This is a genomic window from Clostridium ganghwense (assembly GCF_026735165.1).
Lineage (GTDB): Bacteria > Bacillota > Clostridia > Clostridiales > Clostridiaceae > Clostridium_H > Clostridium_H ganghwense.
Map to the genome: position 1 here is coordinate 57,672 of NZ_JAPQES010000002.1, position 57,671 is coordinate 115,342.

Annotated in this window: 51 protein-coding genes (2 of these 51 cut by a window edge); 3 read left to right on the forward strand and 48 right to left on the reverse strand. The window is 29.6% G+C overall.

What is annotated here, in order from left to right; translation table 11 throughout:
* From OXH55_RS06895 to rsmH, 9 genes are all read right to left on the reverse strand, one after another.
* A protein-coding gene (locus OXH55_RS06895; RefSeq protein ID WP_268049096.1) for a DUF881 domain-containing protein crosses the window boundary here: on the reverse strand, positions 1 to 705 show its 5' portion. The gene continues 9 nt to the left of window position 1, outside the view; only the first 705 of its 714 coding nucleotides appear in the window; its start codon is at positions 703 to 705; its stop codon lies beyond the left edge, outside the window.
* An 11-nt stretch (positions 706 to 716) separates the two neighbouring features.
* Positions 717 to 1,511, reverse strand: a complete 795-nt coding sequence (locus OXH55_RS06900) for a cell division protein FtsQ/DivIB (RefSeq protein ID WP_268049097.1) — start codon at positions 1,509 to 1,511, stop codon at positions 717 to 719.
* A gap of 143 nt (positions 1,512 to 1,654) precedes the next feature.
* A complete protein-coding gene (gene spoVE / locus OXH55_RS06905; protein ID WP_268049098.1) occupies positions 1,655 to 2,767 on the reverse strand; it encodes a stage V sporulation protein E in 1,113 nt (370 codons plus the stop codon).
* 24 nt (positions 2,768 to 2,791) lie between these two features.
* Positions 2,792 to 3,763 (reverse strand): phospho-N-acetylmuramoyl-pentapeptide-transferase, encoded by a 972-nt coding sequence (gene mraY, locus OXH55_RS06910; RefSeq protein ID WP_268049099.1) that lies wholly within the window; start codon positions 3,761 to 3,763, stop codon positions 2,792 to 2,794.
* Between the two features lie 13 nt (positions 3,764 to 3,776).
* Positions 3,777 to 5,150, reverse strand: a complete 1,374-nt coding sequence (locus OXH55_RS06915) for a UDP-N-acetylmuramoyl-tripeptide--D-alanyl-D-alanine ligase (RefSeq protein WP_268049100.1) — start codon at positions 5,148 to 5,150, stop codon at positions 3,777 to 3,779.
* Positions 5,151 to 6,596 (reverse strand): UDP-N-acetylmuramoyl-L-alanyl-D-glutamate--2,6-diaminopimelate ligase, encoded by a 1,446-nt coding sequence (locus OXH55_RS06920; RefSeq protein ID WP_268049101.1) that lies wholly within the window; start codon positions 6,594 to 6,596, stop codon positions 5,151 to 5,153.
* Between the two features lie 132 nt (positions 6,597 to 6,728).
* On the reverse strand, positions 6,729 to 8,900 hold the full coding sequence (locus OXH55_RS06925) for a stage V sporulation protein D (RefSeq protein ID WP_268049102.1): 2,172 nt from the start codon (positions 8,898 to 8,900) through the stop codon (positions 6,729 to 6,731).
* Positions 8,901 to 8,915: 15 nt separating this feature from the next.
* Positions 8,916 to 9,413: a hypothetical protein gene (locus OXH55_RS06930; RefSeq protein ID WP_268049103.1), complete on the reverse strand. Its 498-nt coding sequence runs from the start codon at positions 9,411 to 9,413 to the stop codon at positions 8,916 to 8,918.
* A gap of 27 nt (positions 9,414 to 9,440) precedes the next feature.
* On the reverse strand, positions 9,441 to 10,370 hold the full coding sequence (gene rsmH / locus OXH55_RS06935; RefSeq protein WP_268049104.1) for a 16S rRNA (cytosine(1402)-N(4))-methyltransferase RsmH: 930 nt from the start codon (positions 10,368 to 10,370) through the stop codon (positions 9,441 to 9,443).
* Positions 10,371 to 10,827: 457 nt separating this feature from the next.
* On the opposite strand from rsmH, the gene ychF reads away from it, so the two are divergent.
* Positions 10,828 to 11,925, forward strand: coding sequence for a redox-regulated ATPase YchF (ychF, locus tag OXH55_RS06940; RefSeq protein WP_268049105.1), 1,098 nt, complete (start codon positions 10,828 to 10,830; stop codon positions 11,923 to 11,925).
* Between the two features lie 101 nt (positions 11,926 to 12,026).
* On the opposite strand, the gene OXH55_RS06945 is transcribed toward ychF, so the two are convergent.
* Complete coding sequence (locus OXH55_RS06945; RefSeq protein WP_268049106.1) at positions 12,027 to 14,315, reverse strand: AAA family ATPase; 2,289 nt, start codon at positions 14,313 to 14,315, stop codon at positions 12,027 to 12,029.
* Between the two features lie 297 nt (positions 14,316 to 14,612).
* Between OXH55_RS06945 and OXH55_RS06950 the strand changes: the two genes are divergently transcribed.
* Positions 14,613 to 15,026 (forward strand): hypothetical protein, encoded by a 414-nt coding sequence (locus OXH55_RS06950; protein WP_268049107.1) that lies wholly within the window; start codon positions 14,613 to 14,615, stop codon positions 15,024 to 15,026.
* A 36-nt stretch (positions 15,027 to 15,062) separates the two neighbouring features.
* Here OXH55_RS06950 and OXH55_RS06955 read toward each other — a convergent pair whose 3' ends face one another.
* Positions 15,063 to 17,606: a calcium-translocating P-type ATPase, PMCA-type gene (locus OXH55_RS06955; protein ID WP_268049108.1), complete on the reverse strand. Its 2,544-nt coding sequence runs from the start codon at positions 17,604 to 17,606 to the stop codon at positions 15,063 to 15,065.
* A 188-nt stretch (positions 17,607 to 17,794) separates the two neighbouring features.
* On the opposite strand from OXH55_RS06955, the gene OXH55_RS06960 reads away from it, so the two are divergent.
* A complete protein-coding gene (locus tag OXH55_RS06960) occupies positions 17,795 to 19,429 on the forward strand; it encodes a putative manganese-dependent inorganic diphosphatase (protein WP_268049109.1) in 1,635 nt (544 codons plus the stop codon).
* A 61-nt stretch (positions 19,430 to 19,490) separates the two neighbouring features.
* Here the strand turns inward: OXH55_RS06960 and OXH55_RS06965 are convergent, their stop codons facing one another.
* The 37 genes from OXH55_RS06965 to OXH55_RS07145 all read right to left on the reverse strand — a co-directional run.
* Positions 19,491 to 20,171 carry a hypothetical protein gene (locus OXH55_RS06965; RefSeq protein WP_268049110.1) on the reverse strand — a complete coding sequence of 227 codons (681 nt, stop codon included), beginning with the start codon at positions 20,169 to 20,171 and terminating at the stop codon, positions 19,491 to 19,493.
* Positions 20,172 to 20,416: 245 nt separating this feature from the next.
* The gene (locus OXH55_RS06970; RefSeq protein WP_268049111.1) at positions 20,417 to 21,232 is read right to left on the reverse strand and encodes a flagellar hook-basal body complex protein; all 816 of its coding nucleotides are present in this window, start codon (positions 21,230 to 21,232) and stop codon (positions 20,417 to 20,419) included.
* Between the two features lie 42 nt (positions 21,233 to 21,274).
* Entirely contained in the window at positions 21,275 to 22,051 is a 777-nt protein-coding gene (locus OXH55_RS06975; protein ID WP_268049112.1) for a flagellar hook-basal body complex protein, read from the reverse strand.
* Positions 22,048 to 22,194 carry a hypothetical protein gene (locus OXH55_RS06980; protein WP_268049113.1) on the reverse strand — a complete coding sequence of 49 codons (147 nt, stop codon included), beginning with the start codon at positions 22,192 to 22,194 and terminating at the stop codon, positions 22,048 to 22,050. Before OXH55_RS06980 ends, OXH55_RS06975 begins: the two co-directional genes overlap by 4 nt.
* 77 nt (positions 22,195 to 22,271) lie before the next feature.
* Positions 22,272 to 22,847, reverse strand: coding sequence for a hypothetical protein (locus tag OXH55_RS06985; RefSeq protein WP_268049114.1), 576 nt, complete (start codon positions 22,845 to 22,847; stop codon positions 22,272 to 22,274).
* 62 nt (positions 22,848 to 22,909) lie between these two features.
* Positions 22,910 to 23,641, reverse strand: coding sequence for a FliA/WhiG family RNA polymerase sigma factor (locus tag OXH55_RS06990; RefSeq protein ID WP_268049115.1), 732 nt, complete (start codon positions 23,639 to 23,641; stop codon positions 22,910 to 22,912).
* A 1-nt stretch (position 23,642) separates the two neighbouring features.
* Complete coding sequence (locus OXH55_RS20105; RefSeq protein WP_268049116.1) at positions 23,643 to 24,299, reverse strand: flagellar brake protein; 657 nt, start codon at positions 24,297 to 24,299, stop codon at positions 23,643 to 23,645.
* Between the two features lie 12 nt (positions 24,300 to 24,311).
* Positions 24,312 to 25,208, reverse strand: a complete 897-nt coding sequence (locus tag OXH55_RS07000; protein WP_268049117.1) for a MinD/ParA family protein — start codon at positions 25,206 to 25,208, stop codon at positions 24,312 to 24,314.
* Positions 25,202 to 26,347, reverse strand: a complete 1,146-nt coding sequence (gene flhF, locus OXH55_RS07005) for a flagellar biosynthesis GTPase FlhF (protein ID WP_268049118.1) — start codon at positions 26,345 to 26,347, stop codon at positions 25,202 to 25,204. Before flhF ends, OXH55_RS07000 begins: the two co-directional genes overlap by 7 nt.
* Positions 26,347 to 28,407 carry a flagellar biosynthesis protein FlhA gene (flhA, locus tag OXH55_RS07010; RefSeq protein WP_268049638.1) on the reverse strand — a complete coding sequence of 687 codons (2,061 nt, stop codon included), beginning with the start codon at positions 28,405 to 28,407 and terminating at the stop codon, positions 26,347 to 26,349. Before flhA ends, flhF begins: the two co-directional genes overlap by 1 nt.
* A gap of 29 nt (positions 28,408 to 28,436) precedes the next feature.
* Complete coding sequence (locus OXH55_RS07015; RefSeq protein WP_268049119.1) at positions 28,437 to 30,278, reverse strand: fused FliR family export protein/FlhB family type III secretion system protein; 1,842 nt, start codon at positions 30,276 to 30,278, stop codon at positions 28,437 to 28,439.
* 12 nt (positions 30,279 to 30,290) lie between these two features.
* The gene (locus tag OXH55_RS07020) at positions 30,291 to 30,560 is read right to left on the reverse strand and encodes a flagellar biosynthetic protein FliQ (RefSeq protein ID WP_268049120.1); all 270 of its coding nucleotides are present in this window, start codon (positions 30,558 to 30,560) and stop codon (positions 30,291 to 30,293) included.
* A gap of 10 nt (positions 30,561 to 30,570) precedes the next feature.
* Positions 30,571 to 31,341, reverse strand: a complete 771-nt coding sequence (gene fliP / locus OXH55_RS07025) for a flagellar type III secretion system pore protein FliP (RefSeq protein ID WP_268049121.1) — start codon at positions 31,339 to 31,341, stop codon at positions 30,571 to 30,573.
* Complete coding sequence (fliO, locus tag OXH55_RS07030) at positions 31,338 to 31,694, reverse strand: flagellar biosynthetic protein FliO (RefSeq protein ID WP_268049122.1); 357 nt, start codon at positions 31,692 to 31,694, stop codon at positions 31,338 to 31,340. Before fliO ends, fliP begins: the two co-directional genes overlap by 4 nt.
* A gap of 12 nt (positions 31,695 to 31,706) precedes the next feature.
* Complete coding sequence (locus OXH55_RS07035) at positions 31,707 to 32,180, reverse strand: flagellar basal body-associated FliL family protein (RefSeq protein ID WP_268049123.1); 474 nt, start codon at positions 32,178 to 32,180, stop codon at positions 31,707 to 31,709.
* Positions 32,181 to 32,190: 10 nt separating this feature from the next.
* Entirely contained in the window at positions 32,191 to 32,925 is a 735-nt protein-coding gene (locus OXH55_RS07040) for an OmpA family protein (protein ID WP_268049124.1), read from the reverse strand.
* Positions 32,918 to 33,724: a motility protein A gene (locus OXH55_RS07045; protein WP_268049125.1), complete on the reverse strand. Its 807-nt coding sequence runs from the start codon at positions 33,722 to 33,724 to the stop codon at positions 32,918 to 32,920. The genes OXH55_RS07040 and OXH55_RS07045 overlap by 8 nt, the downstream gene beginning before the upstream one ends.
* A 12-nt stretch (positions 33,725 to 33,736) precedes the next feature.
* On the reverse strand, positions 33,737 to 33,928 hold the full coding sequence (locus OXH55_RS07050) for a flagellar FlbD family protein (protein WP_268049126.1): 192 nt from the start codon (positions 33,926 to 33,928) through the stop codon (positions 33,737 to 33,739).
* A gap of 98 nt (positions 33,929 to 34,026) precedes the next feature.
* The gene (locus OXH55_RS07055) at positions 34,027 to 35,703 is read right to left on the reverse strand and encodes a flagellar hook protein FlgE (RefSeq protein WP_268049127.1); all 1,677 of its coding nucleotides are present in this window, start codon (positions 35,701 to 35,703) and stop codon (positions 34,027 to 34,029) included.
* A 74-nt stretch (positions 35,704 to 35,777) separates the two neighbouring features.
* On the reverse strand, positions 35,778 to 36,167 hold the full coding sequence (locus OXH55_RS07060; RefSeq protein ID WP_268049128.1) for a TIGR02530 family flagellar biosynthesis protein: 390 nt from the start codon (positions 36,165 to 36,167) through the stop codon (positions 35,778 to 35,780).
* Positions 36,168 to 36,182: 15 nt separating this feature from the next.
* Complete coding sequence (locus tag OXH55_RS07065) at positions 36,183 to 36,929, reverse strand: flagellar hook assembly protein FlgD (RefSeq protein ID WP_272508984.1); 747 nt, start codon at positions 36,927 to 36,929, stop codon at positions 36,183 to 36,185.
* 12 nt (positions 36,930 to 36,941) lie between these two features.
* Positions 36,942 to 38,390, reverse strand: coding sequence for a flagellar hook-length control protein FliK (locus OXH55_RS07070; RefSeq protein WP_268049129.1), 1,449 nt, complete (start codon positions 38,388 to 38,390; stop codon positions 36,942 to 36,944).
* Between the two features lie 14 nt (positions 38,391 to 38,404).
* The gene (gene fliJ / locus OXH55_RS07075) at positions 38,405 to 38,848 is read right to left on the reverse strand and encodes a flagellar export protein FliJ (RefSeq protein WP_268049130.1); all 444 of its coding nucleotides are present in this window, start codon (positions 38,846 to 38,848) and stop codon (positions 38,405 to 38,407) included.
* Positions 38,849 to 38,865: 17 nt separating this feature from the next.
* Complete coding sequence (gene fliI, locus OXH55_RS07080) at positions 38,866 to 40,176, reverse strand: flagellar protein export ATPase FliI (RefSeq protein WP_268049131.1); 1,311 nt, start codon at positions 40,174 to 40,176, stop codon at positions 38,866 to 38,868.
* A 37-nt stretch (positions 40,177 to 40,213) separates the two neighbouring features.
* Positions 40,214 to 40,978, reverse strand: a complete 765-nt coding sequence (locus tag OXH55_RS07085; protein WP_268049132.1) for a FliH/SctL family protein — start codon at positions 40,976 to 40,978, stop codon at positions 40,214 to 40,216.
* A complete protein-coding gene (gene fliG / locus OXH55_RS07090; protein ID WP_268049133.1) occupies positions 40,962 to 41,975 on the reverse strand; it encodes a flagellar motor switch protein FliG in 1,014 nt (337 codons plus the stop codon). The genes OXH55_RS07085 and fliG overlap by 17 nt, the downstream gene beginning before the upstream one ends.
* A gap of 6 nt (positions 41,976 to 41,981) precedes the next feature.
* Entirely contained in the window at positions 41,982 to 43,544 is a 1,563-nt protein-coding gene (gene fliF, locus OXH55_RS07095; RefSeq protein ID WP_268049134.1) for a flagellar basal-body MS-ring/collar protein FliF, read from the reverse strand.
* A gap of 17 nt (positions 43,545 to 43,561) precedes the next feature.
* Positions 43,562 to 43,867: a flagellar hook-basal body complex protein FliE gene (gene fliE, locus OXH55_RS07100; RefSeq protein WP_268049135.1), complete on the reverse strand. Its 306-nt coding sequence runs from the start codon at positions 43,865 to 43,867 to the stop codon at positions 43,562 to 43,564.
* An 11-nt stretch (positions 43,868 to 43,878) separates the two neighbouring features.
* The gene (gene flgC, locus OXH55_RS07105) at positions 43,879 to 44,310 is read right to left on the reverse strand and encodes a flagellar basal body rod protein FlgC (RefSeq protein WP_268049136.1); all 432 of its coding nucleotides are present in this window, start codon (positions 44,308 to 44,310) and stop codon (positions 43,879 to 43,881) included.
* A 1-nt stretch (position 44,311) separates the two neighbouring features.
* On the reverse strand, positions 44,312 to 44,716 hold the full coding sequence (gene flgB, locus OXH55_RS07110; protein ID WP_268049137.1) for a flagellar basal body rod protein FlgB: 405 nt from the start codon (positions 44,714 to 44,716) through the stop codon (positions 44,312 to 44,314).
* A 945-nt stretch (positions 44,717 to 45,661) separates the two neighbouring features.
* A complete protein-coding gene (locus OXH55_RS07115) occupies positions 45,662 to 46,540 on the reverse strand; it encodes a flagellin N-terminal helical domain-containing protein (RefSeq protein ID WP_268049138.1) in 879 nt (292 codons plus the stop codon).
* Between the two features lie 170 nt (positions 46,541 to 46,710).
* Positions 46,711 to 47,031: a hypothetical protein gene (locus tag OXH55_RS07120; RefSeq protein ID WP_268049139.1), complete on the reverse strand. Its 321-nt coding sequence runs from the start codon at positions 47,029 to 47,031 to the stop codon at positions 46,711 to 46,713.
* Positions 47,032 to 47,061: 30 nt separating this feature from the next.
* A complete protein-coding gene (locus tag OXH55_RS07125; protein WP_268049140.1) occupies positions 47,062 to 47,397 on the reverse strand; it encodes a hypothetical protein in 336 nt (111 codons plus the stop codon).
* Between the two features lie 88 nt (positions 47,398 to 47,485).
* On the reverse strand, positions 47,486 to 50,641 hold the full coding sequence (gene fliD / locus OXH55_RS07130) for a flagellar filament capping protein FliD (RefSeq protein WP_268049141.1): 3,156 nt from the start codon (positions 50,639 to 50,641) through the stop codon (positions 47,486 to 47,488).
* A 331-nt stretch (positions 50,642 to 50,972) separates the two neighbouring features.
* Positions 50,973 to 52,766 (reverse strand): flagellinolysin, encoded by a 1,794-nt coding sequence (locus OXH55_RS07135; protein WP_268049142.1) that lies wholly within the window; start codon positions 52,764 to 52,766, stop codon positions 50,973 to 50,975.
* Positions 52,767 to 52,889: 123 nt separating this feature from the next.
* On the reverse strand, positions 52,890 to 56,249 hold the full coding sequence (locus OXH55_RS07140) for a methyltransferase domain-containing protein (protein WP_268049143.1): 3,360 nt from the start codon (positions 56,247 to 56,249) through the stop codon (positions 52,890 to 52,892).
* A 304-nt stretch (positions 56,250 to 56,553) separates the two neighbouring features.
* On the reverse strand, positions 56,554 to 57,671 hold the 3' portion of the coding sequence (locus OXH55_RS07145; protein WP_268049144.1) for a flagellin N-terminal helical domain-containing protein. The gene runs 40 nt beyond the window's last position; only the last 1,118 of its 1,158 coding nucleotides appear in the window; the start codon falls outside the window, past its right edge; it ends in the stop codon at positions 56,554 to 56,556.

Sequence of the window (57,671 nt, forward strand, 5' to 3'; positions counted from 1 at the left end):
TATAGGCTTAGCATATTCGAACTTTAAGCTCTTATCATACTTATTAACTTCTATCTCATCTGTAAAATCATATTTTATATCACAACCTTCAAATCCAACATCAAGCACTCCTGGAAATTCTAGCGCAGCTTTTAGCTTTGCTTTGTTTCCTATGGCTTTTATTGTAATACGCTTATATGGAGATATTCTTTCCTCATTTATTGTAATATAATTACTTGCATTTCTTATACCTGTTCTTGAAGTAATTCTAATATCATTAATTGATATAGCTTCAGCATCTGCAGCCTTTAGTTCATTTATAATTCTAAGCAAATCAGTATCAACTATTGTTGATGTCTCAGCATTAGGATTAAAAATAGTATTTTGGGGTGTTATATACAACGTCACACCTTCTCCTTGAACATCTATACTTCCTGTAAGAATTCTAGTATCTTCTAGTTTTTTAACTATTTCTTTTGTCAATTCATCATTACTAGCTGCAGCACCTTCATAATTTTTTATTTGAGTTTGAAGTTCATTTATTTTTTTCTCCATTCCTTCTTTTTGCTTTTTCAATTGTTCAATTTCAAGCGTAATCTGTGCAACATTAGTATCTTGCTCAGAACTCTTTCGCTGACTAGCAATTGACTTTAACTGATAGGTAATCATAAAACCTAATAAAATACATACTATTCCTACAGAAATCTGTGAACGCATTTTTTTCATAGTAGGTCCTCCTAATTTTCAACTAAAAATACAGGGTTTCCTTTAAAACTCACATCTATATACCCTTTTTTATCAATTAGCTTATTATCTAATAGAATATTTATAGCTTTATTAATTTTTTCTTGTAATTTATCACTTGTCCCAATTTTAACCATCATATTTCCATAATACATTTTTATATCTGTTAAGTCCTTAATATCTACTATAGAAGGTTCAGGAATTCCATCTTTAAAATTTCTTATCAACTCTGTAATATCATTTATAAGCTTAATTTTTCTTTGATTACTATCATCTAATACTTCTCCAAGCTTATATTGTTTTCCTTCATATCCAATTAATTTAAGCAATTTCATTCCATTTACAGAGTTTTTCTCTTCTAAAACAATTCCATTTTTATCAATAACCCAATATTTATTATCCTTATTTACATAAAACACTGCTGTTCTTTCTTCAACATGTATATTTATCTTATTTGGAAGTTTTCTCTTAATCTCTACATTTAATATATACGGATTAGATAGTATACTAGTTCTACTTTTTTTTAAATTTAAGTAAAATATATTTTCCCCCAAATTAATTTGGGACAATTTTTTTATTTCTTCTGAACTTATATTTCTATTATTTGAAATTTGTATATCTTTAATATTAAAATAAGAAAGCTTTAAACATAAAGTAACTGCTAAAGATATTAAAATTATTATAATCGTAATATATCTTTTTATTCTTACTTTTTTTCTTCTTTTTTCAATTAATTCATTCTTGTATTTATTTTTAGATTTATTATTTACTTTTGGCTTGGCAGTCATCCCTTTACCCCTCAAATTTTTAATAATTACATACCTATATAATACCACATATTGTATTAGGATTAAATGTATTTAATATTTTTTTAAATTAAATTAATATATTAAAACACAAATACAGCACTGCTTAGCAATGCTGTATTTGTTTAGTTGCTTGTTTGTCTAGATATATTAAGCAATATTCCCATAGCAATCAAGTTAAAAACTAAAGATGACCCTCCATAACTTATAAAAGGAAGTGGTACCCCTGTTACTGGCATTGAACCTGTTACAACAGCAATATTGATAATAGCTTGTATTGCTATTACAGCCGTTATACCTATAGCAAGCAATGTTCCGTATATATCACTAGCTCTAACGGCAGTTCTTATACCACGCCAAATGAATACCAAAAATAATGAAATAACAAAAATGCATCCCACAAGCCCTAGTTCTTCACCAATTATAGAAAATATAAAATCATTATGAGGTTCTGGTATATAATAACATTTTTGTCTTGACTGACCTAGTCCTGTTCCCAATATTCCTCCTGAACCTAAGGCTAAAAGTGATTGAATAAGCTGATATCCGTCTCCTCTAGGATCTTCCCAAGGATTAAGAAAACTTATAAATCTTTTCATTCTATAAGGTTCCAGTACAATACCACCAACTCCAGCAAGTCCCACCAATAATAATACAAATGCTATATGTTTTTTTCTGCAACCTGATGCAAATAACACTATAATAGTAACAATCATAATTACTGATGCTATACTTAGATTTTTCTCAAGTAATATAAGCCCAGCATAAAATCCTGAAACTACCAAGTATGGAAAAATTCCATACTTAAAATTCTTTATTCTTTCACCTTTATTTTCTATACTCTTAGCCAGATACAAAACAACTACATATTTAGCTATCTCTGATGGTTGAATAGATGCACCGCCCGGAAGGTATATCCACCTTCTTGCACCATGATTATCGTGAAAAGCAAATACAGCTAGGAGCAAACCTACTGTCAAAATCATAAATAAACCAGTCTTATTTTTTAAAACATGATAATCAACCTTCTCTGCAACTATCATACAAGTTATACCTAGAATAGCCCATACGCCTTGTTTCTTTAAAAAATACATATCATCATTTCTATACATCTTACTATGTAATGCCGTATATGAACTTGCACTATATACCATTACTATTCCTACAGCAACTAAAATCATTATAGTTGCAAATAATATAAAATCAACTTGACCCATTTTAGCTTTGGGTTTTTTCATAATATATCCTCCTATTTAAATTACTTATAAGGACAAGATATTCATTAATGACAAAAATCCTATTAAACACAATATAACAGTTACAATAGAAAACACTGTAACAACCTTAGTTTCATGCCATCCACTTAATTCAAAGTGATGATGTAGAGGTGCCATTTTAAATATTCTTTTCCCAAATAATTTATTTGAAGCAACTTGTAGAATTACAGATACTGTTTCAGCCACATATATTCCTCCAACTATAATAATCAGCAAAGGAAGTTTTAATATCATAGCCACTACTCCAACTGCTCCTCCTAAAGCTAAAGAACCAGTATCGCCCATGAATATTTGAGCTGGGTGAGCATTGTATCTTAAAAATCCTAAAAGAGCTCCCCCTACTGTTGCACAAAATATTGCAAGAGTATAATGTCCTGTTGCAAAACTTACTACTGCGAAAAAAGTCATTACAAGTAAAGTTACACTTGTTGAAAGACCATCCAGTCCATCAGTTAAATTCACCGCATTGGTTGTTGCAGAGAAATATAATACTATAAAAGGTATATAAAATATACCTAAATCCCATGTTTGGTGGGTAAAAGGAATTATTATACTACTTCCTATATTCGAACTCTTATACCCATAAAAAGCTATTGCAGTTGAAACTAAAAGCAGCAATAACATTTTTTGTTTAGCACTTAATCCTTCATTTTTCTTATGTACTATTTTAAGAAAATCATCTATGAAACCAATAATTCCAAATCCAACAAAAGCAAGAATTGCTAATATAATCTCAAATCCAGGTTTCTTTAAAATAATAAATATTGTAATAACACTTGATAGTATGAATATTATTCCTCCCATAGTAGGAGTACCTGATTTGACTTTATGACTTTCTGGTCCTTCTTCTCTTATATTCTGACCAAATTTCAATTTATGCAATATAGGAATTAATATTGGTCCTTGAAGTAATGCTATTACAAATGCTACCAATACTGAATAAATCATTAAACTCATTTTTATATCTCCTTTAGTAATTTTTAGCCTTAAGTTCTTTTACAATATCTTCAAACTTCATACTTCTTGATGCTTTGATTAGTATTATATCTTCATGAGTAATATTGCTTACCAAATATTCTCCAGCTTCTTTTGTATTATCAAAGCTTTTGAAACCTTTATTGTTATTAAAGCCCTCTTTATAAGCTGAATCGTATTCTCCAATACTTAAAAGTTCATCAACTCCTACTTCAGCTGCATATTTTCCAATATCTTTATGAGCATTATAAGACTCTTCACCAAGCTCCTTCATAGTTCCAAGTACAGCAATTTTTCTTTTACCTTTTATAGTACTCATAACATCCAAAGCAGCTTCCATAGAATCTGGACTCGCATTATAACAGTCATCTATTATAGTATAACTACCGCACTTTACTATATCTAATCGCATAGATGTTACACTAAGATTTTTTATTCCACTTTTAAGCTTATCATACTCTATCCCTAAAATTCTTCCAGTAGCAATAGCCAATAGAGAATTTAAAATATTATGTCTTCCTGGAACTTCTATATAAAATTCTTCTCTACTTTTTCCATCTAAAACAGAAAATTTTATACTATTTTCATTTACTTCAATATCTTCTGCTTTATATTCTACTTTGCCCTCAAATCCAATTCTAGCAGTTTCATATTTTTCTTCACATACTGTAGCTAAAAGATCATTTTCATTATTCAACACTAATACACATTCTTTTGTGAAAAAGTCTGTTATCTCCATTTTAGCTTTCAGTATATTTTCTCTAGTTTTTAAATTTTCTATATGAGATATGCCAACATTTGTAATTATAGCAATGTCAGGTCTTGCTACTTTTGCCAATCTGTGAATTTCACCTAAATCACTCATCCCCATCTCAAGAACAGCTACATCATAACTATTATCAAGTTCAAATACCATCAAAGGTAATCCTATTTCATTATTAAAATTCCCTTTTGTTTTAAATACTTTAAACTGAGAACTTAAAGCTGCTGCTGTTAAATCTTTTGTTGACGTTTTTCCTGTAGAACCTGTAATTCCTACAACTTTAACATCCAACTTACTTCTATAATATTGCGCTAAATCTAATAAAGCTTTTTTTGTATCTTTAACTAAAATAACTGAGGTATTAGAATTTAATTCTTTTGTATCAAACTTTATTTCATCTACTATGCATAAATTAGCACCTTTTCCACTAGCTTCCTTTATGAAATCATTTCCGTTAAAATTTTCACCTTTTAATGCGACAAATATACTATCTTTACATATTTTTCTTGTATCTGTGCTTAAATAATTATATTTATGTATTTCTTTATTTATGTATATTTTTCCGTCAATAGCATTAACTATTTCCTCAAAGCTTAAACGTTCCATTTAAAACAACTCCTTTACGATTTCCCTTATTACTTCTCTTTCGTCAAAATGTATTACCTTATCTTTCAAAATTTGGTAATCTTCATGTCCCTTTCCTGCTACTACTACTACATCTCCCTTTTTTGCAATCTCCATTGCTTTTTTTATAGCATCTCTACGATTTTCAACAACCATGTAATTTTCCTTTTTTATTCCCTTTATTATATCTTCAATAATTTTCATAGGCTCTTCTGTTCTAGGATTATCAGAAGTAATTATGGCTATATCTGATATTTCCGAACCTAGACTACCCATTATTGGTCTTTTAGTTGTGTCTCTATCTCCTCCACAACCAAAAACACTTATAAGTCTGCCTTTTGTAAACTCTTTAGCTGTTTTAAGTATATTTTCTAATCCATCTGGAGTATGAGCGTAGTCTACTATAACATCAAAATCTAAATTACAATCTTTAGTAGCTATTTCGCATCTTCCTGGAACCACAACATTTTCTAGTCCTTTTTTAACATCCTCTAAAGAAATACCTTCACTCAGACATGCTCCTGCACAACATAATGCATTATAAACGTTATATCGTCCTGGAATATTTAAATTTATATGTATATTACTGTCTTCGTAATGTAAATCAAACTCTACTCCTCTTGAATGATTAACTATATTTTTAGCCACTAAGTCTGCATTTTCATCAACAGCATAAGTAATTTTGCTTCCTTCACTATCTTCAAACACTTTTTTTCCATAAGAATCATCTATGTTTATCACTGAATTCTTAGTATTTTTGAATAATTTTAATTTTGCTTCATAGTAGTTTTCAAAAGTTTTATGAAAATCTAAATGATCTTGGGTTAAATTTGTAAATACTGCCTGTGAAAATCCAAGTCCATAAACTCTATCTAAACTTAAGGAGTGAGAGGAAACTTCCATTATACAATATTTTATCTTTTTATCTACCATTTTTTTAAAAAGCTCATGAAGTTCAAGCGACTCAGGAGTAGTTCTCTCCGCTTTTAATTTTTCTTCACCAATAAAATTTGCAATAGTCCCTACAAGTCCTACACTGTATCCTGCATGTTCTAAAATAGACTTTATCATGAAAGTTGAAGTTGTTTTTCCGTTTGTTCCAGTTATACCTATCAAATTTAATTTATTTGATGGATTTCCATAAAAATTTGAAGCACAAACTGCAAGAGCTTCTCTTCCATTTTTTACTTTTATTATATTACACTCAGGAGCATTATCCAACTTTTTACTGCAAATTATTGCCACTGCACCCTTTTCATAAGCACTTTGTACATATTTATGTCCATCTACATTAAATCCTTCAATGCAAATAAATATATCTCCTTTTTCAATCTTTCTTGAATCATACTCTATTTTGTTAATCTCAACACTTTCTTCTCCCTTAATAATTTCATAATTTAAACCTTTAAGTATTTCTCTAAGTTTCACTTAAATCACCCCTATAATACAAATTAATGTGATTAGCATAAGAGTTTATGCTAATCACATATTATATATTTATTATCTTGCTTTAAATAATGCTTAAAGTTTTTCTTTTTTACTATAAACTCTAAACTATATCTAATCTCCTATTTCTTGCAATTTCAGAACAATTTTCGTAGTATTTCTATTTACTCTTTGTCCTGCACTAATACTTTGTTCAGTAACCACTCCATTACCTATTACTTTAGCTTCAATACCTAATCCTTTTAGTAGTTCTACTGCCTTTTCTTTACTATATCCTTTAAGACTTGGAACCACTACTTCCTTATTATAATTTGACGATGTTCCACTGTAAAGTACTATTTTCCTTCCCTCTTCTACAGAATACCCTGGTTTAGGAGTCATATCAACAATATATTCTCCTTTATCATCAATTTGATAATTAAGCTTAGATTCCTTTAGAATTTTTAATGCTTCACTCTTTTTTGTACCTCTTACTTCAGGTACAACTACGTTTTTCAATAAAACATTTTCATCTCCATCTTTTAAAGCCATATAATTAAATATATCTGTAAATACCTGTTTAGCAACTGGTGTAGCAATTTGACCTGCATAATAATTAGAAGGATCTGGTTCGTCAATTGAAATAAATAATGTTACCTTTGGATCATCTGCTGGAGCCATACCTCCAAAAGACGCAATATACTTTCCTTGCGCATATCTACCATTCATAACCTTTTGAGCAGTACCTGTTTTACCAGCTATATTATAACCCTCAACATAAGCCTTACTTCCTCCACCTTCTGAAACAACCTTCTCAAGATATCCTCTTAAACGATCCATAACTTCTTTATCTGCCACCTGTCTTTTTCCGTAATTCTGAAATTCTTCATCTACTATTTTATGATTTTCCTCATCATAATGAATAATTTCTTTCATAACATGAGGCCTAACCCAAGTTCCTCCATTAGCTATAACATTTAATGCTGTGATATACTGTATACCAGTTAAAGTATTTGTCTGACCAAATGAAATTGTTGCTAAATCAGTTTCACTTATATTTTCAGTCTTTTTTATGATACCAGAAGCTTCACCTGGAAGGTCTATGCCTGTTTTTTGTCCAAAACCAAATTTTTTAATATACTTATTTAATTTCTCAGCACCTAATCTTTTACCTAAATCCATAAATCCAACATTGCATGAATTTTTTAAAATATCAACAAAAGCTTCTGTTCCATGTCCCGTTCTCTTCCAGCAATGTATTATCCTTTTGCCAATAGGTGTACCACCATTACAAGTGATTTGATAAGTATCTTCATCTATTACTTTTTCTTCCATTGCTGCTGTTGCCGTAATAACTTTAAAAATTGAACCAGGTTCAAAAATATCACTAACAGCTCTATTTCTCCAATTTTTCTGTAATTCATTAAAACTTTTACCTTCAACCCATGGAGAATTAGGATTATAATCTGGCTTATTTGCCATAGCTAGTATCTCACCATTTTTAGGGTTCATTGCGACAATTGTAACTGCCTTGGCCTTATTATCTTTCAATGCTTGTTCTGCTGCCTTTTCTGCAAAATGCTGAATCATATCATCAATAGTAAGTACAACATTTTTTCCTGGAACAGGTCTTGTATATTCAGAAATTGTATAGGGAAGCTCTTGACTTTTATTATCTGTTTCAGCTATTTTAACCCCTGGAATTCCCGCTAAATATTTATTATATTTTAATTCAACTCCTGTTAAACCTTCTCCATCAGATCGGGTATGTCCTAAAACATGTGCTAAAAAATTATTATTTGGATAATACCTTCTCGTATCTGGTGAAACAATAACTCCTCTAATTTTTAAATCTCTAACTTTATCTGCTTCTTCTTTTTCAATTCTTCGTTTTAATGTAGCAGAACCAATTGGTAATCCACCCGGCAATTTTTTATGTAATATTTTTAATACGTCTTCTTTTTCCATACTTAAAGGACCAGATAATTTAATAGCTATATCTTCATCCGTAAGTTTTTTCTTTTCCTGAGTTTTTCTAAGAGTATTCATATCTAAATCCACTCTGTAAACATTAGCACTTACAGCAAGTTCATGTCCATTTCTATCCAGTATTTTTCCACGCCTAGCTTCAATTTTAACATCACTAGTCCACTGATTTTCCGCAATACTTTTGTACTGTGGAGACTTAACTATAGTAAGATAAGACAATCTACCTACTAGTCCAAAAAACAAAAGCAAAAGTATGCAGAAAACCGCCAGCATCCTTCGCTTTATTATAACTTTATCTCTGTATTCTTTTTTAGCCACACTTATTTACCTCCGTTAGAACAGAATCTTCTTTATTTTCTCTATAAAACTATTACTTTTCTTTACTCCATTCTCATGAGTTTTTTTAAAATTATTTCTCCCTAAATCAACCTGCACAGCGTTAGCTCTGCTTCTAGGAATCATATTTAACTGTTCTGTAGCTTTTTTTTCAATTTGTTCAATATTATTATACTTCAGCAATCCAATTTTTAAATTTTCGTTATCTGCATTCACAACTGCAATTTGTTTTTTAACCTCTGTTATATTTTTCTCCATGTTATAAATTAAGCAGTATCTGTAAACTAAAGTGACACCAACCCCAAATGCCAATATTATATTTCTTAGTACTTTTGCTTTTTTCTTTATCTGTTTCTGCTTATTAATTTTGATATGTTCTTTTTTAGATTTTTCAAGTTCCTTATGTTTTTGTTCATCAACACCCCTTGAAGGTGCGTAATCAGGGGCTAAAGCATTACTACCACTTACGGCATTTTTTTTATTTGTTACTATCACTTTATTCCCTCCATTCCTAATTTAGAACTAAATTTTTTCTGCTACTCTAAGCTTTGCACTTTTGCTTCTTGAGTTAATTTCTTTTTCCTTTTCTGTTGGTTCAATTGGTTTCCTACTAATTATTTCGATAATCGGCTTTTTGTTACAAATGCAAATTGGAAATTCTTTAGGACATGTGCAAGGTTTTTGAAGTTTTCTAAATTTATTCTTAATTATTCTATCCTCTAAAGAATGGAAAGTAATTATCGAAATTCTTCCATTTTTATTTAAGTTATTTATACTATCTTCCACAGCTTTATCTAATATTGCAAGTTCTCCATTAACTTCTATTCTTATAGCTTGAAACGTCTTTTTAGCTGGATGCCCACTTTTCTGAAATTTTGCAGGTATTGCAGCTCTAATAATATCCACTAATTCCAAAGTGGTTTCTATAGATTTTTTTTCTCTAGCCTTAACTATAAACTGTGCAATTCTCTTTGCAAACTTATCTTCCCCATATTCCTTTATAATTCTAAAAATTTCATTTTCACTATATCCATTAACAATGTCATAAGCTGAAAATTCTCTTTCCCTATTCATCCTCATATCAAGAGGAGCATCTTTCATGTAACTGAATCCTCTCTCTGCAGTATCTAGCTGATGTGAAGAAACCCCTAAATCCATTAAAATCCCATCAACTTTGTCAATTTTAAGTTCCTTTAAAATTTCATCTATATTATAAAAATTATCATGCACATATGTTACATTTTCATAATCCTTTAATTTTTCTTTAGCTGCTTTAAGTGCATTTGTATCTTGATCTATACCTATTAATCTTCCCTTATTTGATACACGTTTAAGTATTTCACTAGAGTGTCCAGCACCTCCAAGGGTACAATCTATATAAATTCCATCTTCTTTTATGTTAAGTGATTCAATAACTTCATCTAATAATACTGATATATGTTTAAATTCCATAACTGTCTCCTTCTAATTTCAATTCTAGTCATTATTCAATATTTACTATTTCCTTTTTTCTTTCTCTGTATTCTAAAACTCACCCATTCATTACACTTCTAATAATATTCTATAATATTATTCTATAAAAAATCCAAAACTCCTTCTATAAAATTATATTTTTTAAATTTAATTTTTAAAAATATTAAAATTTATCTAATTATTTTTTTATCGAAAAATGTTATGTATTGTATTTATTTGTTTTTTGTTTTTTTATTTTTCCTCTTTTCTCATCACAAAATTATATATCGTATAATTATCGACATACTTAATGCTAACTTGTATTCCATTAATATTATTTTTGATAAATTAGAAATTAGCTACCTTTTCCTTTAGCTTACTTTCTTGAAATAGTAACTAATCTAGAGTATAATTTATTAGGAAATTATACTAAACGGAAAGAAAGGAATGTACATAGATGAAACTAGGAATCGTTGGATTACCCAATGTTGGAAAAAGCACCTTATTTAATGCAATAACAAAAGCTGGAGCAGAATCCGCAAATTATCCATTTTGTACAATAGAGCCAAATGTAGGAGTTGTAACTGTTCCTGATGAAAGATTAGAAGTACTTAGACAAATGTATGACTCTAAAAAGAAGATTTATGCAGCTGTTGAATTCTATGATATAGCTGGACTTGTTAAAGGTGCTAGCAAAGGTGAGGGTCTTGGTAATAAATTTTTATCACATATAAGAGAAGTTGCTGCAATTGTTCATACAGTTAGATGCTTTAAAGATGACAATGTTGTTCATGTAGAAGGTTCTGTAGATCCTATTAGAGATATAGAAACAATAAATCTTGAACTAATTTTTGCAGATCTTGAAGTTGTAGAAAGAAGATTAGAAAGAACTAAAAAAACTGCTCGCAGTGGAAATAAAGAAGCAAAAGCTGAATTAGAATTACTTGAAAAGGTAAAAGCTCATCTTGAAAATGATAAACCTGTTAGAACTTTAGAAACTACTGAAGAAGAAGCTGATATAATAAAAACCTTCTTCTTAATAACTTCAAAACCTATATTATATGTAGCTAATATATCTGAAGATGATTTAGTATCAGGCAACACTGAAAATGAATTTGTTAAAAAAGTAAAAGCTTATGCAGAAGAAGAAAATTCCGAAGTTGTAACTATTTGTGCTAAAATCGAAGAAGAATTATCCACTCTTGAAGATGAAGAAAGAGATGAAATGCTTTCTGAATATGGATTAACTGAACCTGGTTTAAATAGATTGGTTCGTTCAGGTTATAAACTTCTTGGTCTTATGAGTTTCTTAACTGCTGGACAACAAGAGATAAGAGCTTGGACTATTAAAATAGGTACAAAAGCTCCTCAAGCTGGTGGTAAAATTCACTCAGACATTGAAAGAGGATTTATAAGAGCCGAAATAATCTCTTATGACAAGCTTGTTGAATGTGGCTCTGAATCAGCGGCAAGAGAAAAAGGAGTCTATAGACTTGAAGGTAAAGATTACATTATGCAAAATGGTGATGTAGTACACTTTAGATTTAATGTGTAGTAGCTAATATCAAAAACTAAATTATTGCAAATATATAAAAGACAGTGATTTTTCGCTGTCTTTTATACTATATAAATTACTCGTTAACTGATTATATACGTTTAAATTGTCTTTTTACCATATTTTCTAATTTCTTTTTTCACAGCGGCAATAACTGTCTTGTAATCTCCCATTAAAGTCCTTACAGCATCTTGTATATTATTCATTGTATATATATGAAATCTTCCCTCTTCTATAGCTTTTTCAACTTCATTGCTTAAAACAATATTATTCCTGTTACTATATGGTATAAGAACACCTTTGTCCTCAATATTATCAATAACTTTACATATCTTAAAAAATCCCTCTATTTTTTCATTAACTCCGCCAATTGGCTGCACTTCTCCAAATTGGTTTATTGATCCTGTAACTGATATATTCTGTTTTATAGGTATTCCACTTAAAGCAGAAATCATACAAACAAGCTCAGCTACCGAAGCACTATCCCCATCAATTTTTCCATATATCTGCTCAAAACTTAAGTGAAAATTAACTGGTAATTTATTGTATTTTCCAAAACGTTCACTAATTATACCCTTTAAAATATTCACTGCTTTACTATGAATATTACCACTTAAATCACTTTGTTTTTGAACATCTATGATTTCTCCTTCGCCTCTATAACATGAACAGGTTATCCTTATTGGTTTTCCAAAACTAAAATATCCTGAATCTATAACTGATAATCCATTAATTTGACCTATTTTTTTATCTTTTACCTTTATTAATATTTTGCCTTCTTTATAAACCTCCCTAATTTCTTTTTCTACTAAGTCTTCCTTATAAGCTATATCAATTATATCTTTTGCTGTAATTGTATCTCTATTTTCTCGTAAAACATTATTATTAGAAAGCATTAAAATTTTACTAAGTTCTTCATCATTAAAAAACATTTTTTTTCTGTGTTCTGCTCTACGCGATAAATATTTTGCAATTTCTCTAATTGTCTTTTTATCTAAAGGTTTTAATTTATTGTCATTACAAATTTTCTGTACACTATCCATTAGCGATAACTTAGTATCATCATTCACTTCTACTACTGGACTATATTGAGCCTTTATCTTGAATATCTTTCCAAAATCCTCATCGTAATTATATAACAAGTCGTATGTTTGATAGTCGCCTATAATAATTACTTTTTCCTTAAATTTAATAGGTTCAGGATCTAACCCTCTTAAAGATAATATATCAATATATCCTTTACTATAGTCAAAATCAACTTTTTCACTTGTGATGGTTTTTTTCAAATTATAATAAGCATTAGTATTAGTAAGTAAACTATTAGCACGAACTATTAAACATCCTTCATTTGCTTTCAAAATTGATCCGCTCTTAATGAAAGATACATCAGTAACATAAGTTCCATTTTCATTTTTATATTCTATACATCCTAGTAAATTTGTAATACTAGGATTTTCTTCAAAAATTACTCTTGGACTACTATGATTACTGTTATCAACTAAAACATTAACATCATATTTCATTATTATCTCATTAATTTTCTCTTCATCATCTTCATATATCATAGAGTAATTATCAACTATATTTATTTCTATTTCATCATTAATTTCTTTTAAAAATTCTATTGCTTCAATATCATTTTTAAATTCTTCTTCACATTCATTTTTAATATCTTTTGTTCCTTCTTTTAAATATTCTTTTAATATTTTTCTAACTTTAACCAGTTCATTTGATTCAATTTCTTTGAGTTCTTCTAATATTTGTTGAGATTTATTCTTTAATTCACTAACGCTTTTTAGTATCTCTTCTTTCTTTTCAGATTCTAATTCATCATATTCTCGTTCTGTCATTACCTCTTCACCTTTTAAAGGTATAAACGTAAAACCCTTACTAGTAGATCTTATTTCAAACCCCTGAGCACGAGCATTATTCATTAACTCTGCAACAAGTTCACTTCTCTTATTTTGAATATTTTCAATTATTTCTTCTTTTTCCTTACATACCGAGCTATTATAAAAATCATATACTGTTTTATTATAAACATCCTGTAATTCCTCAACAGTTTCCTTTAGTATTTTCCCCTTACCATTTGATAAGAATAATGCAAAAGGTTTATCCACATCTTCCTTAACAACATAGCATATATCTTTTGGTTTATCTTTATTTTTTAATACTTCACTAATAAATTCTTTTATATCATTTAATTTATTTTTTGTAAAATTATCTATCAAATAGACATTATATCCTTCTTTATCTATATTCAAAGCAGATTTTATTTTGTCATATACTTCCTCAGTATATTCTGGTAAACTAAATTTCTTTTTATTAGAATTTATATCTTTAATATCAAACTCATATATTATATCCTGGGATGACAATTCCATATTCATATTCCTCCCCCTTTCCTACACTTATTATATTAATATTCTTAAATTATTAATTTAGGAACATTAATTTAACATAAATCTCTTAAATAACATAAAATATTTAAATTCTTATATATTTTCTAAGTTCATTTTGAATAGCTTTAAATATCCCTTTATCTATCTCTACATGTATTTAGAGGTTATGGGCAAAACTATAATTGGCTATTTTAAAAAAAATCATACTATGTTATAATAAATTCTAGTTATAATCTTATTCTTATATTATTTTGACTAGAAATTATATGTAAAGGAGCTATTCATATGGGTTTTAGAGAAAAATTATCCGAACATTATACAAAATCTTATTTTAAAAAATATGGAGATAGACTTACTCAAGCGCAAGGAAAAGTAATTTCAGTAAAAGTTGAAGAAAAAGCTATCCTATGGATTTTTCATAAACTTACTGTAACAATATTAGTAAAACCAGATCGAAGTAAAAATATTGTGAAGTGTACATACAATAAAAATAAATGGTTTAAAAAACCTGAATTTATGATTCTATCTCAAGGGCATTCAGTTATAGTTCAAGGACTTAAAGGTAAAAAAGGTAAAGGCGGTAGTGAAAGTATTCAAGTACTTAACGTCATGAATTTAACTACTAAAAAGCAGTTAGTACCTGTTGAGGGTGATGCTCTTAAGAAAATTCAAAAAGCTCAAAAAATAAAATATCGCTAAACTAGAAACAAAAAACGTTGATGTTATCAACGTTTTTTATTTTCTAAAGAACAAATACAAACTATTAATAAAAGAAATAAAACTAGAAAAGAAAATTATTATAGCCCATTGTGCAAAATTCAAAGCTACTGTATGAAAAATACCCTGTAAAAATGGAATGTAAATTATAGATAGAAGCATCAAAATTGATACTAAAACTGCACCAACCAAATAAATATTAGTAAAAAGTTTTATTTCAAAAATAGAATGCCTCTCTGATCTACATTCAAAAACATGAATAAGCTGTGATATTATAAGTGTTCCTAATGCCAATGTTCTACATGTCTGCAAATCCATACCATAATATTTTCCACCTAAAAATGCAAAGATTGTACAAACACCAATTAAAGATCCTCTAAGCATAATTTTTTCTTTAAGTCCTCTAGCAAATACACTTTCATCTTTTTCTCTTGGTCTTCGCTTCATTATATCCTTATCTGCCGGATCAACACCTAAAGCTATAGCTGGCAATCCATCAGTAGCCAAATTTACAAATAAAATCTGTATAGGAAGTAGTGGAGTTTCTAAATAAAATAAAGAAGATAAAAACATAGTTAACACTTCCCCTAAGTTACAGGATAATAAATATCTTATAAATTTTCTAATATTATCATATATTATTCTACCTTCCTCTACAGCCGAAACAATAGTTGCAAAATTATCATCTAACAATATCATTGATGATGCCTCTTTTGTAACATCAGTACCTGATATTCCCATAGAAATTCCAATATCCGCTTCTTTAACAGCAGGTGCATCATTTACACCATCTCCAGTCATGGCTACTATATTACTTTTCTTCTTAAAAGCTTTAACAATACGTAACTTGTGTTTAGGACTAACTCTTGCAAATACCGAAACTGTTCTTACTTTATTTATTAAATCTCTTTCTGATAATTGATCCAATTCCTCCCCTGTCATTACCTGAGACACATTCTTACAAATGTCAAGTTCTTTAGCTATAGCATAGGCTGTATTTTTATGATCTCCTGTTATCATAATAGGTCTTATCCCTGCCATTTTACATTTAAACACTGCTTCTTTAGCTTCTAATCTTGGTGGATCCTTCATTCCGGCTATACCCAAAAATATTAAATTATCCTCCAACTTATTACCTTTACTTACATCTCTATCTTTATATGCTGCTGCTATACATCTTAAAGCATTGAAAGACATTTCTTCAACCTGCTTCGTTACTTTTGCTTTATACATTCCAGTAAAAGGAACTATATTGTCTCCAACCAAAATATATTTACATCTTTCTATTATTCTTTCAGGTGCTCCTTTAACGTAACATATTTTTTTACTACCTTCCATCACTATAACAGACATCATTTTTCTATTAGAATCAAAAGGTATTTCGTGCACTCTGTTGGCTTTAGCCAAAAATTTCTTAATACTTTTACTATCCTGAAAAAAAGCCTTTATTAATGCAGTTTCAGTAGGATCTCCTAATAAACTTTTTTCAAATATTTTCTGGTTAAAATCGTAACTGCAGTCATTACAATACACAAAAGCTTTTTTTATTCTTTCACAATTCAAACTTTGTTTTTTATTAATATCATAAACTTTTTCATTAAAGTACAACTTTTCTACAGTCATCTTATTTTGAGTTAATGTTCCAGTTTTATCACTGCATATTATAGAAGTACAGCCTAAAGTTTCTACAGCAGGCAATTTTCTTACTAAAGCATTTCTCTTAAGCATTCTAGAAACTCCAAGAGCTAATGCTACCGTAACAATTGCTGTCATTCCTTCTGGAATTGCTGCTACAGCTAAACTAACTCCTGAAAGAAACATTTGGTATTTGTCTTGTCCTCTTGCTATTCCTAATAAAGTAACTGTTATACAAATTACAACACATAGTACTACTAAAACCTTACCGAGATCTGCAAGTTTTTTCTTTAAAGGTGACTTTTCTACTTCAATATTTTGAAGCATGTTTGCTATTTTTCCCATCTCAGTATTCATTCCAGTTTGTGTAACTCTAGCTATCCCTTTTCCTCTAAGTATTATAGTTCCCATATATACATCATTACTTTTTCTATAAGAACTTTTTTCTACCCCTACAGATTCTCCTGTAAGTAATGATTCATCGATAAGTATATCGCTGCCTTCAATAAGAATACAGTCCGCTGGAACTCTATCACCATTTTCTATAACCGCTAAATCACCTGGAACTAAAAATTCTGCATTTACAACCTTAACTTCATTTTCTCTTATTACTTTGGCTGTAGGTGCTGCTAATTGTTTTAGTGCTTCTAAGGATTTTTCAGTCTTGTATTCCTGAATAAATCCAAGAACTGCGTTCATAATAACTATTATCACTATAGTTATTGCATCAGCTTTTTCTCCCATGAATGCTGAAAGTATAGTAGCTGCAAGTAAAACCCAAGTAATAAAATCATTAAATTGCTCAAAAAATATCTTTATAGAAGAAATTTTCTTTTTTTTCTCTAGTACATTCAAACCATATTCTTTAAGTCTCTTATCTACTTCATCAAAAGTTAAACCTCTCATCATATTTTTTTCATTAATCATGTTCCTCCCCCTATTCTAAAAAGCAACCCTTTTATTATCAGACTCTTTATTCCCCTAAATTAATATATGAAAGTTACACCTCATCTTATGAAAAATTTATATTTTTTTATAAAAATAATAAAATTCTTTGTTTTTGTGGTAAAATAATAAAGGAAATTTTTATTAACATATTAGGAGGTACATATTTTATGAAAGACATAATCTATATAACAGGACATAAGAATCCTGATACTGATTCAATTTGTTCTGCTATTGCCTATGCCGAATTTAAGAATAAAACCCAAAATGTACAAGCTGTTCCAGTTAGACTAGGTAATGTAAGTAAGGAAACTGAATTCGCCTTAGATTATTTTGGAGTTAAAAAGCCAAAGCTAATAGACACTCTAAAAGCTAAGGTTGAAGATTTAGATATGGATAAAGTAGCACCTATATCTCCTGAAATATCTTTAAAAACTGCTTGGAATATAATGAAAAAAAATAATATGAAAACTATTCCTGTAGTAAATGATGATGATACATTTTTAGGAGTTGTTAGTCTTTCAAATCTAACATCAGCATACATGGATGTATGGGATAACTATATACTTGGTAAAAGTAATACAAATTTCGAAAATATATTAGACACTTTATCTGGTAAAGCTATATACCATAATGATAAAATTTCACAATTTACAGGTAAAATTATTGTTGCTGCAATGACTCCAGAAGGAATAAAGAATGTTTTTGAAGAAGGCGATATAGCTATTTGTGGTAATAGAACAGATGCTCACGAAATAATAATAGATGGCAAAGCTTCTTTAATGATTGTTACAGGTAACTACGAAATAGATCCTGCAATAATTGAAAAAGCTTCTGAAAAAGGATGTTCTATAATAGCTACACCATATGATTCATTTACAGCTTCAAGAATGATAATTCAAAGTATACCTGTAAAATATGTCATGACTAAAGATGATGTAGTTTCTTTCAGAATCGATGAATTTGTTCATGATATAAGAGAAATTATGACAAAAACTAGATTTAGAAGTTATCCTATTTTAGATTCAAACAATAAAGTTTTAGGCACAATATCTAGATATCATTTAATTTCTAAAACTAACAAACAAGTTATTCTTGTTGACCACAATGAAATATCTCAATCTGTAGATGGACTTGAAGATGCAGAAGTTTTAGAAATAATTGACCATCATAGACTTGCAGATATACAAACTGGTCATCCAATCTATTTTAGAAATGAGCCAGTAGGAAGCACAGCTACAATTGTAGCATCCATGTTCTTTGAAAATGGAATCAGACCATCTAAACAAGTTGCTGGATTATTATGTAGTGCAATTATTTCAGATACATTATTATTTAAATCACCAACATCTACTAATATAGATAAATTAATTTTAAATAGACTTGCTAAAATTGCTGGAATAAACATCGAAGAATACGCTAATGAAATGTTCAAAGCTGGAACTTCACTAGTTGGAAAAACTGTAGATGAAATATTTAATCAAGATTTTAAAACATTCACTCTATCAGACAATAAAATAGGTGTTGCTCAAGTTAGTACTATGGATTTAGAAGGCTTTGAGCCAATGAAAGCAGAAATGCTAGATTATATGAATAATAAATGTAAGGCAGAAGGATATAATCTTCTTCTTTTAATGCTAACAGATATAATTGATAATGGCTCTGAATTGATTGCTGTTGGTGAAAAATTAGAAACTGTAGAAAAGGCATTTAGTATAACCCTTGAAAATAATACTGCTTATGTCCCTAACCTACTTTCTAGAAAAAAACAAGTAATACCTCCATTAACAGCAGCAATGGAATAAGTATTATAAATTTAAAAGCTATAAGCAATATAGATTTGCTTATAGCTTTTTTCTAATACAATCAAGAAAATTTAATATATGTGAATAAATAAAATATTATAAATGTAAATACACAAATTATGTAATTCACACTTAGATAATTCTTGACATCTTCATATTCGATTTTATTTCTATATGTTACATAGCATTTAAAATAATTTGAATTTTCACCATTGTAGTAATAGTAAAAATTGACCCCCTCAACATATGCTGCTAAAATATTAACATTAAGAAGGGGATTAACAAGGGCATTTTTAAAATAATCTCCTTTGAAATCAATCTTCATTTTCCTATATATACATATGTATATTAGATATAAGAAAAATTCCATTATTAATGAAGGTATTATTGTAAAAATTGTCCATATCCAAATAAACAGCTTATTACTATTATTAAATCTTATATTATAAATTAACATATACATTATTCCAAAAAAATTTCCCAAAATTATTATGTAGAATAAAGGTGCAATAAGCCCGCACACACCAGCTCTAGTTACTGTAGAAATAGAATTATAAAAATCCATATTTTCTCTCTGTCTAAGATTTTTCCTTTCCGTATTACTTACATCAATAACTAAAAAAGCTGTTACAGCATTATACACTTCTCCATACTCAATTCTTTTTAATACTATAAATAACAGTATTATAATAGAAACATATATTATTTGAATTATTCCTCTATTCTTAATTATTTTATCCATAGTACTGTCCATCTTTTGAATTAAATATTGTCTGTCAAACTTCCATAGTAAAATACTTAATAAACAGCCTACTACATACCCTATCCCATTTTATATCCCCCCAATTTATACTTTATAACAAAAATCCTTCCCTTCATACTTTAGTACTATTATAATATGTGGGAAGGCTTAATTCTAATTCTATATTTTGTATAATATTTATTTTTCTATTCAAATCTTAATACCTACATACTATTGTAAAACTACTATCTTCCTTTTAAATTATTTGACATTTGCCACATTTCATCAGCAGTTTTAAGAGCACTTGAATTTAGTTGGAAAGCTCTTTGTGTTATAATTAAATCTGCCATTTCTTTCCCAATTTCAACATTTGAATTCTCAATAAATCCTTGAAGTACATCTGCATTTTCACTCATATATACTTCAGATTGCGTTTCATTTCCATTATCATCTATAATCATTTCTGGTGAATATAAATTTTCACCTATACTCTTCATAGAATTTTGTCCTGTTGTATTGAATACAGGAATTCGTAAGTTTCCATAGGTATTTCCTAAAATATTTCCTTGCTCATCAACCTTAAAAGATGCCTTTTGAAATTGTACATTACTTTGTTCTGTATTTATATTTTGTCCATTTTCATCTAATATAACTAATGTATTACCATTTGAATCTACTAATACTCCGTTTGAATCTATTGAAAAAGAGCCACTTCTTGAATATGCTTCATTACCATTTCCATCTATTACTTTAAAATATCCTTCTCCATCTATTGCTAAATCTGTATTATTATTTGTTGGAGTCAAAGTCCCTTGAGAATTATCCTTGTATATTCCAGTAGTTCTAACCCCTGTGCCAGTGAATGGAGCATCCTTCTCACTAACATTACCCTTTGTAGGATATCCATCTCTTTTTAATGTTTCTTGAACTAAACTTTCAAAACTGACATCAATTCTTTTGTATCCCGGAGTACTAATATTTGACATATTGTTTGATATGGTATCTAACTTTTCCATTTGGGCAGACATACCACTTCTTGAATTCCATATACTTCTAATCATACATTCACCGCCTATTTACAAAAATTCTTTTACATATTTATTCTAAGCTCTTCCTACTTCATTTACAGCTTTCCCCAAAGTTTCATCTAGAGTTTGTACAATTTTTTGGTTACTTTCAAATATTCTCATTGTCATCATCATATCAGCCATTTCACTCATAACATCCACATTTGATTTTTCTATACTATTTTGTTGAATTTTTCTATTATTTGTTTCAATAGGATTTTCCCCTGAATATAAATTATCTTCCACTTTCTTTAAGGAGTTATCCTCAAAATCTGCTGTATACATTTTATAGGTAAGATTATTATTTATGCTTATATTACCACTTTCATCACATTTAATCTTCCCACGTCCTATATATACAGGCTCTAAATTATCTGTTTGAATATTTTTAGCTAACACTTTATCTCCTGTATCATTAACTAAATACCCTACATTATTTACATGAAAATGTCCATTTCTTGTATAATAAGTATTTTCATCAATTCCATTATCACGGGATACTGCAAAAAAACCTTTTCCCTCAATTGCAAAATCAGTATCTTTATTAGTAGATTGAATAATTCCTTGGTTATAGTTTGTATAAGTTTCATCTATTTTACATCCCATAGATAAACTTCCTATAACATTTTTTACATTTTTACCATTAACAACTTTATCATGGTTTTGTATCATAACATCATCAAATTTTTTAGCTATTATACTATCTTTTTTGTATCCAATAGTATTTACATTAGCTAAATTATTACTTATAGAATCCTGTTTAGCTTCTTGAGTGATAAGACCAGAAACAGCTGTATATATACCTCTAATCATTTTTTCACATCCTCATTATTAATGTTTTTGTTAACGTTTTTTTCAATAACCTTTTGTTCATCCTTATATTCCATTCCGTATTCTCTTGCTCTCATTTCAATTTGATATTGTGATAAATTCATTTTTATTTTAGCATTTATCATAAAAGTTGTACCAATAATAATTCCTATTCCTATTCCTATAAGGATTTTTCTATCACTAAAAAAATTAATTATACCTTTTATTTTAAATATAATTCTTTTATTAATAGTATTTCCCCCTTACCAATTTTAAGCTTGTCCGAGATTTCTTCTAGACTCAATCCTTCTTCTATAAGCTTCTCTATTTCATTGATTTTAATACTATTATTACTCTCATTATTTTCTACATCTTTCTTTTCTTCTTCACTTTCTTCTATTTCATCAGTTTGTTCAAGGTGTATATTTTTAATTTCTAAATTACTAATTTTCTTATCGTCATTTTCTTCTATTTCTTTATGATTCCCATTTTCTACTTCATAACTTTTTTTATCTTGTGAACTATATTCTTCAATAATACCTATATTCTCATCCTCATTATTGTTTAAATCTTCTTTACTTTTAATCATTTTTTCTAAATCTACAATTTGAGTTTGAAGTTCTAAAAGTGTCTCAGCAAATTCTCTTCTAAGCTTACCTATCTCTACTTCAAACTCTCTCATATTATCAGAAGTTTCGTTAAGCATTCCTTCAAAAGAATTCTTCTCTTTATTAATAGCTCTAATGTTTAAAAAAATCAACAAACTTCCGATAATTAATAATATTATTGTGGTAAACATTTATTCACCTCATCTATTTTATCCTTCACGCTCAATTGTCCATTATTAATTTTCAGCTATAATTACTTAATATCGTATTTAAGCTTGCCCATCATTTTTCTAAGATGAACTATAGCTCTGCTATGCAATTGACAAACTCTTGATTCTGACACACCTAATACATTACCTATTCCCTTTAGTGTTAATCCTTCATAATAATACAAAGTTAACACTGTTTTATCTTTTTCATTTAACAATTCTAGAGCTTTAGCTAAATATTCTATCTGTTCCTTTTCTTCAAAACTTTTTTCAGGATTTGGACTTTTCTCATCTTCTATTGTCCCCATTAAAAGCATGTCATCATCATCTGAAAATATTAAATTTTCTAAAGAAACTACTGAAATATAGTTAATAAAATTTTCTATTTCACTTACATTACTAACTGATATACCAAGTTCTGCAGCAATCTCTTTTATATTAGGTTCCTTTAAGTTTCTTTTCTGAAGAGTTTCAACCGCATTGTTATATCTATTTAGCTTGTCCATAGCTCCTTTTGATATAGGGCTATTTTTTCTAATTTCATCTATCATAGCCCCTCTTATCCTTATGGAAGCATAAGTTGAAAATTTCATTCCTCTACTTTCATCAAATTTATGCAAAGCATCCATAAGCCCCACCATTCCATAACTCAGCAAATCTTCAAACTCTATATATTTACTTTTACCTATAATAACCCTTGAAGCAATATATTTTACAAGTGGTATATATTTTTTTACAACTTGCTCTCTTACATCTAAATTGCTAGCTATGGCCATATTAATCCTCCTTTAATCCTTTTTTCATCTGTTCTCTCATTATTGTAAAAACATATTGTATTATTTTTTCTTGTTCCGCAGGTTGAAGTTCTATAAAATTTATTCCACAAATCTTATTTTTTATGTCATCTTCTTCTGCTCTTACAACATTACCCTTAATCAGTATTCCTCCCTTATCTAAGGGTAAAGCTATTAGCAGCATGTTGTTATTTCCAATTTTCAGTTTTGTTTTTAGCCTTACTCCACCTCCACTTAGATCAACTACTGTACCTTCTGAAAAATTTAATTGAGAAATATTTGCTTTATTCAAAGAAAAGTCTTTATCAATTACTGCACATTTTACATTTAAAAGTACTGATACACGTACAAATTTTCTACGCTGAACTTTCTTATAATTTTCTGGTACAGTTATCCAAATCAAAGGTATATTAGCCTTTTTTCTTACCGCAACTACAGAATTAAATTTATATAGACTATTTCCTTCATAATAAAGTACTTCTATTCTATCACCTTTTCGCAATGGTAAATACTGCGTATCTTTTATAGGAATGCTTATAGCTAAATATCCTTCTTTCATATCTTGTACATCACAACTATATACTTGTTCATCCATTATAATTTCAACTTTATTGTTAATCTTAAACTTGATTCCACTCACGTCTTATCCTCCTCATGAAAAAACACTAAAGATTTTCTTAAACAATCCTTGTATTCCATTTCTATTACTGCCATTATCACTCCCACACAAGCTTAATGCAACTTTTCTAATATCTTGTGCAGCTTCACAATTGGGATAAGTTACAACAAAAGGCTTTTGTTCTCTTACAGCTTGTATCAATCTTCTATCTTCATTAATACTTCCCAAATATTGAAGATTAAGATTTAAAAATTTTTCAGCTGCATTATTAAATTTATCAAAAGTGACTTTTCCTTCTCTATTATCTAAAACTCTATTTATTATTACTTTTGCATTAGATTTAATTTTAAAATGAGTCACAGCTTTCATTAAGCTATACGCATCTGTTAAAGAAGTCGGTTCTGGAGTGGTGATAATTATAAGTTCATCACTACAATGTATAAAGCCTAAAACACTTCTATTTATACCTGCTCCAGTATCCATCAAAATATAATCAAAACCTTCAAGTGAAGCTAGCTTATTTAAAAATTTTTTTCTGTGTACTTCACTTATCTCTTCTATCCTATTTATTCCAGAACCTCCTGGCAAAAGTTTTATTCCAAATGGGCCTTCTATCATAACTTCTTCAATTTTCATTTCATTAAATATTATATCATAAATATTATATTTAGGTAAAAAACCCATTAATACATCATCATTTCCCATTCCTACATCTGCATCAAAAATCAATACTGATTTGCCCATTTTTTGGAGTGTAATTCCAAGATTAACAACAAAGTTACTTTTACCAACGCCTCCTTTTCCAGAGGTCACTGTTATAATCTTACAAGCATTACTGTGAGATGTGCTTCTTATAGGACTATCCTGATTCAAAGTTTCCAAATCTCTTTTTTCAGCCAACTTTCTAAGTCTTTCTGCTTGATCTAGCATATAAAATCCTCTCCTAAAACAAGGTTAATAATTTCTTCATTGCTTAACTTTTTAATATCATCTGGTACACTTTGCCCAGTAGTTACAAAACTAAGAGGTTTATTCGCTGTATCCAAAATATTTAATACAGATCCATAGGTTGTAGTCTCATCTAATTTAGTTATAACTACTTTGTTAAAATTAAGAACTCTATATCCCTCAATAATAGCCTCAATATCTTTATTTTTTGTAGTACAGCTAAGTACTAAATGAATATTTTTAGTATTAACCTTTTGTATAAAAGAATTGAGCTCAGCAATTTGCATCGTATTTTTACTACTTCTTCCTGTAGTATCAATTAAAACAATATCGCAGTCTTTCATACTTTCTAATGCACTTTCCATCTCTTTTGGTGAAATAACCATTTTAAATGGTATATTCATGATATCTGCATAAGTACTTAATTGTTCTACAGCCCCAATTCTGTAGGTATCAACTGTTATAAGTCCTACTTTTTTCTTCTCCATAAGAGCAAGTCTACCCGCAAGTTTCGCAATAGTTGTTGTTTTCCCCACTCCTGTTGGCCCTACTAAAACTACAACATTTTGAGGCTCTTCATGGGAAGTTTGTATCATATCACTTATAACAAGTCTCAATTTTTTTTCTTCATCAATCTCGTCATCCATACTGCTAAGTTTAGATAAAATCTTCTTAATAACTTTATCATCTAAATCACTTTTTTCTAATTTTATTTCAATTTCACTCTTTTTGTTACCCTCTATACCATTGGCGAAAGTATTTATCATTTTTTTCATTTCCTGCATTTCTTTCAGCAATCTATCATTATCTTTTGTTTGTATTACTTCTTTTGTTTTTTCTTCACTTATTTTGTGTTCCTTTGTATTGTTATAAAGTGGTTTCTTCACTTCCATGACTTTCTTTATTGCATCAATACTACTTTTAACATCATCATGAAGTTTATTTTTATTATTATTATCTACAGCAGCTGTAACTTCAATAACCTTATGAGAAAAAAAGCCTTTTATTCCTGCTCTTCTGATTTTCCTTTGGCTAATTATAACAGCATCCTGCCCTAATTCGTATCTAATTCTATTCATAGCCTCATTCATGTTGTTGACTATATACTTTTTTATTATCATTAGTAAGTCACAACTCCTTCAGTTCTAATCTCTACATTATTTGGTATTTCATTTAAAGATAGTATACTAATATTAGGAAATACCATTTCAGTTAACTTTCTAAAGGCTGGTCTTATTTTAGGTGATACAAGAATCACAGGCTGATTTCCATAAAAAGGAACTGTATCTAAAACATATTTTATAGATTCAAAAATTTTACCTGTAATTTCAGGATCTACTGCTGGAAAAGACCCTTGCATAGATTTTTGAATATTATTGCCTATAATTTCTTCAACTTCAGGTGAAAGTACTGCAACCGTAACCATTCCATTTTCATCTACAAGTGGATTACATATAGTTCTTGCTAACGCAAATCTAACATATTCTGTTAAAACCTCTATATCTTTAGTATTTCTTGAATTATCAGCTAAAGATTCCATTATTGTTACCATATCCTTTATAGATACCTTTTCTTTTAACAGATTTTGAAGAACCTTTTGAATCTCACCAATAGACATTAAATCTGGAATAAGTTCTTCTACAACTGTACTATATTTCTCTTTTACTGTATCTATAATCATCTTAGTTTCTTGTCTTCCCAATAATTCATGACAATGAGATTTTATTGTTTCAGTTAGGTGAGTTACCATAACTGTAGTTGGATCTACAACTGTTAATCCTTTAATTTCAGCCTCTTCTCTTTGATCATTGTTAATCCAAAGAGCAGGAAGACCAAAAGTAGGTTCTACAGTTTTAATTCCTTGAAGTGGAATATCTTCCCCACTTGGATCCATGCATAATATCATATTAGGCATAAGTTCAGCTTTAGCTATAACTGTACCTCTTACTTTTATCACATAGTCATTTGTTTTCAATTGTAGATTATCTCTAATTCTTATAGGTTGAACTATTATACCCATCTCAATAGCACACTGACGCCTTACAGAAGCAATTCTCTGAAGCAAATCTCCTCCTGCACCTTCATCCGCAAGCGGTATAAGTCCATATCCTATTTCTATATCCATAGGTTCAACTGAAATTAAGGTATTAACATTTTCAGGCTCACGTCTTTCAGTTTCAATTATTTCTTCCTGTTCATTTTGAATCTGCATCATAACTTGTTCTTTTTCCTCTTTGTAAAGGAAATAAGCACTTGATCCTGTGGCAGCTGATAAAGCAAAGAATGCAAGTTTAGGCATACCTGGAATAAATGCTAAGAACAATAGAACTGCTGAAGCAATACCTAAAACCTTTGGAAAACCTGTTAATTGCTTTGTCAACAAATTCCCGAAATTTTCATTAGTAGAAGAACGTGTAACTAATATACCCGAAGCAGTTGATATTAAAAGTGCTGGTATTTGACCAACAAGGCCATCACCAATTGTAAGTCTTACATAGGTAGTAACCGCATCATTTGCTGACATTCCTTCTATTCCAACACCTATAATAATACCTGCTATAACATTAATAATCGTTATTACTATACCTGCTATAGCATCCCCCTTTACAAACTTAGATGCCCCATCCATAGCTCCATAAAAGTTTGCTTCCTCTTGAATCTTTTCACGTCTTGCTCTCGCATCTGTTTCTGATATAAGTCCTGCATTAAGATCTGCATCTATACTCATTTGTTTTCCAGGCATTGCATCTAATGTAAATCTTGCTGATACCTCAGATACTCTACCTGCACCATTTGTAATTACTAGAAATTGAATTAATACAATTATTAAAAATATAATTACTCCAACTATATAATTTCCACCAACAACAAAGCTTCCAAAAGTCTCAATTATTTCTCCCGCATAATGATCTCTAAGTATAAGTCTTGTGGAAGATACATTAAGTCCCAGCCTAAAAAGTGTAGTAATTAAAAGTAACGTGGGAAATATAGAAAATTGAAGAACTTCTGTAGTAAACATAGTTAATAGTATAATTACACACGAAATTGTTATATTTAAAGCTAACAAAACGTCTAAAATCGTTGTAGGTAAAGGAATAATTATCATAAGAACTATTCCTATAACCCCAAAAGCTACTATAATATCTAAATAATCTTTTAATTTCGAATTAGTATTTCCGATGTTTTCCAATACGCTCACCCTTTACTGTATTACTTGCCTTTTTTAATTTTGTATACAAGTGCTAAAATCTCTGCCACCGCTTGATACATTTCTTGTGGAATTTCTCCTTCAAGTTCAACTTCCTTAAATATAAGTCTTGCAAGAGGTTTATTTTCAATTATAGGCACATCATTTTCTTTAGCTTTTTCTTTAATCTTTATTGCTAAATGTCCACTTCCTTTAGCAATAAGCACTGGAGCACTTCCTTTTCCCTCTTCATATTTTAAAGCAACTGCAATATGGGTAGGGTTAGTAATTATTACTGATGCATCTGGTACTTGCTGCATCATTCTTCCCATAGCCATCTCTCTTTGCTTTTGTTTTATCTTACCTTTTACTTGAGGGTCTCCTTCTTGTTGTTTAAATTCTTCTTTTATTTCTTGCTTTGACATCTTCATGTCTTTTTTGAATTGATATTTTTGATACATAAAATCTATTATAGCTATTGCTACCATAATTAGTGTTACTCTAAAAAAAATATCTCCCATCAACTTCAATAGAGTGCTAACAATAGCAGAAATTTTCAGACTACCTATATTAAATATTTGATGGAAATTACTTTTTAAAAAATTAAACCCTACTAAACCAACTACTACAATCACTGCAATACTTTTTAATAGGTTCATTACTGTTCTTACAGAAAACATCTTTTTAAGTCCACTTATGGGATTTATCTTTGATAACTTAGGCTTTATAGGTTCTAAAGATTTAATATATCCAGTTTGAAGAAGATTTGCTCCAATTCCTATAATCATTATAGGAATTGCTACTGGTAGAAAAACTACAGCAATTCTAATCAAAACTAATATCACAATACTGTATAAACTGTTGTAATCAAGTTCAGTATTCAAATAAGAACCTATAAACTGTACGATGTTGTCCTTAAATGAACCTATAATATATTGTCCTAAAGTTATTATAATAATGGTCGAAGCTAATAGTGTAAGGGCTGACGCAACCTCTTTACTTTTTGCAACTTGTCCTTTCTTTTTAGCTTCATTTAATTTATGGGGTGTTGCATCTTCTGTTTTATCTCCACTATCTCCAGCTGCAAAAATAATCATAAGAGGTATAGTTTTGTAAATCTGTCGTATAATATCAGGTATATTATTAAAACCAGTAATTATTATTTTGTGAATCAACGGAAGAGATAAGGATACAATACTTAATCCTAACAAAATTTTCACTGGAAGACCTAAAATCATTACATTTAATTGAGGAACAGTTCTTGCAACAAGCCCTAAGGTTAAATCTGTTAATATAATTATCAATACTATAGGTATTGCTATTCTCAAACCTAATTCAAAATATTTTATAAAGACTTCTATAATAAGCATTGCACTTTTTTGTGATAAAATAAACTTCCCAATATTAACCACTTGAAAGCTTTCTATTAAGTTTGCAATCAACATATGGTGTCCATCTACTATCAAAAAAGTCATTAAACTAATCCAATACATCATTTTTTCTATTAAGGTTACCCTACTGTTAGAATTAGGATCAAACATAGATAGCATTGCAAATCCTACTTGCATATCCATTAGTGATCCAGCATATCTTATACAATTAAAACAAATATTTATTATAAATCCAAAAGTAAGTCCTGTTGTAATCTCACTTAAACAATATACCATCAATGAAAAATTACTATTTATTAAATTTACATTTGAATAATCAATTCCGGGCATAAGCATAAAAGCTATAACCGCAGGTAACGCTCCTTTTATTAATGTTGGAGTTCCCTTTGGGAAAAACACAGGAGCAATCATCATAAATGCAAACAATCTCAAAAATACAAGAATAAAAGCTGTAAAATAAGCTATATTTATCAAAATTTATCCCACCTATTTCATTATATTTGCTATCATAGCAAATATTCGCTCAGTAAAAGTCACAACTGTATGCATAATAAATTTAGATGTAACAAGTCCCATTAAAGCTACACCAATAAGCTTAGGGACAAATGTTAATGTTTGCTCCTGAATTTGGGTAGTAGCTTGGAATATACTTACAGCAAGCCCTATTACTATAGCAACAATTAGTATAGGTGCTGCTGCTTTGATTCCTGTGGTTATCGCATCCCTTAAAACTCCAATAATCATTTCTTCACTCATATTAAGCACCTCACGAATAACTCATAATTAATGATTTGATAAGAAGATACCATCCATCTACCATAACAAATAATAATATTTTAAATGGCAGTGAAATCATAACTGGAGGAAGCATCATCATCCCCATGGACATAAGAATACTTGCAACCACTATATCAATTATCAAAAATGGAACATATAATAAAAATCCAATACTAAATGCAGTTTTTAATTCACTAATTATAAATGAAGGAATAACTACATAAAGAGGTACATTATCCTTATTTAAATTAGTTTTATCTATTTTTGAAATATCAACAAACAAGTCTAAATCTTTTTGTCTCGTCTGCTTAAGCATAAATTCTCGTATAGGCTTTGAACCTTTTTCTATGGCCTGCTGTTGATTTATTTTATTTTCTAAAAAAGGTTTTATGGCATCATTATTTACTTTATTATAAGTTGGTGCCATTATAAATACAGTTAAAAACAAAGCAAGGCCAATCAATATTTGATTAGGTGGTGCCTGTTGTGTACCCATTGCACTTCTCATAAATCCAAACACTACTATTATCCTAGTAAAACTAGTCATCATAACAATAAATGATGGTAATAATGATATTACTGTTAACATAATAAGCAATTTTATATTATCAACGTAATCTTTAGGATTAGATGCTTTATCAACAGAAATATCTATTTTAGGTATAGGTATTGTATTCGGTTCAGCATATGCGTTTATTTTTACTAAAAACAATATACTCACTAACACTAAAAACGTTAAAACAATATTCTTTTTTTTCATTGTTTATCTTCCTTTTTAATCTTAAGTTTTTTAACCATGTCTTTTACACTTACCTGTTCAAAATTGTTTTTAGACTCTTCAAATTTTATTAATTCTTCCTCATCTAATTCTTTTAATATTTCTACCCTACCTTGAGTAGAAGAAATAACATACCCTTTCCCACCTATTTTAGTTATCAAAAGACTATTTTCTTTAGATAACGGCATTCTATCAAGAATCTTCATGTACCTACCATTTTGTATACTTTGAAGCTTTGTACCGCCATATTTGCCAAGTAAATAAATTAAAAATATTATAAAGGGTAAAAAAAGCACTATTTTAATAAGCATCTCTAAAGTTTCTTTAGTTCCCATATATCATCATCCTTATTGAACTAGAATTTCTGAAAAATAAACATTCACTATTTCTCCTTTTTCTATTAAAGGATTAATCTTATTCTTTATTTCTTCTTTTAATTGCTCAACTCCAGCTTCAGTAAAATCCTCAGCTTTTTTTGTTCTAAGAGTAGAATTAACAGCGTCTCTTAATATAGGTTTTTTATTTGTTAACTCTTCTTCTAACTCTTTAGTCTCTTTTGTATCAGAATATCCAATATAAATCTTTGTTTTTAAATATCTTGTAGAATTCTCAGCTTTTAAATTAACTAAAAATTCATCTAAAGCAAAAGTCTTTTGATTTAAGACTGCCTTTTTTCCAGCATTTTGCACTGTCTTTTGAGAGTTTAACTTACCTGCAATCATATATCCAGCAAAACTCCCTCCTGCCACAAGAACTGCTGCTAATAGAACTATAATTACAATTTTTAATACATTCCCTTTATTGTTTGATTTATTTTCCATTTCGCTCATATTATTTCTTCCCCTTCTCCCCTGCTGTAATTAAAATGTTAACCCTTCTATTTTGGGCCTTGTTTGCATAGTTATTATTTGGAGCAATAGGACGATACTCTCCATATCCTGCCGCCTGAAATCTTTTAGGATCTTGTCCTTTAACTTCAACAAAATACTTTAGAACATTAACAGCTCTTTGTGTAGATAATTCCCAGTTACTTGGATATTTTTCATTATGAATAGGAACATTATCTGTATGTCCTTCTACAATAACATCATTTGGAAAAGATGATATAAGTGAATTTATTTTATCTAAAATTTCTTTACTAGGCTCTTTAATCTTAGCCCTTCCGATATCAAATAAAATGTTATCTTTAAGTTCCATAATTATGCCTCTGCTGTCTTTTTTTATTTGAACTGTATCTTTTAAATTATTATTATCTACAAAGCCTTTAATCTTTTTATACATATTTTCACTTTCAGTAGATCCTGTTTGTTTAGGACCCATATCAATAGGCGAGCCTACTATAGGCACTTCTCCGCTCATATTAAATTCTAATATAGAATCGCTATTCTTCCCAGATAATACTGATTGTAGTGAAGCAGATATTTTTTGAAATTTTATATTGTCAGTAGAAGAAAAGGAATAAAGCAAAACAAAGAATGTAAGTATCAACGTTATAGTGTCAGCATATGTCGCTAACCATTCATCATTAGATCCTTCTGATGGCTGTATTTTTTTTCTTCTAGACATCTTCTCCCCCCCCATTAGCTGATTGTATTTCATAATACTTTTTCTTATCATCTGGGTTTAGGTAAGATACAAGTTTTTCTTCAACAATTCTAGGGTTAACACCAGATTGTATAGCAAGTACACCTTCTAACATCATCTCTCTAACAGTTGCTTCTCTGCTAGTCTTATATACCAAATTAGCCGACATAGGATTTAATATTAAGCTAGCAAATAAAGAACCATAAAAAGTTGTTCTAAGTGCTTTACTCATTCCAGGTCCAAGAGCAGTTGGATCACTAAGATTAGCTAGCATTTGAATAAGTCCTATAAGGGTACCCAACATACCAAAGGCAGGTGCATATCCACCCCAAGCTTTCATCATATCTGCTCCATCTTTATGTCTTTTTTCCATTTCTCCTATTTCAAGTTCTAATATCTCTTTAATAGTTTCAGGCTCAATACCATCAACAACCATTTGAAGTCCCTTCTTAAGAAAAGGATCATCTACTTTTTCTATATCTTCTTCAAGAGATAACAAGCCTTCTCTTCTAGCCTTCTTTGAAATTTCTCCGAAACTACTTATAATGTCTAGTCCTGACATACTTGTTTCTTTGAATGATTGAGCTATTACCTTTACAAGTCTCTTAAATTCAGTTAAAGGATAGTTAACTAAAAGAGAACAAAAGGATCCTCCAACTGTTATAGCTAATGAAGATATATCAAAGAACATAGCAAAAGTTCCACCACTTAGCATTCCAAAAGCAATCATTCCAAATCCTGCCAATAACCCTACAATCGTCAGTACATCCTGTCTTTTCATTCCAACTGCCTCCTATAAATCTAATGAGAAAATTTTTCTTTTGTATTCAACAATTCTATCAATCACTTCTTTTGTAGAGTCAAGAACAATATATTTCTTCCCATTAGTCAATGTTATCAATGTTTCTGGCACTTCTTCCATCTTTTCTATATGCTCTGCATTTAAGAAAATTTCCTTATGATTTAATCCAGTAACTCTTATCATTTTTCAAACCCCTTCTTAGTTTACAATAGACAATTGACAGTTTCAATCATATATGTTTTACAAAACTGTCAATTGTCAATTGGTTTTGACTATCTCTTCTATCTCTTCAAGTTAATAATATCTTGAAGAATTTCATCCCCTGTTGATATCATTTTACCACTAGCTTGAAAAGCTCTTTGCGTTACTATCATATCTGTAAATTGTTCTGCAAGGTCAACATTTGACATTTCAAGCATTCCTTGAAGCATATCGCCGTATCCTTCACTATTATCATCAGCTTTATCTACTCCTACTCCTGATCTTACTGCTACCTCACCTGAATTTGCTGTTGCTTCATAAAGATTCTTACCAAGTTTCTTTAACCCAGCAGGATTTTTAAATGATGCCATAGCTATTTGTCCTAAAGCAGAAACACTTCCATCATCAAGTACACCTTTAATTACTCCATTCTTTTCAATAGAAAAAGATCTTATTCTCAGTTCTCTATACTCAAAACCTGTACCATCTTCTTTAGCAACCTTTTTAAGTACTTTATCTGGTATTCTAAGTTGTTTAAGTCTAGGAGTTTTCACCTCAATATCTATTGCTTTTAGTTTACCTTTAGCCGCTTTAGGATCTACTGTAGTTGTATTATCAAGAGTACCATCACCACCGTAAATTTTACCATCCTTATCAACAATTTTTCCTGTACTCCACTTTACACCTTTTGTAAGATCTGCTGGATCATTGTATTCATAAATTGCAATTATATTTCCTGCTGAATCTACTGCTGCCGCTCTTTTATCCCCATTATCTAATTGTATATCTACTGTGGCATTTAATACTTTAGTTGCTGTATCACCAGCATTTATATTTATAGCACTTGAACTATCAACCTTTAATCCCCCTAAATCAAACTCATTCTTTGCAAATCCTAAATCAGCATTTTGTTTAACCAATATTGATTTATCAGATTTTAATATCAATTTACCATCTTCTGAAGAAGCTATACTTTTTCCTGCTCCATCATTAATTTGCTTTATAATACTGTCAAGTGATATAGGATCAGTACCACTAAAAGTTATTGTTTTACTCTCACCATCCACAAGTAATTCTAATGTTTGCCCATCAATATTTGCTCCACTTTTAAGATCTGTAGTTCCAATTATACGTGCACTTCTACTTCCAGTAGTTATATAATCGTTTCTATCTTTGTATATACCATCAGCATTTACAAAATTCATTTCGCCTGGTTCTCGATCACTTGTTCTCTCTGCTTGTATACTTTCTATGCTACCTTCTTCATAAGATACAGAATATCCCAAAACTCTAAATCCATCAGATGTTAAAAGATTTCCTTGATTATCCAAAGTAAAAGCTCCATCTCTTGTATATTGAATCTTCATTCCATTAGGATTGTCCCCTATAGTATGATTACTAATTTCTATTGATCCATCATTTGAAAAATCAAGTGCTCCCTTAGCAACCATAAAATACCCTGTACCATCTACAGCAACATCAAGATTTCTGCTTGTAGGTTGCATCATCCCTTGACTTACCACAGTGTCAATACCAGCTACTTGAACTCCTAGTCCAACCTGTCTAGGGTTAACCCCACCTGTATTTCTTCCTGGGCCTAATGCTTCTGATACATTTTGGCTTAACATATCTTGGAATCTAACTCTTGAAGATTTAAAACCTGTAGTTCCAACGTTAGCTATATTGTTACCTGCTACATCAAGCTTAGTTTGGTTTACTCTCATTCCACTAATTCCTGAATACATAGATCTTAACATTTTAACAACCTCCAGTTTTTTTATTTTTCTCTGATTCTATCATTCCTCAGAGCTTGGCTTCCTTTCGGTCCAGCCTATAGTAAAACTACACTATCTATATTGGTAAATACATTCCCCTCGCTGCTTTTTTTATCTACAGCAGTTATTATTGTTCTATTCTTAATACTTGTAACTAAAGCTACATCCTTATATATAATTAAAGAATCTGTAGAACCTTTTTCACTGGCTCTGTTTATGCCTTCATCTATATTTTTCATATCTATCTCATTAAAGTTTATATTTCTATCTTGCAACCTTCGAGCTGCATGGTTTGAAATTGTAAAATTACAATTTTTATCTACTTCATTCTTTAATATACTTTGGAAAGTATTCTCCTTATTTGGACTTACTTTAGCTTTGGGCTTATTGTTCTGTGGAAAATCACCAACCTGATATAACTTTCCATTTAAAACTCTATATCCCATATTCATCACCTAACTTTATTTCGTAACCTTTGATACTTCATCAAAGGAGAATTCCTTTTCTTCATGAACACCAACACCATCAAGTTTAACTTTTAGTCTTATTCCTTCTTTTGTTTTAAATACTTCTGTAACAGTACCAGAATAATCTTTCTGTTCTTCTCCAGTACCTGTAGTTAACTCTACATGTTTATCAATCATTGAAGAAGCAACCATAAAATTCATATTATTATTTAAATAAGCCATGTGATCCTGCAAATATGCCAGAATTTGTGTTTCATCACTTGGTATATTTAAAACATCTGATAAATCTTTTAAATCAAATTCCTTGTCTTCATGATCAATAATTTTATCTCCTCTATATTTAGGAACATTAACAGTTAATTTTATTACATCACCTTGTTTTGTAATATTTTTAACTCTTCCTCCATATTGATGTCCCCAATCATCATAAGCATTTAGTGCTATGGTCTTACCAACCAAATTACCAGCTGAATTAAAGCTCATAGTACTATTTAAATTTGACATTTGTTCAAGACTTGAAAACTGTGCTAATTGTGATACATAAGCTGTTGAATCTTTTGCATTTGTAGGGTCCTGATTAGTAAGTTCCGCTGTTAAAATTCTTAAAAAAGCATTCTTATCCATCTCATTACCTTTTTTTACTATTCTAGTTCCTTTCCTAGTAGCACTACTTTTAGAGTTATCAATTTCAAATCCTTTTTGAGTGCTTGCTGTTGAGTTTGCTGAAATACCATTTGCCAACTCTATCCCTCCTTATACAAAAGCATTTACATTGCTATTATCTATAATTTTTTTATGTTCAATATTTTGAACTTCTTCTTCATTTACTGAAGAAATAGACCTTTTTCCTTTTCCATTAGATTGTCCATTTTGTTGTCTGTTTTTTTCATTGCTAAAGAAAGTAGTATCTCCATTGTAAATGTCTATTGTAAAATTCTGAATTTTAATTTCTCCATTACCAAGCTTATCATTTAAATCTTGAAGATTAGAACTTAATAAGTTATAAGCCTCTTTATTTTGAGCTGTTATATTTGCTTTCATAAGACCACTTTCCATTGTAAGCCTTATTACCACTTCTCCAAGCTCTTTTGGCATTATTTTTACTGTCATTTCCTTCATGTCGTTTAATTCCATAAATTTAACACTTTTAATCATATCAGTAATAAGAGTGTTCTTATTTACTACCATTGGCTTCATATTTCCTTCTACAGAAGTTACATTGTCAATTTTATCAAATTGATTCATAAAATTCATAACTTTTCCAAATTTAGAATTAGTGTCACTTTTATCTCCTGATGCAAGTTCTTTTAAAAGCTTATCTTCGCTACTGTTACTTAAATTATTTGAATTTTCACCACCACTTTGGCTGCTATTTATCTTTATTTGTGTGTTCTGTTTATTTAAAGTTTCATTAACAGCAGTATTAAAATCTTTTGTTTTTTGTATCTTGCCATCTTCAACTTTTAGCTTTTTTGAACCCTCATCATTTAATAATTTTTCTTTTAAAGCTTTTATTATTTGAGCTTGTACATCTTCTGTAACTTTATTCCCATTTTCTAATGAATTTAAATCAATACCTTCTTCTTTTAACCTGTTTACAATTTGCTCATTGATTTTTGTAATAACATCTTGTAATGATTGTGGTTCATTATTTAAGATTTGAAGTATATCATTCTTCAAATCCTTTGAAAGTTCATTAACTGCACCTTCATCCATGCTTTCAGGAATAATATTGTTTCTTACCACTTCCATTACTTTAGTACTTAGCTCTGCTTCAAAATCTTCCAAGCCATTTGTGCTTTGCGGCATCTTTTCTAAGAAGTCTTTTAAAGTTATCTGTCCACTAACTAAGCTTTGAATTAACTCCATTAGTTCATTATCAGCATCAGTATCTTTTTGCATTTTTTCTTCAATTTGTTCTAGTTCCTTCAAATCCATTTCTTTAGGCTCTAAATTTTTTGAGTCTATTTCCTTTTTATCCACTTCCTTTGAAGTTACTTCTTTTGAATCCAATTTTTTTTGTTCTTGCTTTCTTCTTAAAGGTTTGTCCCCTTTTGATGCACTATCTAGAATTTTTTCAAAGTCTTTACTGTCCTTAGATTTGTTATCTGATTTTACAGTTTTAGCTTTTGATGTAGTTTTATTTAGTGGCTTAACATCAACCTTCATATTGTTTAAAACATTTAAGCTAGCATTACTCAATTTTTTACCTCCTTTCATAGTTGTTGATTTTTAGTATTTCTTATATATGCATAAAGAGCAAATTCGTCATTGTTTTTTTGTTCTATTAACTTTTGCTCTTTAATATAAGCGTCTCTTTGTTTATCTCTAAGAATTTCTACAGTTTTTCTTTCGATCTGTTTTTGTTTTAACTCTTCTCTTTTTTTATCTAATATTTTCACTTTATTCTCAAGTTCTGTAGTAATTTCTCCAATATTGAAATACAAAGCATTGCAATAATTTTGTCTTATTTTTTTCTCAATCATACTACAGTTAGTATCTATCTTAGAATATTTATTATATTTATTTTTGAAATCATTTAGTTTTTGCTCAGCCTTATTTTTTTCATCTTGAGCTTTTTTAAATATTCTTTTACTTTCTTCTTCCTTATCAAGTCTAATATCAAGAACTTTTTGCATTCTAAACTTGAATCCTGCCATATCTATACTCCTCAATTCTATCTAAACATATTTTTCAGATTTTCAATACTAACCTGAAAATCAGAATGTTCTTTGATCCCTTGTTTTAAGTAATCATTAATTGCATCAATATATTGAATAGCCATATCAATTTTTTTATTGCTTCCCTTGACATAAGCACCTATATTTATCAAATCTTCTGAATTGTTATAAGTAGCCAATAGGTCTCTGGCAAAAGATGCTGCTTTCTTGTGTTCATCTTCAGCAATCTCAGACATAAGTCTACTTACACTACTTAAAATATCTATAGCAGGATAGTGGTTTTTAGCAGCTATACTTCTAGATAATACAATATGCCCATCTAAAATACCTCTTACTGCATCAGCTATTGGTTCGTTAAAATCATCTCCATCAACAAGAACTGTATAAAAAGCTGTAATAGATCCCTTATCAGACATACCTGATCTCTCCATAAGCCTTGGAAGCATTGCAAATACGGATGGTGTATATCCTTTACTTGCAGGAGGCTCACCTATAGCAAGTCCAACTTCTCTTTGAGCCATGGCAAATCTTGTTACAGAATCCATCATAAGAATAACTTTTTTCCCTTTATCTCTAAAATATTCTGCAATAGCAGTAGCTGTAAAACATCCTTTCAATCTTACTAGAGCAGGCTGATCAGAAGTAGCACAAACAATAATTGATTTTTTCATTCCTTCTTCTCCCAAATCCTTTTCTATAAACTCTAGAACTTCTCTTCCTCTCTCACCTACAAGTGAAATAACATTTACATCTGCCTTTGCTTCCCTAGCTAACATACCTAAAGTAGTACTTTTACCAACACCACTCCCTGCAAAAATTCCTATTCTCTGACCCTCACCACAAGTTAAAAATCCATCAATTGCTCTAACCCCTGTGGATATAGGCTCTTTTATCCTTCTCCTCTTAAGTGGATCAGGTGGAGCAGTGTCAAGAGGATATTCAATTCCTCCTTTAATTTCCTCACCATCTAATGATCTGCCAAGACCATCAAGCACTTTGCCAAACAGTTCTTCAGAACATCTTACACTTAAAGGTTTTTTTGAAGAAACAACTCTGCAGCCTGGTGCAATACCATTTAGTTCTCCAAGAGGCATTAATATTACATTATCTTCTTTAAAACCTACAACTTCACATGTTATAGGTTGATTTCTTTCATTATATATAGTACATACTTCTCCAACAAAAGCCCTAATGCCTTCAACTTCTATAGTAAGACCAATAACCTGCTTTACCATTCCTTCTATATACTTAAAATCATATTGGTTTAATTTCTTCTTTAATCCTTGTAAATCTAGTGAAATTGCCAAAACTTCACCAACCCTCTTTAAATTAGTAACCTAGTATTTATTCTATTAATATCATTTCTCTAACCTTTTCTATGGCATCATTAACATCTACAATGATTTTACCATTTTCTTTTTGAATTTCAACATATCCTTCATCCAGGTTATCATCTGCAACTACAAAAATTTCTCCTCTAAAAACTACTCCATTTTTCCAGTTTTCAATCTTATCATTAACATCTTCAACGTAGTTACTTCTGCACTTAACAATAATAGTTTTAGATTTCACAGCTGTTTCCATAGCATCTAAAAGCATATTGCTAATGGCATCCTTATCTTTTATTTCTTTTTTTAGTATATTTTCAGTTATTGAAAGTACTAAATCCTTAATTTCTTCTTTTTTTTCATCTAAATACTTTACATATTCTTGTTTAGCTTGAAATAATAAATTGTCAGCATTTTGACTTTTTGTATCGGATTCCATTTGGACTTTTGCTTTCATAGTCTCATAATAGGCATTTGCTTCAGCCATACCTTTTTCATATGACTGTTCATAGCCTTCCTTCATTCCTATTTGATACCCTTTTTGATAAGCCTCTTGTTCCATTTGCTGAGCTTCTTCATAGGCTTTAGCAAGAAGTTGTTCTCCTTGTCTTCTAGCATTTCCAACTAGTGTTCTTGCTAGAGTTTCATAGTTCTCTATAAAATCTCTAGCATTTTTTTCACCTAATTCTTTATTTTTTTTATCAGTATATTCTGTATTTATTTCTTTTTTTCCCTCATCTATGACACTACTTTTCTTTATAACATTATACGATGATAGCATCTTCTCCACCTCTTGAAATAATTATTTCACCTGCATCTTCTAATCTTCTTATAATGCTAACAACTTTTTGTTGAGCCTTTTCAACATCCATAAGTCTTACAGGACCTAAGAATTCTATATCTTCTTTTAATGAAGCAGACGCTCTCTTAGATTGATTTCTAAATATGGAATTGGCAACTTCTTCTGAACAACCTTTTAATGCAAGAGCAAGATCTTTTGATTCCACTTCTCGAAGAACCCTTTGAATAGATACATCATCCAATGTAAGGATATCTTCGAATACAAACATAGATTGTTTGATTTTTTCTGCAAGTTCTGGATCTTCTCTTTCAAGTCCTTCAGTAATATTCTTTTCTGTTGTTCTATCAACTTGGTTTAATATATCAACAATAGTTTCAACTCCACCTATAGTAGTCATATCTGTTCTTACTACTGAAGATAGTTTACTATTTAATACCTTCTCAATTTCTTTAATAACCATAGGTGAAGTATTATCCATGGTAGCTACTCTAAAAGCAACTTCTGTTTGAACATCCTCTGGTAATTCAGCCATTATCTGTGCAGATTTATCTGCTTGAAGATAACACAATATAAGTGCAATTGTCTGTGGATGCTCATTTGAAATTACATTCAATAATTGATGTGCATCTGCTTTTCTTGCTATTGCAAAGGGTCTATATTGCTGAGTAGCCTCAGTAACCTTTTCTAATATTTCTCTAGCTCTTTGAGGTCCAAGAGCTTTTCCTAAAAGGTTTCTAGCATACTCAAATCCACCTTCTAATATATAATCTTTAGCTTTATTCATTTCGATAAATTCTTCTAATATTTCAGATCTTTGTTCTTGTTTTACCGCTGTTATATTTGCTATTTCATAAGTTATTTTTTGTATTTCTGAATCTGACAACTTCTTAAGAATGCCAGAAGCCGCCTCTGGTCCAAGAGTTATGAATAGAATGGCAGCTTTTTGGATTCCAGTTAACTTAGTATCTTTAGCCATATTCTATCACCCCTCCTCATCTGTCATCCAAGCCTTGATAATTTCAGCAACTTGATCTGGTTTTTCTGAAGCATATTTTTTAATTTCTTTTTCTATATGAGTATTTTCATTCTCCTCTTCAAAGTTAATTGGCTTAAGCGGCTCTTTTGGTTCTATATTATCATCTATAAGGAAATCAACTTGTTGAGTCTCCTCTTCTTTATTCTTCTTAGCTTTTCTGAGAGAAGCAAAGATTATCAATAATAATATTAGTGCTGCTGCTCCAGCTCCTATATATTTATACATAAGCATCTTCTTACTTTGTGCTTCTTCTTCAGCAGTTTTTTCGGCATCTGCCTTTGCTTTGTCCGTAAGTCCATTATTGAATTTCATTCCTTCAACACTTATAATATCGCCTCTTGATTGATTATACGCAATAGCTGCAGATACTGTGTTTTTTATTTTAGATCTCTCTTCTTCATTGAGTTTCTCATCATTTACAATAATAGAAGCCGAAACTCTTTTTATTTCTCCTGGAGCTGATACCACTTTTTCCTCTATCTTACCAACTTCATAATTTTTAGTACTTTCTTCATGAGTAGTAGTTACAGTATTTCCATTTTCATCAGTGTATGTGTTAGACATATTATCGTCTACTGGGCTTCTATTTGGATTTTCAGAACTATTCGCTGTAGTATCCTTTAAAGTTTTCTCACTTCTGATAACAGGGTTTTTATCCCATAAAGTAGATGTCTTTTCAACAGCATCGAAATCAACTTCTATATCTACGGTAGTTTGTACTCCTTTTCCGTACTTAGGAGATAACAGTGCCAAGATTTTCTGTTTATATTCTTTTTCTATATTTTTTTCATATTCTCTCTGTTTATCTGTAGCTGTACCAAGGTCAGCCTTTTCATCTTTAAATAAGTCTTCACTTAAAACTTTTGTAGTACCATTAATTATTCCTATTACTTTCACATTTTCTCTTGAAAGATTTCTAACACTTCCTGTTACAAGAGAAACTATAGCTTTAATTTGATCATTACTAATATTCTTCCCAGTTTTAAATTGTAGTGTAACTGAAGCTTGCGCTGGTTCAGATTCTCTAAAAAAGTTACTTTCTTCTTGCATAACTAATTTAACATCTGCCTTTTCAACTTCTGGAAACGTTTGAATGGTTTTTGCAAGTTCACCTTGAAGTGCTATTTGATATTTCATAGCCCTTTCTTTATCAGTTATTCCCCACTGACTTCCTTGCTCAAGAATTTCATATCCCTTTGCCCCATTAGTAAGAGTTGGAGCAATATCCATTCTTAATTCACCCACTTTATCTTCTGGTACTTTTATTGTATTATTCTCAATCTTATATTGTATTTTCTTTTCATTTAATTTTGCAAGAACTGTTTGTGCATCATTAGGATCCATATCCTTAAACAATACTGCATAATTAGTAGTATTAAGATAAATAATTAAAAATATAAGGGCTGCAATGCTTCCTACTGAAAGAATACCGAAGGCTATCTTTTTCCCTTTGCTGAGTCCCTTTATTTTTTCAATTAAATTATTCATCCTTTCTTTTATTTTGTCCATCTATTTAGCACTCCTCACTATACCTGCATTCTATTTAATTCTTGATAAGCCTCCATAAGTTTATTTCTAATTTCTACTGCAAGTTGAAGAGAAAGTTTCGCTTCTGTTGTTTTTATTGTTACTTCATGAATATCAACGTCTTCTCCCTTTATAAATCGTTCAGTTTTTTTATCAGCTTCTACTATTTTATCATTAACTTCATCCAGCTTACTTTTTAAAGTATCAGCAAATCCTGTAATATTCTTTTCCTTATTATTTTTCTTATCTACTGAGTTCAACTTAGTATTTAAAGATGTATTTGGTATAAATTCATTAATTTTCATTTAGATCTCTCCTATCTACCAATTTCTAATGCTTTCATAAACATACTTTTTTCTGAATTTATAGCAGTTACATTTGCTTCATAAGCACGAGAAGCAGCTATCATATCAGCCATTTCATTTAAAACATTAACATTAGGCATCAAAACATACCCTTCATTATCTGCATCAGGATGTGATGGATTATACACTTTTCTTAAAGGTGAATTATCCTCTTTAATACCTACAGCTTTCACACCTTTTAATTTGCTTTGGTATGTATTTGTAGTTTTATTCAGCTCTTTCACCAAATTCTCTTCAAATACCGCAACTTTTCTTCTATAAGGTTGTCCATTTTCGCCTCTTGTTGTAGAAACATTCGCTACATTTGATGCAATAGTATCCATTCTTAGTCTTTCAGCTGAAAGACCACTTGAACTTATTCTTAATGAATTAAAAGCGCCCATCTTATCTTCCTCCTGTTATAATAGTTTTTTTCATTGACATTCTAGCATTTACTTCACTAATTAGTGCATTATATTTAAGATAATTAGCAGCTAAATTAGCCGTTTCATTCTCAATATCTACATTATTTCCATCCATTCTCATACTGTCAGTTTTATCTGTTTCTATTTTCATTTCTCCTACTTTGTCCGTATCTGTTATATGCTTATTGTTAGTGCTTTTTAATTCTAACCCCTTATTCACTTCTTTCAAATTTTCTTCGAAAGTCACATAGTGTCTTTTATATCCTTTAGTGTTAATGTTAGCTATATTATTTGCTATAACATCTTTTCTTTTTGAAGAAACATTTAAAGATTTTTTTAGTAGTTCATAGGTTCTTGTACTTGCAGAGACATTATCTATTTTCATTATATCAACTCCTTATATTTTTTCAAAATTAATATCTGATAAATCGACTACATTTTAAGTTAAATTTATTTAAATTTTACCACATTTTTTACCAAATATCTACTAATTTTTAATCTCTACTAATTTTTCTATTAAATTTTTCATTTAAAATTCTTTTTTCACTTTTTCTGTCACTAGCATTTTTATTATATAATAATTTGTCCGTTTTTTAAATAGTTTTAACTAAATTTTTATATTATATTAAATTTCAAATTAAACTTAATGTTTTAACGGTAAAATCAAAATAAAACTTACTATAAGCAAACCTAATGTTGGCAATCTTGAAATTATATTTTCCTAAAATCCTTTCTTTTAAATATGTCTTATCATATATATCGCAGTTATTTTTCAAACTTTTCCGACATTTCATGCATTTAATTTGTTCTATTATGTCCCTATTTTGCTCCACAAATCCCCTATATTTTTAATACTTTTTTCGTTGTTTTCACAAAAACCTTAATTGAATTGTATTTCTTTAAAAATATTTGTATTGCAAATAAAAAAAGCCAACATAATTAGTTTAACTACTCCTCTATCACATAAAGCAATCAGAAACTAATTATGCTGGCTTACATCTAGCCGAATAGACTCCTATTCTCTATCTATCATACCAGTATATTATTTATTTTTTATACACTATCATTTCATATTGACCCATTTTGTATTAATATACTTCTAGCTAAATAAATACTTATTCTCTATTAGTCATACTAATACATTAAACAACAACTACAAATCAATTCTACACTATCATGTTCATTAATTCAATTTTTACTCAACATTATATTTTACTATTATTTGAATTTATATTCATATACTATAAGTTTTTCTTTTGAATCTACATATTTTTATTTATTTTAGCAAAAATTATATTTTCTTAACCAAAAATATCTAGGCAGCTTTTCGCTACCTAGACTTTACATTCTCCAGTACCCTCAATATATCTTGTGGAAATTTATTTGACTGTACCATCATTGCATGACCTGCATCAATTAAAACACTACTTCTTGTAAATTCCATCATTTCTTCTGCCAAATCCGCATCTCTTATTTTACTTTCTGCCCCTGTAATCTTATCATGTATTTCTCCTACCCTTTCGTAGGTACTTTCAAATTTATTTTCTAGTGCCCCATATTTACTGCTAGCCCCTAGAACTGTATTTAAAGCTCCATCTATTATTGATAAAGCCTTATCCGTTCCTAAACCTTCAAGCCCATCTTTAAGTTCGCTTAGTGAATTTGCTCCATCACTTAAATTATTACTTGATAAATCATAAATAGGTATTTCCACTTTTTCTCCTACATTAGCTCCTATTGTCATATCCATTTTTTTTGGAGAATTATTATCATATTTCTTTGTTAGATCTTTCTCACCATTCAACAAAGTGGTTCCGTTAAATTCCGTATTAGCAGTAATAGAATCTATACCTTCTATCATTTGATTGATTTCCATTTGAATATTTTCTTTATCTCCAGGAGTATTGGTACCATTTCCTGCTTGTACAGTTAGTTCCCTTATTCTTTGAAGCATAGATGTTATACTATTAAGTCCCCCCTCTGCAGTTTGAAGCATACTAACTCCGTCTTGTGCATTTCTCTGAGCCATTTGCAGTCCTCTTATTTGCATTCTCATTCTTTCACTGCTAGCTATAGCATTAGGATTGTCTTTTGCACCATTTATTTTATATCCTGACGAAATTCTACCTAAAGCTTTACTCTGGTTAGCCAAAACTTTTGTATGTTCTCTGTATATATTAAGAGAGGCTAAATTATGATTTAATCTCATATTATCAACTCCATTTTTTCAATAATTGTACCTTACATTTATTATCGTTCTTATACCTTAGTACTTTAGTACTATTTTTACATATTTCCATAATAGCATAAATGTATACAACTTTTCACTTTTTAAAAATCAAAAGACATTCTTATATAAATTAGAATGCCTTTTTTCTTCTAATATACCATCATATCATCAGGATACATTTGCAAATAATCTTCATACATTCTATTAGCATCATGTTCACTAACTTTACCATTTTGTAAATCTCTATATAGCATATATAACTTAATATGCAATTCTGGATTTTTTATTTTACTTTCCTTCATCTTTTCATGCAATATATCTTTAAAAGCTTTTTCTTTCTTTATTTCACTAACACTATTTATATATTCAACCAACTTTTGTACTTTTGTTTTAACTATTTCCTCAGCAGCTACAATTTCTATTTCTTTTAACTCTTGAATAATTTTTTCAATCATTTCATCTTTAATCAACTTTATATCCCCTACCCTCTTTATATAAGATTACACTTCTCTAGCTAAAAATACAGCTTTCGTTGCTACTGTGTTATACTGATTTTTAACATTTCTTGCCTTTATACTTTCATCCATTTTTCTTTTTACTTCTATTTTCTTTGCATTCATCATGCTGAAAAGTTCTTTTTCCTTCTCCATTATACCATATTCATTACAAATATTTTTAAAATCTTCTTGTGAATATTGTATTTTTTTCATATCTTCTATAATATAGTCTCTACTTTGTATTAAACTTTCAACATCTTCAATCTCATCTCTTTTTAAACATTCCATTGCTTGTAATGTTATTTGTTTATATTTTGTTAAGCATTCTCTCAAACTCACTTGAATCCCCCTTTTTAGCAGTTGAGAATTGAAAATGAACATTGTCTCTAAATTTCACTTTTCAATTCTCAATTTTCAATTATTTAAATTACATACCTAATTGCTGAGCCAAGTAAGCAGATTGTGCATTTAAATTATTCATAGCAGTTTCAAGGCGTGAAAATTGTTGATAATATTTTTCTTGCTTAGCATACATCTTTTTCAAAGCATTCTGTATTGCTATATTCTGCTTATGTATTTGGTCCGATATAGTATTTTTTGATGCTCTTCCCCCACCGCTTAAACTAAAATCAAACTGTTTATTAGCATATATATTCATGGAACCAGACAAAGAAAATTTACCATCCTCACCTAACCCAGCTCTTCCAACATAATCCTGGAATATACATTTCATTCTTGTAAATATTCCATCTTCATTGTATTTCTCAGACCCAACATATGTTTTTGAACTACTGACAAATGAGTTACTCTCGTTAAAAAAGAATTTTTCTACTTCCCCAGAATTACTTTTTATAGCCTTCAATAAAGCATCCTCTTTTATATCTATTTGTCCTGTTCTTTTATAATCACCATACATATCCACCCCTACAGCATTATCTCCATATTTTCCAAAATAAATTGAAGAATCTTTAACTGAACTAGTAAAAGCTCCTCTTAATTCTGTGAACATTCTTTCTAATAAATCATCATTTCTTAATATACCTTGTTTACCTTTTGCTTCCCATTTCTCTATATCTTCTTTACTCATTGCTTTCTTTTGCTCATCCGTAAGTGGTTTGTACTCACCAACCTTAGGTCTCTTCTCTGTTAATTTTTTTTGTAATTTTTCAATAAGCTTATTGTAATCGTCAACAAATTCTCTCACTTTATCAACTACCTTTTGCTCATCTGAGTTAACCGTTAAGCTTGTTTCGCCTGTACTTTTAACGTCATAAGTTACACCGTTAGCTGTAAAATTATTTGATTTTTCAGTTATAGTTATCTCACTATCCCCTGGTGATTCTATCTTAACCACAGCATCTTGACCCATCGTAGATGCACTTGACTTTAATCCTAAACCAGATACTACATCTGTATCTGTACCTTCAAAAGATATTGATATATCACTATTAAATTCCTTAGGTTTGATTGAAATTTTACCTGTACTATCATCGAAACTTGCTATAATTTTTCCTGAATTATCTACGTGTTTATTTATTTTTTCAAGCAAACTTTCAATTTTTTCATCTGCATCAATACTAATAGATGACATATCTACAGTCTTAATCTTTTTCTGCGCTTCATCATAGTACGAATAGGATAATTTAAGCTCTTTACCTCCTATTATTGACCCTATATCTGTTGCTTTATTTGCAGTAATTATACTTCTATCATTATCAGCTAAATCCTTTAACTCTTGGTTATCTATTGTTGTTTCAGTTATTTTTACTTCTCCTTTACCAGTTATATCATTAAATTTTATATATTTTTTGCCTGCTTCCTCAACATATTGAGCTGATATTTTTCCCTCTAAATCACTATTACCAATCTTTTCATTAAGATCTTTAACTATTTTTCCTAAATCGTCATCATCACTTAATGTAAATGTTTTTGTATTTGGTGGTGTACCTCCATAATTAAAGGTTATATCTTTCCCCTTCCAATTGTTTATATCATCAACTTCAACTTTAGTATTAAGTGATTTCCCTTCTATACTAGAAGTTTGCATTCCTAATGTTTTTAATAATTCATTGTTAGTACTGTCAAAAGACATTACGGCATCACTTCCAGTTTCCTTTGAAACAAATGAAAATTTCCCTGTAACTTCATCAAAGCTAGCTATAACCTTACCTAATGTCTTTGAATTTATGTCTTTTATCAACTTATCAATTGTTTCACCTTTACTAATATCTATATATGCTTCTCCACCATTATATGAGATATGAAGCTGTTCTTTCTCGTCTAAACTTGAATTAAGTTCTTCTAATTTTGTTGACTTCGAAAGATTTATTATATCCTTAGCTGATATATCAGTTACACCTGTTACACCAGTTACAGCATTCGATGCACTTGGAGCCATCTTAATCTCAGCTTTTGATAAATTTGAAAATTTTATATATCCTTCTGTTCCTTCCTGTATATAAGAAGCAGTAAGTTTTCCTTTCAACTGTGACATGTTAGATATTTGTTTGTTTATATCCGCTACTATCTCATCATATTCTCCATTTTTAGAATTCAAATCAGCTATTGACGAACTTATATCTAATTGCGATTTGGCAGTAACACTAAAATCTATATTAATTTTTTGCTCTAAAAATTTAGATATTCCAAATTCGCTTCCTGTATTTTCCACTCCATCTTTATCTTTAAAACTTATATTAACTGCATCACTTGTTAATTTTTCAAATTTTATTTTACCACTATCATATGAAGCAGTTACTTTACCTCTTAAATCTGGTGATGCAAATATTTGTTTATTTATATCATCTATCATTTGCTTATTTATAACTGCATCATCTGGTTTACTTATATTTGATATTTTAGTATTTGTTGAGTCAAAAAAATCTACGCTAAGTCCTTCATCAACTAGCTTTGAAATTTCAAACCCCTTGTTAGTTGTACTAACACTACCATCACTTAATTTTACTGTAAACTTATCACTTGTTAAATCTTGAAATTTCACATAATCTTTACCCCCATCGCTAACATATGCAGCAACTACTTTTCCTTTTAACTTCGGGTTATTATTTATCTGTTTATTTATGTTATCAATTATATGTTCACTTTTATTTTTGTTATGTAATGTAGATTTAGTAGTAACTTCAAAATCTATACTTTTCCCCTTCCAATTAGCTCCATCATTAATCTTAAACTGTGCATTAATCGAACTTCCTTTTACAGATGCTCCTTTAGCCATTTGTTCAACATTTAGTTTATATGAACCTTCAACTGCACCTGCTACAGCTTTTGCTGTAGCTATATTTTCATTAACAGAGCTTACAGAAAAAGGATTGAAAGTTGATTTAGTTATACACTTTTCTGAACCAACCTTAAAATACTCCTGAAATTTCTTCATTTCTTTTATAAATTCTCTATACGCTTCTTGCTTCCATTGTAAATACTGCTCCTGCTGTTTAACTTTATCAACCTTTATTTGTTCAGCTTTCATCATTTTTTTTACAGCTTCATCAACATCAATTCCCGATGCCATCCCTGTAAACCTTAACCTATTTGCAGCACTAGAATATATACTCGTATCACTCATATTTTATACCTCCCATTTATTTAGTTGACAATTGTCAGTGGATTTTTCAAAACTCAGTCAATAAAAAAGGATGATTAATAAACCCATCTCCTCTTCGCCTCCTGCAAAGTTAGATAAATTTACTAATCATCCTTGGTTAATTTTCATATTTCTTTATAATCTATATTTCGTATTCACAAAAGAAAACTTTACAAATACTAAAAAATAAACTAACATATTATAAATAAGCCAACAGACTTTAATCTGTTGGCTTACTTATAAAAGGAAACTCCTTCTCCTCTCGTCGAAGGAGTAAGCGACTATCACAAAATCAAAGATTTTGGATATCTGCTTATCTTAATAATTGAAGAACTCCTTGTGGTTGTTGATTAGCTTGAGCAAGCATTGCTTGAGCAGCTTGATTAAGAATATTATTTTTACTGAAATTCATCATTTCTTTAGCCATATCTACATCTCTAACTCTTGATTCTGCAGCACTTAAGTTTTCTAAAGATGTTCCTAGGTTATTTATAGTATGTTCTAATCTATTTTGGTATGCACCAAGTTTTGATCTAAATGTAGATACTTTGTTTATAGCATCATCAAATTTTTTAATAGCTTCTGATGCATCATCGTGAGTTAATACATTTAACGCTTGTTCTGCAATTTCACTTGATGTTCCATCTGTAACTCCAAATTTTTCATCTTTACCTGAAGTTGTAATACCAAGTGCTGATGCTCTCATATCTTCAAGTTTAAGAGTCATGCTTTGTCCTTTATTTGCTCCTATTTGAAGATTAACTTCTGGAGAACCTTCATTTTCATCTGGCCAAATAATATTAAAATGTTGAAGAGGTTGTCCATCTGTTTTATCTGTAGCATCCCCTTCTTTAATTACATCTTCAGCTTTTATATCAGCACCACCAGTACTTTTTCCTCCTATAGCACCTACGTCTGCTTCATCTGAACCCCAATTTAATTGAAGACCTTTTATAAAATCTATTCCCTCTGTTCCTGTACCAAATTTAGTTGCTAAATCTGTTGTACTCTTACAACCTGATGCTCCTTTTGAAGTCAATGCAGCTTCCAAAGCAGCTTTTCCATCAGTTCCTGCATTATTTTTTATATCTCCCATTAAACCACTCATATCATTAGCAGTTGATAACTTTGCACTTAAATATTTAACTGCAATATAAGCTGCTGAGTATTCTATATTTGCCTTATTCCCACTAGCATCCCAATTACCTCCATTTAAAAGACGAACTACTTCATCCTTTAACTTACCTACATTTGTATCATCTGCACCTGTTCCTGTTTTATTTCCTATAACACCTTTTAATCTTTCATCTGCACCTGCCATAAATTCTGCTGTACCTTCTGCAAACCAAGTTGGCATAGAATTCATTTTGCTTGCTCCAAGTGCATCATCCATAACAGCATGAGTCATTTCATGTGCTAATATTCTATCATTATAAAGTCTACCATGAATATTTGCTCCATCTGCTCCAGTCCCTGGGGTAAAGTCATCTACATCTATATTTAATTCTAACTCTAAAGAATTCCCACCAACATGGGCCATTTCTCCATAAGCTCCGCCTGATGTAAATGTTATTTTAAGATTTGTTCCTTTTCCTTCTAATCCATAATTATCTTTTATCCTTTTTTCTGCCATCTCAAGCCAGCCGTTTTTAAGACCTTTTATAATATTATCTTTAACTTCCTTAGATACCCCTGAACTTAAAAGTTTTTTAGTATTAAATTCTGTAGTATTCCCTATTCTATTTACTTCTGAAGTTAACTGATTTATTTCCTTTTGAATTTGTTGTCTATCTTCTTCAATATTAGTATCATTAGATGCTTGTATAGATAATTCTCTCATTCTTTGAAGTATTGAATGAGTCTCATTTAAAGCACCTTCTGCTGTTTGAATTAAGGATATACCATCTTGAGCATTTCTTGATGCTTGATCAAGCCCTCTTATTTGTCCTCTCATCTTTTCAGAAATAGCAAGACCTGCTGCATCATCTCCTGCTCTGTTTATTCGAAGTCCTGAAGATAGTTTTTCCATTGACTTTCCTGCTTTTGCGACATTACTCATCATGTTTCTATGAGCATTCATTGCATTCATGTTATGGTTTATTATCATTTATTTGTACCTCCTTGCATTCTCAATGTACTTCCTTGCACACTTATTTTAAAAGTCATTAATAACTCCTAATACGAAATTAACATCGATTGTTTTTATAATTTCTTACAAATCATAATTACCTTATAAATTTTTAATTTTTTTACAATAGAACTCTTTTCTTCCCATAGTTTCCATTGAATCAACAATACTAATTATCTCAAATCCTGCATTCTTTAAATATTTAGATAATACCCCCTCTGTAAAATAAGATAAATGTGTTACAACATGCCAAAATACATTTTTTTCTTTTGTTTTCTTACCATACTCACTATCTAATATAGGTGTTGCAATTACAAAAATACCATTCATTTTAACCAACTTATTTATTCTCTTTAAATCCTTCAATGGTGTTCTTAAATGTTCTATGACTTCAAACATTGTAACTATATCGTATTGTTCATTTTCATTGAATGAATAAAAATTTTTTCTAATCAAATCTAAACCATAATGATTTTTTGCATACTCACAATCTTCTTTAGTCAACTCTAATCCATAAGCCTTAAATCCTCTATCTAATGCAGCCTTGACAAAAAAGCCAACTCCTGTACCTATATCAAGTATTAATTTTTCATTAGTGATTTTACTTATATTATCTAATCTACAATTAGACATTTGAAATAAAAAAGCTTCTCTTTGTTTTATATCTCCGTATATACCACCAAATTTTTCCTTTGAGATAATTGAATAATACTTATTCATTCTATTTTCTGTTGCAACTGGATTTGAATATACAAGTCCACATTTTTTGCACTTCACCCATGTCCTTATTGGATTTATTATTCCTTTATTACTTTCTGAAACTGATTGATTTGAAACATTTATGATTTTAAACTCTACCCCCCCACAACCAATGCAATTACTTGTTTCTTCTTCAAAATTATAGTTTAAAATAATATTATTTTTATCAACTATATTGCTTAAATAAGGCTCAATCCTTATGCTAATATTGTGATATTTTATTGCTTTTTCAAAATTTTCCAAAGCATTATAAGCACGTCCAACAAAATAATACATTTCTCCAATAGAAACATTGCTATGTTTCAAATAATAGTTAAAAATATTAATCACTTCTAAAAACTTTTTCTCATTCAATAATTGTTCCGTAGTTCTTATTATGTTTCTTTTATTTTCATTATCAATTTCTCTAAATAATTTTTTTTGTTTTTTAATTATATTGCTCTCAGCACTACACTTCATATCATTTTTTAATGTAAAAATCTTATTTCGAAGCTCACCTACTATCTCATCAATGCGACAAGAATTAATAGCTTTCTTATAAAATTCTAATTCTAATTCTTTTTCATTTTTAATCTCATATAGATAAGCTAAATTATATAGTAAATCAAAGTTTAATTTATCAATATGTAATCCTTCATATAAATACTTTTCAGCATCATCTATTTTATTTTCCATAATACAAATTACAGCTTTAATTGAATACATTTCTATATCATCTTTAACTATTTGCTCATACTCATCAATTACAGCACCTGCGCTATCTAACTCATTATTTGCTATTAAATTTTTAATTGTTTCTTTAACCTTTACTTTGTAATTTTCAAATTCAGCATTAACAGGATTTAATTCTTTTTCTAAATGTTCTTTTAGAATCTCTATACCTTTTTTCATAGTTGGATAAGCCTTTAATGCTTTTCTCAAATAAACTAAATATTGTTTTGTATCATTATTTTTACACTCTTTTGCTAAATTCATATATACCATAAATTCATCTTCATCAGTAAATAAAAAATGAAGGTTATCTTCTTTTAGTAATTCTTTATTATATATTTTTTCTAAAAAACTATATCCATTTTCTATATATTTCTTGAACACCTCTTTATATTCATCATCTTGAAAATAATCAACAATGAGTAATGATCTCATTAATATTTTTTGTATTCTTTTCCCTTTTAAATCTTTTAAATCTTCTATACTTTCTAAGTAATCATTTAAAACTTTTTTACCATCTTTATAAGTAACTATTATATAAGTAAAAAATCTGTTTATTTTATTTTCTCTTAAATTAAATATATATTTTGATATATTTTTATTTTGTTTTAAAAAGTAATAAAAAGCATCTGCAAAGTACATTTCTCTATCTTCAAAATTTATTTTATCTAACAAATTCTCTTCTATTGAATCAGTATCAGTTCTTATCTTATTTAAAACTCCATATTCATCTTCATTTTTAGAAAATAATTTATAAACTTCTTTCTTCTTTTCATCATCTAAAGTTTGGATTACTTTTTCTAAAACATTTAAAAATCCAGTTTCATTTTTGTTTTTTGATTTCATATATTCATAAGAATCATATATTTTCTCTAACATCTCATTTTTTATGTATATAGGAATATTCACAATATAACATTCTGACAATTCCTCTTTATCATCTATTTTATTTAAATACTCTAAAGCTTTATCACTTTTCCCTAACATATTATATATTCTTGCAATTTCATTTAACTCATAATTTTTTTTATTTGTTGTATAATAAACCATTGACAAATCTTTATTAGCATCATATGTTTTTAGTAATTCTATATGTTTTTTATAACATTCAATTCCATTATTATATTCATGATTTTTTATATAACAAGTACCCATATAACTTAAATTATCTATACACTCTTTATCTATTTCATAAGTTTCCTTACAAATTTTTAAAGCTAAATCATATTTTTCATTTGACATATATGCTTTTATCAGTTGCATATAAACATATAAATATTCTCTTTTATTTTCTCTTTCTTTTACTAGATTATAGGCTTTTGTTATAGTTTCTAAGGATTCTTTATTATCTTTGTGCATAGAATATGATATACTAAGCTGAAAAAGATAATATATATTGTTAGGATCTTTTTTTAACTCTTTTTTTAAAATACCTGCCGTTCTTTTGAATTTTCTTTCCATAAGCTCTTTATCATCATTTATATATCCATAATGAAGAAATTCAGTATTAATATTATAAATAGGCATTTTTACAACTGGCTGGTTATGTACTGCTCCTTCAAAGTGAAAATCCTTATCTTTTTTAAATAACCTTGCTGCGGTAAAAACAGCACATGCTTTTTCATTTTTACTTTTCATAAAATTTCTAATTTTAACAGTGGCTGAATTATATTCTTTATATAAATTAGATTTGAAAAATTCTATCATGTGTTGTGGATTTTGCATTACTTCATCACCATCTATATAAAAAAACCATTCTCCTTTACAATAATTAACAGTTATATTCCTCATTTCTGAAAAATTATTATTCCATTTATGAAAATATACTTTATCTGTGTACTCTTTTGCAATATTTACTGTGTTATCTGTAGAACCCGTATCTACTATTATAAGTTCTGAGTCTACCTGTTCTCTCAGTTTATTTAAACCCTCTAAACATTCTTTTAAATGTTTTTCTTCATTTTTAACCATCATTGCTATAGATAGTTTCATAACTTATTCCTCCCTAAACTATAATTTTTACACAAAATTCTTTAAATTCTCTGTAAAAATTATAGAGAAAAAAGAGTCGAAGAAGCTTCGGCTCTTTTTATGTTATTATCTAAATTGCTTATATAATAAAATTATATATTTCAATTATTCTTTAAAGGAAACTCCTTCTCCTTTTGGTCGAAGGAGTAAGTTCCACTAACTAAATCAAAGATTTAGAGTGTCCTTTAAAGGAAATCCAGCCTCATTTTTTGGTTGGGTAAGCGATTCACACAATTTTAGAAAAACACTAAAATTGGTTCTCTGCTTATCTTAATAATTGAAGAACTCCTTGTGGTTGTTGATTAGCTTGAGAAAGCATAGCTTGTGCAGCTTGGCTAAGTATGTTTTTCTTAGAGAAACTCATCATTTCTTTAGCCATATCAACGTCTCTAACTCTGCTTTCTGCAGCAGTTAAGTTTTCACTAGCTGTTCCTAAGTTGTTTATAGTATGTTCTAATCTATTTTGGTATGCACCAAGTTTAGATCTTTCAGTTGAAACTTTATTTATAGCTTTATCTAAAGTTTCTATAGCTCCTGTTGCTTTTTCATGACTTGATACGTCTAAAGCTTGTTCTTTAATTTCACTTGTTGTTCCATTAGTTACTCCTAATTTTTCTTCTGTACCAGTAGTTGTAATTCCAAGATTTTTAGCTCTCATATCTAATACATCTATTTTGAATGCTTGACCTTTATTTGCACCAATTTGAAGTGTAGCTGAGAATGTTCCACCATCTGTTCCTCCAGGTATTACATCACCTTTTTTAACAGCATCTGCAGCTTCAGTTTTTACTGTAAGTGCTCCACCTGCAACAGTTGGAGCAGTTGTTTTACCAGCAGTCTTTTCAGTTATTTTTAAGTCAGCACCACTTGCTGCTATAGTATATTTAGCACTCAAAGTTGCATTAGCATTTAATTTTGTTACTAATCCACCTATAACTCTTGAACCACTTGCTGCTATAGTTTCTCCAGCAAGTGTGAACTCAGCTGCTGCTGCTGCTATCTTATCTCCACCATTTAATAATTTTTGAGTATTGAATTCAGTAGTATTTCCTATTCTGTTTATTTCAGAAGTTAGTTGGTTCATTTCTTTTTGAATTTGTCCTCTATCTTCTGATGTATTAGTATCATTAGCTGCTTGAGTTGATAATTCTTTCATTCTTTGAAGAATTGAATGAGTCTCATTTAAAGCACCTTCAGCAGTTTGAATCATTGAAATACCATCTTGAGAGTTTCTTGTTGCTTGATCAAGTCCTCTGATTTGTCCTCTCATTTTTTCAGAGATTGCAAGACCTGCTGCGTCATCTCCAGCTCTGTTTATTCTTAAACCTGAGCTTAATTTTTCCATTGATTTTCCTGATTTTGCGATGTTTCCCATCATGTTTC

Bases quoted from the DNA above. Each gene is read 5' to 3' on its own strand.
- OXH55_RS06900 (WP_268049097.1), bottom strand. From the start codon at position 1,511: ATGACTGCCAAGCCAAAAGTAAATAATAAATCTAAAAATAAATACAAG.
- spoVE (WP_268049098.1), bottom strand. From the start codon at position 2,767: ATGAAAAAACCCAAAGCTAAAATGGGTCAAGTTGATTTTATATTATTT.
- mraY (WP_268049099.1), bottom strand. From the start codon at position 3,763: ATGAGTTTAATGATTTATTCAGTATTGGTAGCATTTGTAATAGCATTA.
- OXH55_RS06915 (WP_268049100.1), bottom strand. From the start codon at position 5,150: ATGGAACGTTTAAGCTTTGAGGAAATAGTTAATGCTATTGACGGAAAA.
- rsmH (WP_268049104.1), bottom strand. From the start codon at position 10,370: ATGGAATTTAAACATATATCAGTATTATTAGATGAAGTTATTGAATCA.
- ychF (WP_268049105.1), top strand. From the start codon at position 10,828: ATGAAACTAGGAATCGTTGGATTACCCAATGTTGGAAAAAGCACCTTA.
- OXH55_RS06945 (WP_268049106.1), bottom strand. From the start codon at position 14,315: ATGAATATGGAATTGTCATCCCAGGATATAATATATGAGTTTGATATT.
- OXH55_RS06950 (WP_268049107.1), top strand. From the start codon at position 14,613: ATGGGTTTTAGAGAAAAATTATCCGAACATTATACAAAATCTTATTTT.
- OXH55_RS06955 (WP_268049108.1), bottom strand. From the start codon at position 17,606: ATGATTAATGAAAAAAATATGATGAGAGGTTTAACTTTTGATGAAGTA.
- OXH55_RS06960 (WP_268049109.1), top strand. From the start codon at position 17,795: ATGAAAGACATAATCTATATAACAGGACATAAGAATCCTGATACTGAT.
- OXH55_RS06965 (WP_268049110.1), bottom strand. From the start codon at position 20,171: ATGGATAAAATAATTAAGAATAGAGGAATAATTCAAATAATATATGTT.
- OXH55_RS06970 (WP_268049111.1), bottom strand. From the start codon at position 21,232: ATGATTAGAAGTATATGGAATTCAAGAAGTGGTATGTCTGCCCAAATG.
- OXH55_RS06975 (WP_268049112.1), bottom strand. From the start codon at position 22,051: ATGATTAGAGGTATATATACAGCTGTTTCTGGTCTTATCACTCAAGAA.
- OXH55_RS06980 (WP_268049113.1), bottom strand. From the start codon at position 22,194: ATGATAAATGCTAAAATAAAAATGAATTTATCACAATATCAAATTGAA.
- OXH55_RS06985 (WP_268049114.1), bottom strand. From the start codon at position 22,847: ATGTTTACCACAATAATATTATTAATTATCGGAAGTTTGTTGATTTTT.
- OXH55_RS06990 (WP_268049115.1), bottom strand. From the start codon at position 23,641: ATGGCCATAGCTAGCAATTTAGATGTAAGAGAGCAAGTTGTAAAAAAA.
- OXH55_RS07000 (WP_268049117.1), bottom strand. From the start codon at position 25,208: ATGCTAGATCAAGCAGAAAGACTTAGAAAGTTGGCTGAAAAAAGAGAT.
- flhF (WP_268049118.1), bottom strand. From the start codon at position 26,347: ATGATAATAAAAAAGTATATAGTCAACAACATGAATGAGGCTATGAAT.
- OXH55_RS07020 (WP_268049120.1), bottom strand. From the start codon at position 30,560: ATGAGTGAAGAAATGATTATTGGAGTTTTAAGGGATGCGATAACCACA.
- fliP (WP_268049121.1), bottom strand. From the start codon at position 31,341: ATGAAAAAAAAGAATATTGTTTTAACGTTTTTAGTGTTAGTGAGTATA.
- fliO (WP_268049122.1), bottom strand. From the start codon at position 31,694: ATGGGAACTAAAGAAACTTTAGAGATGCTTATTAAAATAGTGCTTTTT.
- OXH55_RS07035 (WP_268049123.1), bottom strand. From the start codon at position 32,180: ATGGAAAATAAATCAAACAATAAAGGGAATGTATTAAAAATTGTAATT.
- OXH55_RS07040 (WP_268049124.1), bottom strand. From the start codon at position 32,925: ATGTCTAGAAGAAAAAAAATACAGCCATCAGAAGGATCTAATGATGAA.
- OXH55_RS07045 (WP_268049125.1), bottom strand. From the start codon at position 33,724: ATGAAAAGACAGGATGTACTGACGATTGTAGGGTTATTGGCAGGATTT.
- OXH55_RS07050 (WP_268049126.1), bottom strand. From the start codon at position 33,928: ATGATAAGAGTTACTGGATTAAATCATAAGGAAATTTTCTTAAATGCA.
- OXH55_RS07055 (WP_268049127.1), bottom strand. From the start codon at position 35,703: ATGTTAAGATCTATGTATTCAGGAATTAGTGGAATGAGAGTAAACCAA.
- OXH55_RS07060 (WP_268049128.1), bottom strand. From the start codon at position 36,167: ATGGGATATAGAGTTTTAAATGGAAAGTTATATCAGGTTGGTGATTTT.
- fliJ (WP_268049130.1), bottom strand. From the start codon at position 38,848: ATGGCAGGATTCAAGTTTAGAATGCAAAAAGTTCTTGATATTAGACTT.
- OXH55_RS07085 (WP_268049132.1), bottom strand. From the start codon at position 40,978: ATGCTATCATCGTATAATGTTATAAAGAAAAGTAGTGTCATAGATGAG.
- fliG (WP_268049133.1), bottom strand. From the start codon at position 41,975: ATGGCTAAAGATACTAAGTTAACTGGAATCCAAAAAGCTGCCATTCTA.
- fliF (WP_268049134.1), bottom strand. From the start codon at position 43,544: ATGGACAAAATAAAAGAAAGGATGAATAATTTAATTGAAAAAATAAAG.
- fliE (WP_268049135.1), bottom strand. From the start codon at position 43,867: ATGAAAATTAATGAATTTATACCAAATACATCTTTAAATACTAAGTTG.
- flgC (WP_268049136.1), bottom strand. From the start codon at position 44,310: ATGGGCGCTTTTAATTCATTAAGAATAAGTTCAAGTGGTCTTTCAGCT.
- flgB (WP_268049137.1), bottom strand. From the start codon at position 44,716: ATGAAAATAGATAATGTCTCTGCAAGTACAAGAACCTATGAACTACTA.
- OXH55_RS07115 (WP_268049138.1), bottom strand. From the start codon at position 46,540: ATGAGATTAAATCATAATTTAGCCTCTCTTAATATATACAGAGAACAT.
- fliD (WP_268049141.1), bottom strand. From the start codon at position 50,641: ATGAGTGATACGAGTATATATTCTAGTGCTGCAAATAGGTTAAGGTTT.
- OXH55_RS07135 (WP_268049142.1), bottom strand. From the start codon at position 52,766: ATGATAATAAACCATAACATGAATGCAATGAATGCTCATAGAAACATG.
- OXH55_RS07140 (WP_268049143.1), bottom strand. From the start codon at position 56,249: ATGAAACTATCTATAGCAATGATGGTTAAAAATGAAGAAAAACATTTA.